The 57671-nt window shown below is 68.9% G+C and carries 44 protein-coding genes and 1 tRNA gene (2 of these 45 cut by a window edge); 16 read left to right on the forward strand and 29 right to left on the reverse strand.

What is annotated here, in order from left to right; all coding sequences use genetic code 11:
* Together EIM47_RS06435 and EIM47_RS06440 are read left to right on the forward strand one after the other, a co-directional pair.
* Positions 1 to 358, forward strand: the 3' end of a protein-coding gene (locus EIM47_RS06435) for a LysR family transcriptional regulator (protein WP_125076441.1). Its footprint begins 548 nt before the window's first position; 358 of the gene's 906 nt are visible here — the last part of the coding sequence; its start codon lies beyond the left edge, outside the window; its stop codon occupies positions 356 to 358.
* 73 nt (positions 359 to 431) lie between these two features.
* Positions 432 to 2543 (forward strand): M13-type metalloendopeptidase, encoded by a 2112-nt coding sequence (locus EIM47_RS06440; protein WP_026010470.1) that lies wholly within the window; start codon positions 432 to 434, stop codon positions 2541 to 2543.
* 88 nt (positions 2544 to 2631) lie between these two features.
* Here EIM47_RS06440 and EIM47_RS06445 read toward each other — a convergent pair whose 3' ends face one another.
* Positions 2632 to 4467 carry a 3'-5' exonuclease gene (locus EIM47_RS06445; RefSeq protein ID WP_125076442.1) on the reverse strand — a complete coding sequence of 612 codons (1836 nt, stop codon included), beginning with the start codon at positions 4465 to 4467 and terminating at the stop codon, positions 2632 to 2634.
* A 517-nt stretch (positions 4468 to 4984) separates the two neighbouring features.
* Here EIM47_RS06445 and EIM47_RS06450 point away from each other — a divergent pair.
* Positions 4985 to 5203, forward strand: a complete 219-nt coding sequence (locus tag EIM47_RS06450; RefSeq protein WP_232211023.1) for a polyprenyl synthetase — start codon at positions 4985 to 4987, stop codon at positions 5201 to 5203.
* Between the two features lie 201 nt (positions 5204 to 5404).
* Here EIM47_RS06450 and dcp read toward each other — a convergent pair whose 3' ends face one another.
* The 6 genes from dcp to EIM47_RS06480 form a co-directional block, all read right to left on the reverse strand.
* Positions 5405 to 7558, reverse strand: a complete 2154-nt coding sequence (dcp, locus tag EIM47_RS06455; protein WP_125076443.1) for a peptidyl-dipeptidase Dcp — start codon at positions 7556 to 7558, stop codon at positions 5405 to 5407.
* Between the two features lie 293 nt (positions 7559 to 7851).
* A complete protein-coding gene (gene htpG, locus EIM47_RS06460; RefSeq protein WP_125076444.1) occupies positions 7852 to 9753 on the reverse strand; it encodes a molecular chaperone HtpG in 1902 nt (633 codons plus the stop codon).
* Between the two features lie 114 nt (positions 9754 to 9867).
* Positions 9868 to 10962 carry an ABC transporter permease gene (locus EIM47_RS06465; protein WP_028915716.1) on the reverse strand — a complete coding sequence of 365 codons (1095 nt, stop codon included), beginning with the start codon at positions 10960 to 10962 and terminating at the stop codon, positions 9868 to 9870.
* Complete coding sequence (locus EIM47_RS06470) at positions 10959 to 11921, reverse strand: ABC transporter ATP-binding protein (protein ID WP_240626176.1); 963 nt, start codon at positions 11919 to 11921, stop codon at positions 10959 to 10961. The genes EIM47_RS06465 and EIM47_RS06470 overlap by 4 nt, the downstream gene beginning before the upstream one ends.
* Positions 11911 to 12891, reverse strand: a complete 981-nt coding sequence (locus EIM47_RS06475; RefSeq protein ID WP_125076445.1) for an HlyD family efflux transporter periplasmic adaptor subunit — start codon at positions 12889 to 12891, stop codon at positions 11911 to 11913. The genes EIM47_RS06470 and EIM47_RS06475 overlap by 11 nt, the downstream gene beginning before the upstream one ends.
* Positions 12888 to 13601 (reverse strand): TetR/AcrR family transcriptional regulator, encoded by a 714-nt coding sequence (locus EIM47_RS06480; RefSeq protein ID WP_240626177.1) that lies wholly within the window; start codon positions 13599 to 13601, stop codon positions 12888 to 12890. The genes EIM47_RS06475 and EIM47_RS06480 overlap by 4 nt, the downstream gene beginning before the upstream one ends.
* A 543-nt stretch (positions 13602 to 14144) precedes the next feature.
* Between EIM47_RS06480 and EIM47_RS06485 the strand changes: the two genes are divergently transcribed.
* Together EIM47_RS06485 and EIM47_RS06490 are read left to right on the forward strand one after the other, a co-directional pair.
* Positions 14145 to 14708, forward strand: coding sequence for a YdeI/OmpD-associated family protein (locus EIM47_RS06485; RefSeq protein WP_125076447.1), 564 nt, complete (start codon positions 14145 to 14147; stop codon positions 14706 to 14708).
* 132 nt (positions 14709 to 14840) lie between these two features.
* On the forward strand, positions 14841 to 15068 hold the full coding sequence (locus tag EIM47_RS06490) for a hypothetical protein (RefSeq protein WP_019399301.1): 228 nt from the start codon (positions 14841 to 14843) through the stop codon (positions 15066 to 15068).
* Between the two features lie 85 nt (positions 15069 to 15153).
* On the opposite strand, the gene EIM47_RS06495 is transcribed toward EIM47_RS06490, so the two are convergent.
* Positions 15154 to 17040: a DUF885 domain-containing protein gene (locus tag EIM47_RS06495; RefSeq protein WP_125076448.1), complete on the reverse strand. Its 1887-nt coding sequence runs from the start codon at positions 17038 to 17040 to the stop codon at positions 15154 to 15156.
* Positions 17041 to 17219: 179 nt separating this feature from the next.
* Here EIM47_RS06495 and EIM47_RS06500 point away from each other — a divergent pair, with 179 nt between their 5' ends.
* Positions 17220 to 18365 (forward strand): alpha/beta hydrolase, encoded by a 1146-nt coding sequence (locus tag EIM47_RS06500; protein ID WP_125076449.1) that lies wholly within the window; start codon positions 17220 to 17222, stop codon positions 18363 to 18365.
* A gap of 3 nt (positions 18366 to 18368) precedes the next feature.
* Here the strand turns inward: EIM47_RS06500 and EIM47_RS06505 are convergent, their stop codons facing one another.
* On the reverse strand, positions 18369 to 20279 hold the full coding sequence (locus tag EIM47_RS06505) for an EAL domain-containing protein (protein ID WP_240626178.1): 1911 nt from the start codon (positions 20277 to 20279) through the stop codon (positions 18369 to 18371).
* Between the two features lie 198 nt (positions 20280 to 20477).
* Here EIM47_RS06505 and folE point away from each other — a divergent pair, with 198 nt between their 5' ends.
* From folE to EIM47_RS06535, 6 genes are all read left to right on the forward strand, one after another.
* Positions 20478 to 21071, forward strand: a complete 594-nt coding sequence (gene folE / locus EIM47_RS06510) for a GTP cyclohydrolase I FolE (protein ID WP_019399297.1) — start codon at positions 20478 to 20480, stop codon at positions 21069 to 21071.
* 4 nt (positions 21072 to 21075) lie between these two features.
* Complete coding sequence (locus EIM47_RS06515) at positions 21076 to 21471, forward strand: YchJ family protein (RefSeq protein WP_028915722.1); 396 nt, start codon at positions 21076 to 21078, stop codon at positions 21469 to 21471.
* Between the two features lie 78 nt (positions 21472 to 21549).
* A complete protein-coding gene (gene egtB, locus EIM47_RS06520; protein ID WP_125076450.1) occupies positions 21550 to 22848 on the forward strand; it encodes an ergothioneine biosynthesis protein EgtB in 1299 nt (432 codons plus the stop codon).
* An 11-nt stretch (positions 22849 to 22859) separates the two neighbouring features.
* The gene (egtD, locus tag EIM47_RS06525; RefSeq protein WP_125076451.1) at positions 22860 to 23828 is read left to right on the forward strand and encodes an L-histidine N(alpha)-methyltransferase; all 969 of its coding nucleotides are present in this window, start codon (positions 22860 to 22862) and stop codon (positions 23826 to 23828) included.
* Between the two features lie 187 nt (positions 23829 to 24015).
* Complete coding sequence (locus EIM47_RS06530; RefSeq protein WP_240626179.1) at positions 24016 to 24957, forward strand: D-hexose-6-phosphate mutarotase; 942 nt, start codon at positions 24016 to 24018, stop codon at positions 24955 to 24957.
* 109 nt (positions 24958 to 25066) lie between these two features.
* On the forward strand, positions 25067 to 26296 hold the full coding sequence (locus EIM47_RS06535) for a TCR/Tet family MFS transporter (protein WP_125076452.1): 1230 nt from the start codon (positions 25067 to 25069) through the stop codon (positions 26294 to 26296).
* Positions 26297 to 26332: 36 nt separating this feature from the next.
* Here the strand turns inward: EIM47_RS06535 and EIM47_RS06540 are convergent, their stop codons facing one another.
* Positions 26333 to 26818 (reverse strand): PepSY domain-containing protein, encoded by a 486-nt coding sequence (locus tag EIM47_RS06540; protein WP_037035195.1) that lies wholly within the window; start codon positions 26816 to 26818, stop codon positions 26333 to 26335.
* Between the two features lie 139 nt (positions 26819 to 26957).
* On the opposite strand from EIM47_RS06540, the gene EIM47_RS06545 reads away from it, so the two are divergent.
* Positions 26958 to 27599 carry a biliverdin-producing heme oxygenase gene (locus EIM47_RS06545; RefSeq protein ID WP_125076453.1) on the forward strand — a complete coding sequence of 214 codons (642 nt, stop codon included), beginning with the start codon at positions 26958 to 26960 and terminating at the stop codon, positions 27597 to 27599.
* The gene (gene bphP / locus EIM47_RS06550; protein ID WP_125076454.1) at positions 27596 to 29488 is read left to right on the forward strand and encodes a bacteriophytochrome BphP; all 1893 of its coding nucleotides are present in this window, start codon (positions 27596 to 27598) and stop codon (positions 29486 to 29488) included. Before EIM47_RS06545 ends, bphP begins: the two co-directional genes overlap by 4 nt.
* Before the next feature lie 198 nt (positions 29489 to 29686).
* On the opposite strand, the gene EIM47_RS06555 is transcribed toward bphP, so the two are convergent.
* From EIM47_RS06555 to EIM47_RS06590, 8 genes are all read right to left on the reverse strand, one after another.
* Positions 29687 to 30454 (reverse strand): NRDE family protein, encoded by a 768-nt coding sequence (locus tag EIM47_RS06555; protein WP_125076455.1) that lies wholly within the window; start codon positions 30452 to 30454, stop codon positions 29687 to 29689.
* Positions 30454 to 31335 (reverse strand): methylglyoxal synthase, encoded by an 882-nt coding sequence (locus EIM47_RS06560; RefSeq protein WP_125076456.1) that lies wholly within the window; start codon positions 31333 to 31335, stop codon positions 30454 to 30456. The genes EIM47_RS06555 and EIM47_RS06560 overlap by 1 nt, the downstream gene beginning before the upstream one ends.
* 141 nt (positions 31336 to 31476) lie before the next feature.
* On the reverse strand, positions 31477 to 32724 hold the full coding sequence (locus EIM47_RS06565) for a dipeptidase (RefSeq protein ID WP_125076457.1): 1248 nt from the start codon (positions 32722 to 32724) through the stop codon (positions 31477 to 31479).
* A gap of 17 nt (positions 32725 to 32741) precedes the next feature.
* Complete coding sequence (locus EIM47_RS06570; RefSeq protein WP_125076458.1) at positions 32742 to 35045, reverse strand: TonB-dependent receptor; 2304 nt, start codon at positions 35043 to 35045, stop codon at positions 32742 to 32744.
* 506 nt (positions 35046 to 35551) lie between these two features.
* Entirely contained in the window at positions 35552 to 36730 is a 1179-nt protein-coding gene (locus EIM47_RS06575) for a benzoate/H(+) symporter BenE family transporter (protein ID WP_125076459.1), read from the reverse strand.
* Positions 36731 to 37214: 484 nt separating this feature from the next.
* Positions 37215 to 38714 (reverse strand): FAD-dependent oxidoreductase, encoded by a 1500-nt coding sequence (locus tag EIM47_RS06580; RefSeq protein WP_125076460.1) that lies wholly within the window; start codon positions 38712 to 38714, stop codon positions 37215 to 37217.
* Entirely contained in the window at positions 38714 to 43189 is a 4476-nt protein-coding gene (gene gltB / locus EIM47_RS06585; RefSeq protein WP_125076461.1) for a glutamate synthase large subunit, read from the reverse strand. The genes EIM47_RS06580 and gltB overlap by 1 nt, the downstream gene beginning before the upstream one ends.
* A 211-nt stretch (positions 43190 to 43400) precedes the next feature.
* The gene (locus EIM47_RS06590; RefSeq protein WP_125076462.1) at positions 43401 to 43781 is read right to left on the reverse strand and encodes an I78 family peptidase inhibitor; all 381 of its coding nucleotides are present in this window, start codon (positions 43779 to 43781) and stop codon (positions 43401 to 43403) included.
* 134 nt (positions 43782 to 43915) lie between these two features.
* On the opposite strand from EIM47_RS06590, the gene EIM47_RS06595 reads away from it, so the two are divergent.
* Positions 43916 to 44971: a DNA topoisomerase IB gene (locus tag EIM47_RS06595; protein ID WP_240626183.1), complete on the forward strand. Its 1056-nt coding sequence runs from the start codon at positions 43916 to 43918 to the stop codon at positions 44969 to 44971.
* 231 nt (positions 44972 to 45202) lie between these two features.
* Here EIM47_RS06595 and EIM47_RS06600 read toward each other — a convergent pair whose 3' ends face one another.
* Complete coding sequence (locus EIM47_RS06600; protein WP_125076464.1) at positions 45203 to 45538, reverse strand: hypothetical protein; 336 nt, start codon at positions 45536 to 45538, stop codon at positions 45203 to 45205.
* A 107-nt stretch (positions 45539 to 45645) separates the two neighbouring features.
* Positions 45646 to 45722: transfer RNA gene (locus EIM47_RS06605), tRNA-Arg, on the reverse strand.
* Positions 45723 to 46002: 280 nt separating this feature from the next.
* On the opposite strand from EIM47_RS06605, the gene EIM47_RS06610 reads away from it, so the two are divergent.
* Positions 46003 to 46665, forward strand: coding sequence for a phosphatase PAP2 family protein (locus tag EIM47_RS06610; protein ID WP_164514554.1), 663 nt, complete (start codon positions 46003 to 46005; stop codon positions 46663 to 46665).
* A gap of 521 nt (positions 46666 to 47186) precedes the next feature.
* On the opposite strand, the gene EIM47_RS06615 is transcribed toward EIM47_RS06610, so the two are convergent.
* The 9 genes from EIM47_RS06615 to EIM47_RS06655 all read right to left on the reverse strand — a co-directional run.
* Entirely contained in the window at positions 47187 to 48173 is a 987-nt protein-coding gene (locus tag EIM47_RS06615) for an acyltransferase family protein (protein WP_125076466.1), read from the reverse strand.
* Between the two features lie 130 nt (positions 48174 to 48303).
* Positions 48304 to 49701: a mannose-1-phosphate guanylyltransferase/mannose-6-phosphate isomerase gene (locus EIM47_RS06620; RefSeq protein WP_125076467.1), complete on the reverse strand. Its 1398-nt coding sequence runs from the start codon at positions 49699 to 49701 to the stop codon at positions 48304 to 48306.
* A 49-nt stretch (positions 49702 to 49750) separates the two neighbouring features.
* Complete coding sequence (locus EIM47_RS06625) at positions 49751 to 50833, reverse strand: NAD(P)-dependent oxidoreductase (protein WP_125076468.1); 1083 nt, start codon at positions 50831 to 50833, stop codon at positions 49751 to 49753.
* A gap of 32 nt (positions 50834 to 50865) precedes the next feature.
* Positions 50866 to 52098 (reverse strand): Gfo/Idh/MocA family oxidoreductase, encoded by a 1233-nt coding sequence (locus EIM47_RS06630; protein WP_125076469.1) that lies wholly within the window; start codon positions 52096 to 52098, stop codon positions 50866 to 50868.
* Positions 52095 to 53174: a Gfo/Idh/MocA family oxidoreductase gene (locus EIM47_RS06635; RefSeq protein WP_125076470.1), complete on the reverse strand. Its 1080-nt coding sequence runs from the start codon at positions 53172 to 53174 to the stop codon at positions 52095 to 52097. Before EIM47_RS06635 ends, EIM47_RS06630 begins: the two co-directional genes overlap by 4 nt.
* A gap of 48 nt (positions 53175 to 53222) precedes the next feature.
* On the reverse strand, positions 53223 to 54263 hold the full coding sequence (locus EIM47_RS06640) for an acyltransferase (protein WP_164514555.1): 1041 nt from the start codon (positions 54261 to 54263) through the stop codon (positions 53223 to 53225).
* On the reverse strand, positions 54253 to 55422 hold the full coding sequence (locus tag EIM47_RS06645; protein ID WP_125076472.1) for a glycosyltransferase family 4 protein: 1170 nt from the start codon (positions 55420 to 55422) through the stop codon (positions 54253 to 54255). The genes EIM47_RS06640 and EIM47_RS06645 overlap by 11 nt, the downstream gene beginning before the upstream one ends.
* A 56-nt stretch (positions 55423 to 55478) precedes the next feature.
* Positions 55479 to 56624: an O-antigen ligase family protein gene (locus EIM47_RS06650; RefSeq protein WP_164514556.1), complete on the reverse strand. Its 1146-nt coding sequence runs from the start codon at positions 56622 to 56624 to the stop codon at positions 55479 to 55481.
* A gap of 51 nt (positions 56625 to 56675) precedes the next feature.
* A protein-coding gene (locus EIM47_RS06655) for a heparinase II/III-family protein (protein WP_125076474.1) crosses the window boundary here: on the reverse strand, positions 56676 to 57671 show its 3' portion. The gene runs 714 nt beyond the window's last position; only the last 996 of its 1710 coding nucleotides appear in the window; the start codon falls outside the window, past its right edge; the stop codon is at positions 56676 to 56678.

Below are 57671 nucleotides of genomic sequence, written 5' to 3' on the forward strand. Positions count from 1 at the left end.
CGAGCTGGTGCGGCACCGCTGCATCGGCTGGCGCGCGCGCCCGGAGCTGGCGCCGTACCGCTGGGAGTTCGTCGAGGACGGGCGCCCGTTCGACGTGCAGGTCGAGCCGCAGCTGACCACCAACGACCTGTCGCTGATGATCCGCGCCGCGCTGGCTGGCGCCGGCATCACCTTCGCCCCGGAGGCCTGCTTCCGCCCCTGGCTGGATCGCGGCGAACTGGTGCCGCTGCTGCGGGACTACCTGCCGCCGTTCCCCGGTTTCTACCTGTACTTTCCCGCCCGCCGCCACACCCCGCCGCGGCTGCGCGCGCTGGTGGACCACGTGAAGGCCGCCGCGACGCGGCGCGACCCAACCTAAGGCACCCGCGTACGCCCGCCCCGGCCACTATGCTGGGCGATCGCATCCGTGCGACCCCCGAATGGAGACTGCCTTGAAGAAGACCCTGCTTAGCGCCGCGACCCTGGTCGCCCTCGGCCTGGCCGCCACGGCCGGCGCCCATGACGCCCATGCCTGCCTGGACGACGCCTGCACCCTGCAGCTGTTGCAGCCGGCCGGCGACGCCGCCGGCGGTGGCGCGATCGAGACCCCGCGCTTCGGCAGCTGGGGCTTCGACGTGGCCGGCATGGACACCAGCGTGGCCCCGGGCAAGGACTTCTTCGCCTATGCCAGCGGCACCTGGGCCAAGAACACCCGGATCCCCGCCGACCAGTCCAGCTACGGCGCCTTCCGCGCCCTGCGCGACCTGTCCGAGGCGCGCGTGCACCAGCTGGTGGAGAGCTACAAGCTGGGCGACCCGGCCACAGGCGGCGACGCCGCCAAGATCGCCGCGGTCTACCACGGCTTCATGGACGAAGCGACGATCGAGAAGCTCGACGCCGCCCCGCTCAAGCCGCTGCTGGAGCGCGTGCGCAAGGCCGGCTCGCACCTGGAGATCGCGCGCCTGATGGCCGCGCGCGACACCTTCAACGCCACCCTGTTCGGGCTGTCGGTCAGCGACGACCAGCGCGACCCCGAGCACTACACCCTGTACATGAACCAGTCCGGCCTGGGCCTGGGCGACCGCGAGATGTACCTGCGCGACAACTTCGCCCCGCAGCGCGAGCGCTACCTGGCCTACATCGCCCAGCTGCTGGAGCTGGCCGGCTGGAAGGACCCGCAGGCCGCCGCGCAGTCGGTGCTGGCGTTCGAGACCAAGATCGCCGAGGCGCACTGGACCCGCGCCGAAAGCCGCGACCGCGACCGCACCTACAACCCGGTGCCGTTCGAGCGCTTCGACGCCTACGCCCCGGGCTTCCCCTGGGCCGAGTACTTCAAGGCCGCCGGCGTGGACCACGGCAGCGTGGCCGTGGTGCGCCAGGGCACCGCCATCCCGAAGATGGCCAAGGTCTTCGCCGACACCGACGTGGCCACCCTGCAGGCCTGGCAGGCGTTCCACGCCGTCGACGGCGCCGCGCCGCTGCTGTCCAGCCGCTTCGCCAACGCCCACTTCGAGTTCCGCGACAAGTTCCTCAACGGCCAGCTCGAGCAGCGCGAGCGCTGGAAGCGCGCCGTGTCCCTGGTCGAGGCCAGCCTCGGCGAGGCCGTGGGCCGCGACTACGTGGAGCTGTACTTCACCCCGGACGCCAAGGCCAAGATGGACGCCCTGGTGGCCAACGTGAAGGCGGCCATGGCCGCGCGCCTGGACCAGCTGGAGTGGATGAGCCCGGCCACCAAGGCCGAGGCCCACGCCAAGCTCAAGGGCTTCGGCCTGAAGATCGGCCACCCGCCGAAGTGGCGCGACTACAGCGGCCTGCGCATCGCCAATGGCGACGTGGTCGGCAACGCGCTGCGCGCGCGCCAGTTCGAGTGGGACTACCGCCGCGCCCGCCTCGGCAAGACCGTGGACAAGGACGAGTGGGGCATGACCCCGCAGACCGTCAACGCCTACTACAACTCGGTCAAGAACGAGATCGTGTTCCCGGCCGCGATCCTGCAGCCGCCGTTCTTCGACCCGGACGCCGACCCGGCGGTGAACTACGGCGGCATCGGCGGCGTGATCGGCCACGAGATCATCCACGGCTTCGACGACCAGGGCCGCAAGTCCGACGGTGCCGGCGTGCTGCGCGACTGGTGGACCGCCGAGGACGCGGCCAAGTTCGAGGCCCAGGCCGCCAAGCTGGCCGCCCAGTACGAGGCCTACGAGTTCCCGCAGCTGCCGGGCCTGCACATCAACGGCCGCACCTCGATGGGCGAGAACATCGGCGACCTCGGCGGCCTGACCATCGCCCTGGAGGCCTACCGCCGCTCCCTCGGCGGCAAGCCGGCCCCGGTGATCGACGGCTTCACCGGCGAACAGCGCTTCTTCCTCGGCTGGGCCCAGGTCTGGCGCACCCTGTGGCGTGATGACGCCCTGCGCCAGCAGCTGGTCAACGGCACCCACTCCCCGGGCCACATCCGCGCCTTCGCCCCGCTGCGCAACATCGACGCCTGGTACGACGCCTTCGGCGTCAAGCAAGGCGACCCGCTGTACATCAAGCCGGAAGACCGCGTGCGGATCTGGTAAGCCAGGCCAGGCGCTGTAACCCCAAGGGCGGGGCCGCTTCGGCGGCCCCGTCCTCGTTCCGGCCCTGGGCGGACCCGCGGCGCGTGGGTCAGGCGGCCAGCTGGCGGCCCACGTTCTCGATCACAACGCGCACCTGCTCCACCATCGGTCCATTGCCATGGTGGGAGAGCTCCAGCTTGCGCAGCGCCCGGGTCATGGCCACGTACAGCAGGCGGACCTGCTGCTGCCGGCGTTCGCCGTCACTCTCTGGCGAAGCAAGCTCGCAGATCCCGGGAATGAACACCGTGTCGAACTCCAGGCCCTTGCTGGAGTGCATGGTCATGACCTTGATCGCCGGGTCGCCGCTGAACAGGTTGCGCCGGCGCTCGCCACTGGCAACCAGCACCGGCAGGCCGCGCTTGCGCAGTTGCCCGGCGACCAGTTCCGCCAGCCGGTTCGAATGGCACAGCACGGCGAAGTCGTCCGGGCTCGCGCCCTGCTCCAGGGCGTCGCCGATGCGCGCGGCGATCAAGTCCGCCTCGTTCCAGATGTTCCGCCCCCGCCAGAGCTCCGGCATCGGGCCGCGCCTGCCGGCGCTCTCGGGCGGGATCACCGGCACATGGTCGTCGTCGGTTTCCTGGGGGGCGAGCACTTCCTCGGCGAAGGCCTTGGCAACCGACAGCACCTCCAGGGTGTTGCGGTAGTTCAGGCGCAGGATCGTGGTCCGCCCGCGCGCCTGGATGCCCACGCTGGCGAAGCTGAACTTGCGCCGCCCGCCGTTGCCGTAAAGCGTCTGTGCGTCGTCGTAGAGCAGCAGCAGTGAGTTGGTCTCCGGGTCGACCATCTGCACCACCAGCTGCAGCCACTCCGGCGCGAAGTCGTGGCCCTCGTCAATCAGCACCGCGCCGTACTGCGCGCGTGGGATGGCCTTGGCCTGCACCGCCGCGATGACGGCTTCCACCAGCAAGGCGGCATAGCGGTCGGCGTTGTCCTGGTACGGAGGCGGGCGCACGCCATAGGTCTGCAGCTGCTCCTTGCACCAGCCGTGGAAATGCCGCACCGCCACGCGGTCGTGCACGGCGTGCGCGACCATCAGCTGCTCCAGGCGGCTGGCCAGGGTCTTGTTGAAGCACAGCACCAGCACCGGCTTGTGCAGCCGCCGCGCCAGCTCGACGCAGCGGTAGCCGAGGATCATGGTCTTGCCGGAGCCGGCCACGCCATGGATCACGCGGTGCCCGTCCCCGAGCGAGCGCGCCAGCTGTTCTTGCTGCAGGTCCATGATCCGGATGATGTCGGGGATCTCCACCGGCACCTCCTGCGGCTCGGCTGCCAGTGGCGGCAGCAGTTCGCCCTGCTGCTGGATGCGCAGCTGCGGGAACAGGTGCCAGCGCACGCGGTCGATCTGCGGCAGGGTCAGCTGGCAGGGGAACGGCATCATGAACATGTCCCACAGCCGCTTCTGGAACTCTTCCGGATCGACGCCCTCGGTCATCTCGTCCCGGCAGATCACGCTGGCCGCGCCGATGAAGGCATCCAGTTCCATCTGTTCGAACTGGTGGCGGGTGATGCCGGTCAGCACCACGCCGAATCCCCACGGCATGACCAGCTTGCCTTCGCGGCGATGGCCGGCCGGATGCAGCAATGCCGGGTCTGATTGCAGCAGGCGCTGGATCTCCATGGCGTAGTCGCGCGCCTGGCGCAGCGGATTGGGCTCGACCACGCGGCCGCGCTCGGTGTTGAGAACCACCCGGTCGCGGTCGATCTCGGCCAGGGACTCCTGCTTCCAGTCCTTGACCTCCAGCACCAGGATGCCGCGGTGCGGGTGGAGCACGACGAAGTCCGGATGCCTGTACCTGGGCCCGATCGGAACGTCGTACCAGCACAGGTAGTCTTCCTCGAGCTTGTCTTCCAGGCGCAGCGAGAAGCGCCGCTCGCCGGGCGTCATGCGCCCCGCGCAGGTCCCCCTGTTCGGAATCAGCGTAGCCAAGGCATCGGCCTCCCCTGGGACAGTTCCATGGCTGCGGATGAATATAGCGCTTGGCGGAAGCCTTCCCGGGGCAGGGACCCGGGACCGCCGCGGGACGGGATTTCTTTACGATTCCGTTTACGATCCGGAGCGGGGTTGTCCGGAAAAAGTCCAGCAGTATCAAATGCTTGGCAAAACGCGGGCTGGGGGTTTCTTTACGATTCGCCGCGGGCAGGGTGAAAGTCAACCGCTGCGGGACGCCCGTGGTCCCGCCGGGAGCCCCTGAGCCGACGGTTCGCGCCGGTCCCGCCTCAGCCCTGCTTGCCGTCCGCCGGGGCGGGGAACTCGAGGCTGACCGGGCACCGCCAGCAGGTACTTGCTGCGGTACTGGCCGTTGAAGTTGTCCTCTTCCTTTGCCTTGCCCGGCTACGGAATTGCCATGGGGAGGGGCGGCATCAGGCAGAATGGCCGCCTCCCCCGCATGATCCGGATGGCCATGGACGTTGAAGCTGTAATGCGCGCCGCGCTGGTCGAAGCCGGCTACGGCCCCGATGCGGTGGGCTCGGCGCTGCCGCGGATCATGCGCATCCTGCAGGCCGAGGACGTGCGCCTGGAGGTCGGCCGCCCGCTGTCGCGCAAGGAGCGCGAGTACGTGCGCCTGCAGCTGGAGATCGGGCTGAGCGTTCCGGAGATCGTTGCCGCCCTCAAGCGCTGAGGGCGCGGGCGTTCCCGCGGTGATGCCACGACATGCGTGGCCCGGACAAGGCCGAAGGCCGCATCCGGGTTGGGTGCCGGGAACGCGCCATCGGCAATGCGCCGGCCTCCTGGCCCCCTCCCGAGCGCCCGTTGGGAGGAACCGGAGCAGCAAAGAAGAAGGCCCGCTTGCGCGGGCCTTCCTGTCGCTGCAGCGCGCGGCTTACTTGAGGCCGCGGAACTCCAGCAGCGGCTCGACGCTGGGATCCTTGCCGCGGAACTCGCGGTAGGCACTGGCCAGGTCGCGCGAGTGGCCGATGGAGAGGATCTTCTCGCGGAAGACCTTGCCGTTCTCGCGGGTCAGGCCGCCGTTCTCCTCGAACCACTTGAAGGCATCGTGGTCCAGCACCTCGGCGCCGAAGTAGGCGTAGTAGCCGGCCGCATAGCCGCCGCCCCAGACATGGGCGAAGTAGTTGCTGCGGTAGCGCGGCGGCACCGCGGCCAGGTCCACCTTGTACCTGGCCAGGGCCTGCTTCTCGAACGCGTCCACGTCCTCCACCCTGGCGTCGGCCGGCAGCAGGTGCCAGGCCAGGTCCAGCAGCGAGGCGGCCAGGTACTCGGTGGTGGCGTAGCCCTGGTTGAAGGTGCGCGCGCGCACGATCTTCTCCACCAGCTCCTTCGGCATCGGCTCGCCGGTCTGGTAGTGGCGGGCGTAGTTGGCGAACACCTGCGGGTAGAGCGCCCAGTGCTCGTTGAACTGCGAGGGGAACTCGACGAAGTCGCGCGGCACGTTGGTGCCGGACAGGCTCGGGTAGGTGGTCCTGGAGAACAGGCCGTGCAGGGCGTGGCCGAACTCGTGGAACAGGGTGGTGACGTCGTCGAAGCTCAGCAGCGCCGGCTGGCCGGGCGCGGGCTTGGTGAAGTTCTCGACGTTGTAGATCACCGGGATCGTGCCGGCCAGGCCGTCCTGCTCGACGAAGTTGCCCATCCAGGCGCCGCCGCGCTTGCTCGGGCGCTTGAACGGATCGAGGTAGAACACCGCCAGCTGGGTGCCGTCGGCGTCGAACACGTCGAACACGCGCACGTCCGGGTGGTAGACCGGCAGGTCGGTGCGCTCCTTCAGGGTGATGCCGTACAGCTCTTGGGCGGCGTAGAACACGCCGTCCCTGAGCACGCGGTCCAGCTCGAAGTAGGGGCGCACCTGGGCCTCGTCCAGGTCGTACTCGGCCTGGCGCACCTGCTCGGCGTAGAAGTCCCAGTCCGCGGCGCCGGCGCTGAAGCCGCCACCCTGGCGGTCGACCACCGACTGGATCTTGGCCAGCTCGGCGCGCGCGCGCGCGGTGGCGGCCGGCACGGTGTCGTTGAGCAGCTTCAACGCCGCTTCCGGGGTGCCGGCCATCTGGTCGGCGATGGCGTAGGCGGCGTAGTTGTCGAAGCCCAGCAGCTGCGCCTTGCGTGCGCGCAGCTTGGCCAGGCGCAGGATGGTGGCGCGGGTGTCGTTGTCGTCGCCCCGGGCGGCGCGGTTCATCGACGCGGCCAGGATCTCCTCGCGCAGGGCGCGGTCCTTCAGCTTGCCCAGCACCGGCTGCTGGGTGGTGTTCTGCAGCTCCAGCAGCCAGCCCTCCTTGCCGGCGGCCTTGGCCGCCTCGGCGGCGGCGGCGAGGGTGCCCTCGTCCAGGCCTTCCAGGCGCGCCTTGTCGGTCACCAGCACGGCGCCGGCATTGGTGGCGGCCAGCAGCTTGGCGCCAAACGCGGTGGTCAGCGAGGACTCCTCGGCGTTGAGCTTGCGCAGCTCGGCCTTGTCCGCGTCCGAGAGCAGGGCGCCGGCGCGCACGAAGGCGTCGTAACGGTGCTCGACCAGGGTCTTCTGCTCGGCGTCCAGGCCCAGCGAGTCGCGCTGGTCGTAGACGGCCTTGACCCGGGCGAACAGCGCCGGGTCGAGGTGGATGGCATCGCTGTGCTCGGCCAGCTTCGGCGCCAGGACTTCCTCGGCCGCCTGCAGGGTCGGGTTGGTGTGCGCCGAGGTCATGGCCTCGAACACCAGCATCGCGCGCGAGAGCAGGGCGCCGGCGCGCTCCATCGCCTCGATGGTGTTGGCGAAGCTCGGCGGCTCCGGGTTGTCGGCGATGGCGCGGATCTCGGCCAGGTGCTGGCGCATGCCCTCCTCGATCGCCGGCTGGTAGTCGGTGTCGCGGATGCGGTCGAACGGCGGCGCCTGGAAGGGCAGCGGACTGGGCGCCAGCAGGGCGTTGTCGCCCTGGGCGGCGCCGGCGGGGGTGGCACTGGAATCGGGCATGGCGTTTTCGTTGGCGGTACGTTCGCCGCAGGCGGACAGGGCCAGGGCGATCGCCGAGGAAAGTAGCAGCTTGCGCAGCATGTAGGGCTCCGGAGGGGCCGGTCAGGATCGCCGGCCATTGGTCCCAGCATGCGCCCGGGGCCCGGGGCAGGGCAGTGCCGGAGGTCCCGGGGGCGGGGCAGTCCCGGCAAAGCAGGGCCGCCCGGCGCAGCTGCCGGTGTGGCTGGGCGGCGCCAATGCGCGCTACCCGGGGAAGGCCCTGGGCAGCGCGGATGGAGGCGGCGACCGATCCGCAGGCGCTGGCGCGGCGCCAGCGGCAGAGGCGGCCGCCGCACGGCGCCTGCGGGGGGCAGGCGGCGGCGGGCGCAAGGCGCTCAGCCCGCCAGCAGGCGGTTGATCCGCTGCACGAAGGCGGCCGGATCGGCCAGCGGCGCGCCGGCGGTCAGCTGCGCCTGCTCCAGCAGCAGGGTCGCCAGGTCGGCGGCCTGGGCGTCGTCCCCGGTGGCCGCGATCCGTTGCAGCAGGGCGTGGCGCGGATTGACCTCCAGGGTCGGCAGGCTTTCCGGCACGGCCTGGCCGGCCTCGCGCAGCAGTCGTGCCAGGTGCGGTGCCATCTCGTACTCGGCCAGGGCCAGGCAGGCCGGCGAATCGGTCAGGCGCGCGGACACGCGCACCTCCTGCACCTTGCCCTCCAGCAGCTTCTTCAGCCGCTCCAGCAGCGGCGCGGCGGCCTGGGCAGCCTCCTCCTGCTGCTTCTTCTCGGCCTCGTCCAGCGGCAGCTCGCCCTTGGCCACGTGGCGCAGCGGCTTGCCGGCGTACTCGTGCAGGTGGCCGACCATCCACTCGTCGATCCGGTCGGACATCAGCAGCACTTCGATGCCCTTGCCGCGGAACGCCTCCAGCTGCGGGCTGCCGGCGGCGGCGGCGTGGCTCTCGGCGGTGACGTACCAGATCGCGTCCTGGCCCGGCTGCATGCGCTCGATGTAGTCGTCCAGCGACACCGTCTGCGCCGCGCCCTCGCCACGGGTGGAGGCGAAGCGCAGCAGCCTGGCGATCCGCTCGCGGTTGGACGGATCCTCGACGATGCCCTCCTTGAGCGTGTTGCCGAAGGCCTTGAGGAAGGCGGCGAACTTCTCCGGCTCCTCGCGCGAGAGCCTGTCGATGAGGTCCAGCACGCGCTTCACGCACGCCCCGCGGATCCGCTCCAGCTGGCGGTTCTGCTGCAGGATCTCGCGGCTGACGTTGAGCGGCAGGTCGTCGGCATCGACCACGCCGCGCACGAAACGCAGGTAGTTGGGCAGCAGCTCCTCGGCCGCGTCCATCACGAACACGCGCCTGATGTACAGCTTCAGGCCCTTGCGCTCGTCGCGCCCGCCCATCAGCAGGTCGAACGGCGGCTGCGAGGGCAGGTAGAGCAGGGTGGTGAAGCTCTGGCTGCCTTCCACGCGGTTGTGGGTCCAGGCCGCCGGATCGTTGAAGTCATGGCCCAGCGACTTGTAGAAGCCGCGGTAGTCCTCGTCGCTGATCTCGTTCTTCGGCCGGGTCCACAGCGCCGAGGCGTCGTTGACCGTCTCCCACTCCGGCGCGTCCTTCTTTTCGTCCTTGCCGGTCTCCTTCGGCATCCGGATCGGGAAGGCGATGTGGTCGGAGTACTTGCGCACCAGCGCGCGCAGCTTCCAGCCATCGAGGAACTCGTCCTCGCCCTCCTTCAGGTGCAGCACGATGGTGGTGCCGGTGTGCTCCAGCATGGCCGGCTCCAGGGTGTACTCGCCGCGGCCGTCGCTTTCCCACTTCACGCCGGCCTCGGCCGGGGTGCCGGCGCGGCGGGTGAGCACGGTGACCCGGTCGGCGACCACGAAGGCCGAGTAGAAGCCCACGCCGAACTGGCCGATCAGGCGCGCGTCGGCCTTCTGGTTCTCGCCCAGCGCCTCGAGGAAGCGGCGGGTGCCGGAGCTGGCGATCGAGCCGATGTTGGCGATCACCTCGCCGCGGTCCATGCCGATGCCGGTGTCGCGGATGGTCACGGTGCGGGCATCGCGGTCGTGGCTGATCTCGATCCGCAGCTCGCCCTCGCCGGCCAGCAGCTCCGGCTTGCCGATGGCCTCGAAGCGCAGCTTGTCGCAGGCGTCGGAGGCGTTGGACACCAGCTCGCGCAGGAAGATCTCCTTGTGCGAGTACAGCGAGTGGGTCACCAGGTGCAGCACCTGGGACACCTCGGCCTCGAACCGGCGGGTCTCGGAAGCGGGGGCGGACGTTTCGGTGGTCTCGGTGGTCATCGGAAGGTCCCCTGGGACACGGATTGCAGGGGTCCGATGTGTTGGCGCGGCGGCCGTTTTCAAGGTGGCCGGCGCAGGGGCGGGCGGGCGCTGCAAGCGCCGTCCCGGCGGTGGCTAGTCCAGCCGCTTGCGGAACCGCAGGATCGCGGCGGTCATCATCACCGCGGTGAAGGCCGCCAGCGCCGCCACCGAGGGCCACAGCTCCCACAGGCTGGCGCCACGCAGCATCACCCCGCGCACCAGGCGCAGGAAGTGGGTCATCGGCAGCACCTCGGCCACCCACTGCGCCAGCTTGGGCATGCCCGCGAACGGGAACATGAAGCCGGACATCAGGATCGAGGGCAGGAACACGAAGATCGTCATCTGCATGGCCTGGAACTGCGACTGCGCCCGGGTCGAGATCAGCAGGCCCAGCGCCAGGTTGGCCACGATCAGCAGCAGCGCGGCGATGTACACGTCCAGCAGGCTGCCCAGCAGCGGCACGTCGAACATCCAGATGCCCAGGGCCAGGATCAGCGTGGTCTGGACCAGGCCGATCACCGCGTAGGGCAGGACCTTGGCCACCATCAGCTCGCTGCGGTCCAGCGGGGTGGCGATCAGTAGTTCCATGTTGCCGTGCTCGCGCTCGCGCACGATGGCCATGGCGGTGAACATCACCATGGTCATGGTCAGGATGATGCCGATCAGGCCCGGCACGATGCTCACCGCGCTGCGCCGCTGCGGGTTGTAGAAGCTCACCACCTCGATCTGCGGCGTGGCCCGCGCCGGGCGCCCGCCGGAGGCGCGTTCCAGCGGCGTCTGCGCGATCTGGTTGGCCGCCGCCTGCACCACCGTGTCGGTGCCGTCGACCATCACCTGCAGCGCCGGGCGGCCGTCGGCCAGGCGCCGGTCGAAATCCGGGGGCACTGCGATGCCCACGCTGACCTCGCCCCGGCGCAGCATGTCCACCAGTTCCTGCGGGGTATCGGCCACGGCCGTGGTGCGGATGACGCCGGTGGCGTTGATGTCCATCACCGCCGCGCGCGAGGTCGCGGTCATGGCCTGGTCGGCCACCGCCGCCGACAGGTTGCGCGGGTTGAAGTTGATCGCGTAGCCGAACAGCAGCAGGTCGATCACCGGGATCACCACGATCAGCGCCATGCTGATGCGGTCGCGGCGGATCTGGCGCAGCTCCTTGAGCACCACGGCCCATACCCGGCGCAGGTTCATGCCGCGTCCTCCATGCCGGCGCGGCCGCGGGTGGCGGCGACGAACACGTCCTCCAGGTTCGGATCGGAGGCGCCCACCTCGCCGGCCACGCCCGCGCGTCGCAGCGCATCGCGCACCGCATCCTCGACCTGGCCCGCATCGGCGGTGGCCAGCACACGCAGGCTGTTGCCGATCTGCGCCACGCTGATCACCTGCGGCAGGCCGACCAGCACCTCGTGCGCGCGCCGCGGCTGCGGCGCCAGCACTTCCACCGTGCGTCCGGACAGCTGGCCGGCCAGTTCGCCGGGGCTGCCGTCGGCCACCAGCCGGCCGCGGTCGAGGATGGCGATGCGATGGCAGCGCTCGGCCTCGTCCATGTAATGGGTGGACACCAGCAGGGTGGTGCCCGCATCGGCCAGCGCGAACAGCGCTTCCCAGAAATCACGCCGTGATTCGGGATCCACCGCGCTGGTGGGTTCGTCCAGGAACAGCAGCTCCGGCCCGTGGATCACCGCCCCGGCCAGGGCCAGGCGCTGCTTCTGGCCGCCGCTGAGGGTGCCGGCCAGCTGCTTCTGGCGGTCGCCGAAGCGGTAGCGCTCGACCAGTTCGTCCACCCGCTGGCGGCTGTGCTGGCGCGGCAGGCCGTACACCGCGGCCAGGAACTCCAGGTTCTCGCGCACCGACAGGTCTTCGAACAGCGAGAACCTCTGGGTCATGTAGCCGATGCGCAGGCGCAGCGCGTCGGCTTCTTTCGGGATGCGCAGGCCCAGCACCTCGATCTGGCCCTCGCTGGGCGTCAGCAGCCCGCACAGCATGCGGATGGTGGTGGACTTGCCCGAGCCGTTGGGCCCCAGGAAGCCGTACACATGCGCGCGCGGCACGGTCAGGTCCACGCCGTCGACCGCGCGCAGCGGGCCGAAGCACTTGCTCAGGCCGCGTGCGCGGATGGCGATCCCCTCCTCGGGCGCTTCAGCGTGCATTGCCGAATTCCACCCGCAGCGGCAGTCCGGCCGGCAGCTCGCCTACGCCTTCGCCTTCCAGTTCCACCTCGGCCAGGTAGCTCAGGCGCGCGGCGTCCTTGCCGGTCAGCGCGTAGTACGGAGTGAACACCGGTTCGCTGCGGACCATGCGCACCCGGCCCGGGTAGCTGCGTTGGCCATCGGCGCCCACCTGCACGCGCACCGCCTGGCCGACCTGCACCCGCGGCCGCAACGGCTCGGGCACGTAGATGCGCGCGTAGGGACGCTCGCCGACCAGCAGCACCGCCAGTGGCGCGCCGACCGGGGCCTCGTCGCCGGCGCGGTAGGGCAGGCTGTCGACCCGTCCGGCGCGCGGGGCAACCACGTCCAGGCGACCGGTGGTTTCGGCCTGGCCGCGCAGCTGCGCCTCAGCGGCGGCCAGCGCGGCCTCGGCCTGGGCGACCTGCTCCGGGCGCACGCCGTTCTCAAGCTCCTGCAGCGCCGCGCGCGCGGCGGCGACCTGGGCCTCGGCATTGCCGGCGGCGGCGCGGGCGCGGTCGACCTCGGCGGCCGAGACCAGCTGGCGCGCGCCCAGCGGCTGCACGCGTTCGAAGTAGGCGCGCGCGTCGCGCGCCTGGGCCTGGGCGGCCGCCAGGTTGGCGCGGGCTTGGGCGATGTCCTCGCGGCGCGCGCCATTGCGCAGTTCCTCCAACGCCTGGCGCTGGCGCGCGACCTCGGCCTCGGCCGCGGCCAGCTGCGCGTCGCCGCGGGTGCGTTCCAGCACCAGCAGGCGCTGGCCGGCCCCGACCCGCTCGCCCTCGCGCACCTCGATGCTGGCGATGCGCTCGGCGGCCGGGGCGGGCAGGGTGATGCGGTCGTACTCCAGCGTGCCCAGCGCCTGGTCGGTGGCGGGCCTGCAGGCGCCCAGCACGAGGACGGAAACGGCCAGCACCGCGGTGCGCGCCAGGGCCGGCCACGGGAAGCGGATCATGCGGGCAGCTCCAGGCCGCGCTCGAGCAGGGCCAGCGCGTGGTTGCGGATGGCGTCGATGCCCAGGTCCTCGGCGGCGAACAGCTGCCGCCAGATCGGCGCGCCGGAGGCGGGGAACAGGGTCAGGCCGACCAGCGAGACCATCAGCAGGCGCGGGTCCAGCGCGGGATTGAGCCGGCCGGCGGCCTGCTCGGCGGCAAAGCGCGCGGCCATCACCGCTGCCAGCTGCGGCGCCAGGCGTGACACCAGCAGGTCGCGCAGCTCGCCGCCCTCGCTGACCACCTCGCGGATCCACAGCGGCGGCAGCCATTCGTGGCGCCGCACCTGCGCGCAGATCACGTCGACGAAGGCGGCCACCACCTCGCGCAACGGGGCCTCGGGCATGCCCAGCAGGGTGTCGCGCACCTGCTGGAACACCGGCATCAGGCGCTCGCCGATCACCGCCTCGCGCAGGCCGGCGGCGTCGCTGAAGTAGTAGTGCACCAGCGCCGGCGTGACCGCGGCCTCGGCGGCGATGTCGCGCAGCCGGGTGGCGGCGATGCCGTGGCGCACGTAGCAGGCCAGGGCGGCATCGAGCAGGCGCTGGCGCTGGTCCAGGCCGGCCCCCTGGGGCGGGCGGCCGCGGCTGCGGCGGGGGGCTTCGGCGGAGGCCGCGGCGCGGCCGGCGGGGCGCCCGGGACGGGGCCGCGCGCGCTTCGTGATAGCGGTCACGGGTGGATCCTGGGTTTCGGGAGGGGTGTCCGGGCTCATGGCCCCGGATTTAATTGACTCATTAATTAAATTGCAACTGCTTGTCGCGGGGAGGTTTTGTGGGGATTCAGTGCGGTGAAACCCGGGTCAAGGCGCGGCCCGGGCCGCGGCCGCGTTGCGCCGCACCATACGCACCTCTACTAGTAGCGTTCCCAGAACCGGAAAATCACGTTATGTTCAGCCCCGGGAGTGGCGCGCGACTCGGGGGAGCGCAGCGCCTCAGCCAGACCGCGGGCCCCATTGGCCGCGGAACCTGGCCTCCCCCTGGCCTGCATACGCAGGTCGGGACAGGGGTCCAAAAGGGGTTCGGATGTACCGAACAATTGGCAGGCTGGTTCCGTTCCAAACCAGCAGCCATGCGGTCGAATGTGGCGCCGTGACGGGGGTCGCGGCTGCAACGACCTCCACCTGGTGACCTGCTGGCCGTGGCCGCGTCCCGGGGGGAGGGACGCGGCCACGGTGATTTACAGTCCCGGCCGTGACCGGCCGGTGTAGGGTTGGGCCATGGCCCGCAAGACTTCCGCCCCGTCTCCCGGCCCGGTCCGCTTCCGGGCCCGCCTGGCCCGGCCCCTGCGCCCGGCCGATGCCGACTGGACCTTCCTCGTCCTGCCCGCCGCCGCCAGTGCCCGCCTGCCCAGCCGTGGCCAGGTAAGCGTGGCCGGCACCCTCGCCGGACAACCCTTCCAGGCCACCCTGCAGCCGGACGGGAAGGGCGGCCACTGGCTGAAGGTGGAGCCGGCCCTGGCCGCGGCGGCCGGGGTCGCGGCCGGGCAGGAGGTCGCGCTGGAGATCGCCCCGCTGGAGCAGGAGCCGGAACCCGAAGTGCCGGAGGACCTGGAGCGCGCGCTGGCCGCGCAGTCGCGGGCGCTGGCCACCTGGCGCGACATCACCGCGGCGGCGCGCCGCGACTGGATCCACTGGATCAGCTCGGGCAAGAAGGCCGAGACCCGCGCCGGCCGCATCGCCAGCGCCTGCGACATGCTGGCCAAGGGCAAGCGGCGGGCCTGCTGCTTCGACCGATCCGGGATCTACAGCAAGGCCTTCGCCGCGCCCGAACCGGCGCCCTGAGCGGAGGCGGGCGCGCGCCGGTCGCCGCTGGCGGGGTTCCGTCGGCGCATTCCCGGTTCCGTCGCAGCGCGCTTGCGGCTCCGTCCGCGGCCGCCGAGGCTTGCCTGGCATGACCGAGGAGGACTGCCGCCGATGAACACCCTGTTCGCGCTTGCCGCCTGGTGCCTGCTGCTGGTCCTGTGCTGGCCGCTGGCGATCCTGGCCCTGTTGCTGTGGCCGCTGGTGTGGCTGCTGTCGCTGCCGCTGCGGCTGGTGGGCATCACCTGCTCGGCCCTGTTCGAGCTGCTGCGCGCGCTGCTGATGCTGCCGGCCCGGCTGCTGGGCGGCGGGCGGCGCGGGGCCGTGGTTCGGGATTGCTGATTGGTGCCTGCAAGGCCCTGTCCCGCCGCCATGTGGTGCAAAAAGGCCCGGCTTTCGCCGGGCCTTCCTGCTTCCCGGGCCGGGGTCAGGCCTGCTTGCGCGAGGCGATCCAGGCGTCGACGCGACGCTCCAGCAGGTCCAGCGGCATCGCGCCGCCGCCCAGCACCGCGTCGTGGAAGCCGCGGATGTCGAAGCGCTCGCCCAGTGCCTCCTCGGCCTTCCGCCGCAGCTGCTGGATGCGGATCATGCCGACCTTGTACGCGGTGGCCTGGCCGGGCATCACCAGGTAGCGCTGGATCTCCGAGCGGATCGCCGCGTCCGGCACCGAGCTGTTGGCGCGGAAGTATTCCACCGCCTGTTCCTCGGTCCAGCCCTTGGCGTGCATGCCGGTATCCACCACCAGGCGGATCGCGCGCCACATCTCCGACATCAGCCGGCCGTACTCCGAATACGGATCCTCGTAGGTGCCCGGCATCTCCTTGGCCAGCCATTCCGCGTACAGGCCCCAGCCCTCGGCGTAGGCGGTGTCGAACATCTGGGTGCGGAACTGCGGCACCCCGGTCAGCTCCTGGGCGATGGAGATCTGCATGTGGTGGCCGGGCAGGCCCTCGTGGTACGCGATCACCTCCAGCTCGGTCCTGGGCATGGAGTTCATGTCCGACAGGTGCGCGTAGTAGATGCCCGGGCGCGAGCCGTCCGGGGTGCCGGGGTAGTAGTGCTGGGCGGCGCCGTCCTGCTCGCGGAACGCCTCCACGCGCTTGACCACCAGGTCGGCCTTGGGCAGCAGGCCGAAGTACTCCGGCAGGTGCTGCTTGATGTTCCCGATCTTGGCGGTGGCGTCGTCGATGTAGGCCTGGCGGCCGGCGTCGGTGTTCGGGTACAGCCGCTTGGGATCGGACTGCACCTGCCGGAAGAACGCCTGCAGGTCGCCCTCGATGCCCAGCTGCTTCTGCACCTGCTCCAGCTCGCCGCGCAGGCGCGCGACCTCGGCCAGGCCCAGCTCGTGGATCTGCTCGGCGGTCATGTCGGTGGAGGTGTGGCGCTTGAGCTGGGCGGCGTAATAGGCCGCGCCGTCCGGATGGGTCTGGCCGACGCCGGTGGGGTTGACCAGGGCGTTGGGCAGCTCGGCCTCGGCAAAGGCGATCACCCGCTCGTAGGCCGGCTTCACCGACTCCAGCAGGGCGGCGCGCGCCTGCTGCTTGAGCTCGCCGGCGCGGGCGGCGTCGATCTTCCCGGCCTGGACCAGGGCATCGGCCTTGGCCTGGGCGTCGGCCCACAGCGCGCTGTCGGCGCCGGCGCCGAACGGCGCGCCGGTGATCACCTTGCGCGACTGGTCGATCACGCCCTCCAGCGCGAACCGCGGCGGGCGGATGCCGGCGGCGGCCGAGGCGCGGGCGCGCTCCAGCAGCTGGTCGAAGGCCACGCCCACCTTCTGCAGGCGCGAGACGTAGGCCAGGTAGTCCTGCTCCTCGTCGACCTTGTGGAAGCCGATCAGGAAGGTCGGCAGTTCGCTCTGGCGGCCGCCCATCTGCTCGAACGGATAGTCGTGCGCCAGGTACTGCAGCTCGACCCGGGCGCGCTCGGCCTGCTTCTTCCACAGGTCCCAGGACAGCTGCGCCTCCGGGTCCAGGCGCGCGTAGTCGAACTGCGATTCCATCTCGCGCACCGAGGCCTCCAGCCACTCCACGCGCTGGCGCAGGCCGGCCTCGGACATGTCGTCGAGCTGGTCGTACAGCTCCTTGCGGCCGAGGAAGGTCAGCTGCATCGGGCTGAAGCGCAGCGCCTCCTCGTACTTGGCGTCGAACCAGGCATTGAGGCGCTGGGTCTCGGCCTGGACGGCCGCCGCGTCCGCCGCGGCGGCCTGGGAGGTGCCGGCGTTGCCGGTGTCTCCCTGGCTGCAGGCGGTCAGGGCCAGCGGCAGGGCGAGGCCGAGGGCGATGGCGAGGGTGCTGCGGGCAAGGGCAGGACGCACGGGACAACTCTCCGGAAGTGGGGACAACCGCCGCATTCTGCTGCATGCGGGGGCGCGCCGCACCGCGGCCCTGGTCATGGCGGAGCGACGGCGATCACGCGCCCCGGGACCTGTGGCATATGCCGCGCCGGCGGCGGCTGCCCACAATCGCGCCGGCCCGTGCCGAACCGGAACCGCCCATGCATCGTGCCGCCCTCCTCCTGCTTGGTTGCCTTGCCGCCTGGATCCCCGCCGCCGCGGCGGAGGACTGCGCCGACCATGCGGCCTACGCCCCGGGGCGCGAACTGCTCGCCGAGCTGGAGCGCATCGTCGCTCCGGAAGGCGTGCAGGAGGCGTACGAAGTGCCGGTCAACGGCGTGCGCCACTGGGTCCACGTGCGCGGCCAGGACCACGCCAACCCGCTGCTGCTGTTCGTGCACGGCGGGCCTGCCTCGCCGGTGATCCCGACCCTGTGGCAGTTCCAGCGCCCGCTGGAGGAGTACTTCACCGTCGTCCACTACGACCAGCGCGGCGCCGGCCGCACCTTCCGGCTCAACCCGCCGGAGGCGATCGACGGCACCCTGCGCATCCAGCAGTACGTGGACGACGCCATCGCCCTGGCCGAGCACCTGCGCCAGCGCTACGGCAAGCGCAAGCTGGTGCTGGCCGGGCACAGCTGGGGCACGGTGGTCGGCATGCACGCCGCGCTGCAGCGGCCGGACCTGTTCCATGCCTACGTCGGCATCGGCCAGGTGATCCATGCCCGGACCAACGAACGCCTGAGCTTCGAGTACGGCCTGGCCCGCGCCCGCGCCGAGGGCAATGCCGCGGCGGTGGCGGAGATGGAGGCGATCGCCCCCTATCCCGGCGACGCGCCGCTGACCCGCGAGCGCATCGTCACCGCGCGCAAGTGGGCGCAGTACTACGGCGGGCTCAGCGCGTTCCGCGACAACTCGCGCTGGTTCTTCCACGGCGCCCTGCTGTCGCCGGACTACGACGACGCCGACCGCTGCGCGATCGACGCCGGCAGCCTGTTCACCCTGGGCCGGGTGCTGGACGAGTTCCTGCAGGTCGATTTCCGCGGCGTGCGCCAGTTCCCGCTCCCGGTGGTGATGTTCATGGGCCGCCACGACTACACCACGCCCTCACAGCCCACGGAGGAATGGCTGCGGCAGGTGCGCGCGCCCTACCGCCACGGCGAGTGGTTCGAGCGCTCCGCGCACCTGGTCCCGTGGGAGGAACCCGGCCATGCCCTGGTGGCGCTGCTGCAGCACGTGCGCCCGCTGGCGGTCGCCGGCGAGGAGGGCGGTGCCAATGACGGCGCCGGCGTCGGCTCCGTGCGCTGAGGCTCAGGCGCCGGCGGGTGCCGGCGCGCGCTGCGCGCTCTCCAGCCAGGCGCGCACCGCTTCGGCCGGCATCGGCCGCGCGAACAGGTAGCCCTGCATCAGGTTGCCGCCCAGCTCGCGCAACACCGCCAGCTCCTCGCGCGTCTCCACCCCCTCGATCACGCAGCCCAGCTCCATGTCGCGGCTCAGCGCCAGCAGCGAGCGCACGATCTTCATGCTGGTGGGCTTGTCCGGGATGCCGGTGACGAAGCGGCGGTCGATCTTGATCTTGGTCAGCGGCAGCGCCAGCAGCTGGCTGAGGCTGGAGAAGCCGGTGCCGAAGTCGTCCAGCGACACGCCGCAGCCCAGCCCGCGCAGCTGCCCGGTCGCGCGCTGCAGCTGGGCGGTGTCGTGCAGCACCGCCGTCTCGGTGATCTCCATGTCGATCCGGGCCGGGTGCACGCCGCTGAGCTCGATCAGCTCCAGCAGCCCGGCCAGGTCCTCGCCCGAGCCGAGGTCGTGCATCGACAGGTTGAACGACAGGCCCACCGCCTCCGGCCAGCGCCGGGCCTCGGCCAGGGCCTTGCGCAGCAGGGCGCGGGTGATGCGGTTGACCAGGCCGGCGCGCTCGGCCACCGGGATGAAGTCCGCCGGCGAGACCGGGCCCAGTTGCGGGTGGGTCCAGCGCGCCAGCGCCTCGAACGCCAGCGCCTTGCCGGTGGCCATGCACATGATCGGCTGGAACGCGACCGACAGCTGCGCCTCCAGGTCGGCGTTGCGCAGCGCCTGCTCGATCGCTGCCTCGTGCTGGATGCGCTGGTGGTGGTCGGCCGAGAACAGGCTTACTCCGCCGCGGTGCTGGCGCTTGCCGTGGTACAGGGCGTAGTCGGCGCGCTCGTACAGGTCCTCGGCATGGCCGGCCAGGTCCGGGTACAGCACCAGGCCCATGGTCGCGGTGACCTGCAGCGCCATGTCCTGCAGCTGGAACGGCTCGCGCAGCTGCGCGCAGACGTCGCGGGCGAAGGCCACGTAGGCGGCGTCGTCGCCCAGGTCCTCGGCGATCAGCGCGAACTCGTCGCCGCCCAGACGCGCCAGGTGCACGCGGCCGTCGGCCAGCCTGGCCAGGCGCCGGCCGACCTGGCGCAGCAGGCGGTCGCCGGCCAGGTGGCCGTGCAGGTCGTTGATCGGCTTGAACCCGTCCAGGTCGATGATGCCCACCGCCAGGCGCGTGCCATTGGCGTCGGCGCGCGCGCAGGCCTCGGTGAGCGTGGCGAAGAAGGCGCGCCGGTTGGGCAGCCGGGTGAGGCTGTCGATGTTGGCCAGGCGCAGGTTCTCCGCGCCCAGCCGCTCGGCGTGCAGGCGCGCGCCGACCAGGGCGGTGAAGCGCCGGTACTGGCGCAGCAGGGTGGAGACCACGCCGAAGGTCATCAGCCCCACGCCCAGGGCCATGGCCACGAAGGTCGGCTCCCCGGTGGCGGCGAAGAACAGGACGAAGCCACCGTTGAAGATGATCGCCGCCCCCAGCATCGCCGCGCGCAGGTGCATCATGTGCAGCTGGATCACGGTGGCGCAGGTGGCCATGAAGAAGGCCACGTGCGAACGGGTATGGGCGTCGCCGTACGGGAACAGCGCCAGCGCCCAGAGGGTGAACGCCAGCGCCATCGGCCAGGCCAGGCGGGTGCTCCAGGCCAGGGCACGGCGGGCCTCGGCCGCGTCCGGCACCTGGCCGCGGCCGCGCCACCACTGCGCGAAGCGGACCAGGCAGCTGAGGGTCAGCAGCGCCGGCGCGCCCACGGTCAGCCAGGGCGGGGCGTGGGCCATGTGGGTCCAGGCCAGCAGCCAGGTATTGGCGACCAGCAGCGCGTACATGAGCGGGAGTTGGCCGGCGAACGCGCGGTACTGCGCCTTCAGCAACGCCGGGTCACCCGACGTCACTGGGATCAGCTCCCGCAGCCTGGCGATGGGTCCTGCTGGCGGCATGTGGCTCCCGGCCTCGGGCCCCCGCGCGCCGCGACCGCTCGGCGAGGGCGTGTGGTCCCCGGATAGAACGGCGGCAGCCGGAAAAAGTTGAGCGGGGCGGGGCGGCGGCCGGTCGGGTACGATTTCCACCTCCCCCGGACCGTATCGCCGCCCATGACTTCCAGTTCCCCCACCCCCGCCGTCACCCGGGAGCAGGCCGAGGAGGCCGTGCGCACCCTGCTGCGCTGGGCGGGCGAGGACCCCGGCCGCGAGGGCCTGCTGGATACCCCGCGGCGGGTGGCCGAGGCCTATGGCGACTGGTTCAGCGGCTACCGCGAGGACCCGCGCGAGTACCTGGCCCGCACCTTCGAGGAGGTGGCCGGCTACGACGAGATGATCGTGCTGCGCGACATCGAGTACGAAAGCCACTGCGAGCACCACATGGCCCCGATCATCGGCCGGGTCCACGTGGGCTACCTGCCGGCGGGCAAGGTCGTGGGCATCAGCAAGCTGGCCCGGGTGGTGGACGCCTACGCGCGCCGCTTCCAGGTGCAGGAGAAGATGACCGCGCAGATCGCCCACACCATCCAGGACGTGCTGCAGCCGCAGGGCGTGGGCGTGGTCGTGGTCGGCGCGCACGAGTGCATGACCACCCGCGGCGTGCACAAGCGCGGGGTGAGCATGGTGACCTCGTGCATGCTCGGCAGCTTCCGCGAGGACGCGCGCACCCGCTCGGAGTTCCTGCGCTTCATCGAGGGCCGGCGCTGAGGCCATGGCCGCGCTGGAGACCCGCGACTGCCCCTGCGGCACCGGCCGGCCCTACGAGGCCTGCTGCGGCCGCTGGCACGGCGGCGAACCGGCCCCGGACGCGCTGGCGCTGATGCGCTCGCGCTACAGCGCCTACGTGCTGGGCCTGCCGGACTACCTGCGCGCCACCTGGCACCCCTCCACCCGCCCGACCGCGCTGGACCTGGACGATCCGGACGGCCTGCGCGTGGTCTGGCTGGGCCTGGCCATCAAGTCCCACCGCGCCGCCGGCGACCGCGCCGAGGTCGAGTTCGTCGCCCGCTACCGTGCCGGCGGCCGCCCCGCCGTGCGCATGACCGAGCGCAGCCGCTTCGTGCGCGAGGGCGGCCGCTGGTACTACGTCGATGGCGACGTCTCGTGAACGCGGGTCCCTCCCTCTCCGCATCCGCCTAACGCTTCCCTGACGCAGCGCTCATGGGCGCCCGGCTAGCGTGCCGCGATGGACCTGGCCACCCAAGTCGCCATCCCCGCCCGCCACTGCCAGGCCACGGCCGCCCGCTACGCCGCCGTACGTGCCGCCAGCGTGGCCCTGGCTGCGCCGCTGTCGCCCGAGGACGCCATGCTGCAGAGCATGGCCGACGCCAGCCCGGCCAAATGGCACCTGGCCCACACCACCTGGTTCTTCGAGCACTTCGTGCTGGCCCCGGCGGGCCTGGAGCCGCTGCAGCCGCACTGGCACTACCTGTTCAACAGCTACTACGACAGCGCCGGCCCGCGCCAGCCGCGGCCGCAGCGCGGGCTGCTGTCGCGGCCGTCGCTGGCTGCGGTGCTGGCCTGGCGCGAGGCGGTGGACGCGCGCGTGCTGCGCCTGCTCAAGGCCGGCACCCTGGCGCCGGCGCAGCTGCGCCGGCTGGAGCTGGGCCTGCACCACGAGCAGCAGCACCAGGAGCTGCTGCTGACCGACCTCAAGCACGCGCTGTGGAGCCAGCCGCTGCGCCCGGCCTACCGCCCGGACCTGCCGGATCCGGCCGCGCGCCCCGCCTCCGCGTTGCCGCTGCACTGGATCGGCAGCGGCGAGCAGGTGGTGGAGATCGGCGCCCCGGCCTGGCCGCAGGCGCCGGACTTCGCCTACGACAACGAGTCCCCCATGCACCGCGTGCTGCTGGCGCCGCATGCCCTGGCCAGCCGCCCGGTCAGCAATGCCGAGTACCGCCAGTTCGTCGAGGAGGGCGGTTACCGCGAGCCGCGGCTGTGGCTCAGCGACGGCTGGGCCCGGGTCCAGGCCGAGGGCTGGGAACGGCCGCTGTACTGGGAGCCGGACCTGGAGCAGGCCTTCACCCTGGGCGGCCTGCGCGCGCTGGCCCCGCACGCGCCGGTCTGCCACCTCAGCTATTACGAGGCCGACGCCTTCGCCCGCTGGGCCGGCGCGCGCCTGGCGACCGAGGCCGAATGGGAACACGCCGCGCGCCAGCTGCCGCCGGACGGGCACTTCGCCGACGACGGCGTGCTGGAGCCGTGCCCGCCATCGGCCGGGGCCGGCCAGGGGCCGCTGCAGCTGTACGGCGATGCCTGGGAATGGACCGCCAGCGCCTACCTGGCCTACCCCGGCTTCCGCCCGTGGCAGGACGACACCGGCGAGTACAACGCCAAGTTCATGAGCGGCCAGTTCGTGCTGCGCGGCGGCAGCTGCGCCACCCCGCGCGGCCACGTCCGCGCCAGCTACCGCAACTTCTTCCCGCCGCACGCGCGCTGGCAGTTCTCCGGGCTGCGCCTGGCCCGCGACCTGCCGCGCAGCTGAGCGGAGCCCTGATGCCGCCCGCCGCGCTCGCCGCCAATCCCGTGCCCGCCGGGCCGACCCTGCGCGAGGACGTGCTGGCCGGGCTTTCGGCACGGCCGCGGCGGCTGCCGTCCAAGTACTTCTACGACGCCCGCGGCTCGGCCCTGTTCGAGGCCATCACCCGGCAGCCGGAGTACTACCTGACCCGGGTGGAGCTGGCCCTGCTGCACGCGCGCATGCCGGCCATCGCCGCGGCGGTGGGCGCGGACGCGCACGTGGTCGAGTACGGCAGTGGCAGCGGCCTGAAGACCGAGCGCCTGCTGGCCGGGCTGCGCGCGCCGCTGGCCTACACCCCGGTGGAGATCTCGCCGGCGGCGCTGGAAGCCTGCGTGTCGCGCCTGCGGCCGCGTTTCCCGCAGGTGGCGATGCTGCCGCTGCAGGCCGACTTCACCCGCCCGCTGCAGCTGCCGCGGCCGCCGCGCGCGCCGGCGCGCACCCTGGTGTTCTTCCCCGGTTCGACCCTGGGCAACTTCGTCGAGGCCGAGGCGGTGCGGCTGCTGGCTGCGATGCGCGAGACCATCGGCCGCGACGGGCGCGCGCTGGTGGGCATCGACCTGGTCAAGGACCCGGCGCTGCTGGAGGCCGCGTACAACGACGCCGCCGGGGTCACCGCCGAGTTCACCCTCAACCTGCTGGTGCGGCTCAACCGCGAGCTGGCCGCGGACTTCGACCTGTCCGGCTTCGCCCATGACGCCCGCTACGTCCCGCAGCGCGAGCGCATCGAGACCCGCTTGGTGAGCCTGCGGCCGCAGCGGGTGCACGTGGCCGGCCTGGCGTTCGACTTCGCCGAGGGCGAGGCGATCGAGGTCGAGTACAGCCACAAGTACACCGACCGGGGCTTCTCCGCGCTGGCCGCGCGCGCTGGGCTGGAGGTGGTCGACGGCTGGGGTGGCGAGCCGGAGGGTTTCGGCCTGCGCCTGCTGCGCCAGGCCGCGCGTTGACCGAGGGCAGGCCACGTGCGCCGGGTATCATGCAGCGGATTCCACGTCCGCATACCGCATGAGCCGAGCGACGTCCCGCATCCGCCTGGTCCTGTGCTGCCTGCTGGCAACCGCCTGCAGCGGGCCGGAGGCGCGTGCGCCGCTGCCGGACGCGGCGCCCGCCCCTCCCACAGCGACCGCTACCACCGTGACCAGTCCCACCGTCTTCGGCATGCCTCCCGACTTCGCCGCCTGGCAGCAGTCGCCCGCCACTACCGCCAGCGACACGGCCATCGATGTACCTGGCGTACGCCTGGGCCGGTTCGAGGGCCTGGACGCGGTGCTGGTGGAAACCCCGCACGCCAGCGCGGCGATCGCGCTGTTCGGCGGCCAGGTGCTGTCGTACGTGCCGCGCGGCGGCCAGGACGTGTTCTGGCTGTCGCCGCTGCGCGCGGAGCTGCCCACGCCGATCCGCGGTGGCACCCCGGTGTGCTGGCCGTTCTTCGGCCGCCAGGGCCAGGGCAACGACGTGCCCTCGCATGGCTTCGTGCGCACCCTGCCGTGGCGCCTGGTGGCGGCACGCGCGGCGGACGATGGCATCACCGTGGTGCTGGAGCCGCCGGCGCTGCAGGGCCTTGACCTGCGCCTGCGCACCGAGGTCCACGTCGGCCGCCACCTGCGCCAGGCGCTGCTGACCACCAACGCCGGCAGCGCTCCGGTGGTCTTCACCGAGGCGCTGCACAACTACTTCCGCGTCGCCGACGTGGAGCAGGTACGGGTCGAGGGCCTGGACGGGCGCACCTACCTGGACAAGAACGACGGCTACCGCGCCCACACCCAGCACGGCGACTGGATCCTGGCCGATCCGCGCGACCCCGGCCGCAGCGACCGCACCTATCCCGCCGCCGGCGGCCGCTACCGCCTGGTCGATCCGGGCCTGGGCCGCGCGATCGAACTGCAGGTGGAGGGCGGTCGCAGCGCGGTGGTGTGGAATCCCGGCGCGCAGGCGGCGGCGAAGATGGCCGACGTCGGCCCGCACTGGCGCCAGTTCCTGTGCGTGGAGGCGGCCAATGCCGGACCGGACCTGGTCGCTCTGGCGCCCGGGCAGGCGCACGCGCTGGTGCAGGCCATCGCCGTGCAGCCGCTTTGACCGGGGCCGGCCGCGTGCGTGCCTGCGTGGTTGTCGGCACCCATCGCCGCGCGCCCGCGCGGCGTCTGCCCGATAATGCGCGCCGCCTGTCTCCAGCCGGCCACCCCGCGTGAGTCCAATCGCTTCCCACCGGCGCACGGCCGCGCTGGTCTTCATCTTCGTCACCGTGCTGATCGACGTGCTGTCGTTCGGCGTGATCATCCCGGTGCTGCCGCATCTGGTGCAGGAGTTCACCGGTGGCGACCTTGCGGCCGCGGCGCACTGGGTCGGCATCTTCGGCATGGTGTTTGCCGCGGTGCAGTTCCTGTCCACCCCGGTGCAGGGCGCGTTGTCGGACCGCTACGGCCGGCGTCCGGTGATCCTGGTCTCGTGCCTGGGCCTGGGCCTGGACTTCGTGGTCATGGCCCTGTCCACCTCGCTGGGCATGCTGCTGGTGGCGCGCATCATCTCCGGCGTGGCCTCGGCCAGCTTCACCACCGCCAACGCCTACATTGCCGACGTGACCCCGCCCGAGCGCAGGGCCAGGAGCTACGGCATGATCGGCGCCGCCTTCGGCCTGGGCTTCGTGGTCGGGCCGATGATCGGCGGCTGGCTGGGCGGGATCGACCTGCGCCTGCCGTTCTGGTTCGCCGCCGGGCTGGCGCTGCTGAACTTCCTCTACGGCGTGTTCGTGCTGCCCGAATCGCTGCCGCCGGAACGGCGCACGGCGCGCTTCGACCTGGCCCATGCCAACCCGTTCGGGGCGATGGTGCTGCTGCGCAGCTACCCGCAGGTGTTCGGCCTGGCCGCGGTGGTGCTGCTGGCCAACCTGGCGCACTACGTCTATCCCAGCGTGTTCGTGCTGTTCGCCGAGTACCGTTTCGCCTGGGGCCCGCGCGAAGTGGGCTGGGTGCTGGCCGGCGTGGGCGTGATGAGCATCATCGTCAACGCCCTGCTGGTCGGGCGCGTGGTGCGCGGCCTGGGCGAGCGCCGCACGCTGCTGCTGGGCCTGGGCTGTGGCGTGACCGGTTTCGCGATCTACGGCTTTGCCGGCACGCCCTGGCTGTTCCTGCTGGCGCTGCCGGTCAGCGCACTGTGGGCGCTGGCCTCGCCGGCCACGCAGGCGCTGATCACCCGCCAGGTCGGGCCGGAAGCCCAAGGCCGCATCCAGGGCGCGCTGATGAGCCTGGTGAGCCTGGCCGGCATCGTCGGCCCGGTGCTGTTCACCAGCGTGTTCGCGCTGTTCATCGGCGAGCGCGCACCGGCGCACCTGCCGGGCGCGCCGTGGCTGCTGGCGGCGCTGCTGCTGGGCGCGGCGTTCGCGGTCGGCTGGCGTTACGCGCGCCCGCCTGCGGAATAAGCGGCGCGGCCACCCGAAGGTGGCCACCCCGGTGGATCAGTCGTTCTCGACGTTGAGGATGCGGCCATCCTTCGGGTCGACGCGTAGCTCGACCTTCTGCCCGTCCTTGCGCTCACCCTCCGCCTTCCAGATGCCGTCGTCGAAGTCCACGTCGTGGATCTTCGAGTAGCCGGCGGCGGCCAGGCGCGCCTTCACGTCCTCGGCGCTGAGGCTGGACACCTGGTCATCGGCATGGATGCGGCCCTCGGCGTCCACCCGCACGTCGACCCGCTTGCCGTCGGCGCTGGTGGCGTCGGCTTCCCACATGCCGTCGTCGAACTCCACGTCGTTGATCCGGGTGTAGCCGGCGCTGGCCAGCAGCGCGCGTACCTGGACCTCGGTCAGGGCCTGGCTGGCGGCCTGCTGGCGCTCGGCGCCCGGTGCATTGGCCGGCTTGGCCTGGTCGGTCTGCTGCGCGGTGGCCGGCAGCGCCAGCGCCAGGGCGACCATCGCGGGGAAGTAAAGGCGGGCGGTACGCTTCATCGCAGTCTCCTGCTTCGGGTGTGGCTGCACCCTGCCGCGCCGCGGCTCAGTGGCGGGTGAACGGCAAGGTTCTGACGCCGCCGGCGTTCAGCGCGGTGAACGCGTCGTGGCCCGCGCTGCTTTTGCTAGGCTGCACCCCATGGATGGAACCACCCCGCTTCCCGACGGCCCCGGCGCCGCGCCCGGCCGGCCGCGCGAGGACGCCGCGTGGCGCACCCTGCAGGCTGCCACCGCAGGCCTGCACGCGCAGGTCGAGTCGGTGCCGCTGATGGCGGCGTTGATGTCGCCGGCGGTCGACGAGGACATCGTGGCCGAGGTGCTGCAGGCGCTGCTGCGCATCCACGCCGGCTGGGAACAGGCCAATGCCGCGCGCCTGCAGGCGCTGGCCTGGCCCTGGCGTCCGCGTGCCGAGGGCCTGCGCTACGACCTGATGGCACTGGGCATGCGTCCCGATACCGGGCAGGTGCCGGGACCGGTCGCGGCCTGCGAGGCCGAGGCCTGGGGCATGCTCTACGTGGTGGAGGGCTCGGCCCTGGGCGGGCAACTGATCGCCCGCCACCTGCGCGCGCGCCTGCCCGGGGTGGGCGCCGCGGTGCGCCACTTCGAATCCGCCGAAGGCCCCGGCTGGCCGGCGTTCCGCGCCGCCTTGGAACAGGCGCTGCCGGATGCCGGCCGCCGCGCCCGTGCGGTCGCCGGCGCGCAGGCGATGTTCACCCACTTCCATGGCCAGCTGGCCCGCAACAGCGTCGTCCGCGACGACGCAGGAACCGTTCCCGCATGAGCCTTGCCCCCGAAGCGCCGGACCTCGACGCCTGCGCGCGCGAGCCGATCCACATCCCCGGTTCGATCCAGCCGCACGGCATCCTGCTGGTGGTCGACCCGGCCGACGGCCGCGTGCTGCAGGCCAGCGCCAATGCCGCCGCCGAGCTGCTCGGCGGCCAGGGCCAGGTGCAGGGCCAGCGCTGGGACGAACTGCTGCAGCTGGCGCCGGCGCAGGCCGCGGCGCTGCGCCCGGTGGAGCAGGCGGTGCACCTGGCGCATGCGCCGTGCACCGTGGTGCGCACCGGCCTGTCGCGTTGGACCGCCGCCTGGCACCTGTACCCGCAGCGCTGGCTGCTGGAACTGGAACCGGCCCAGGGCGCGCAGTCCCTGGCGCTGGGCGATGCCCTGCGCGCGCAGCGCGAGATCGACCGCGCCCCGGACATCGCCGAGGCCGCGTGCCACGCCGCCGCCGAAATCCGCGCGCTGGCCGGCTACGACCGGGTGATGGTCTACCGCTTCGACGAGGAATGGCACGGCGACGTGATCGCCGAGGTGCGCCGTCCCGGCCTGGAGAGCTACCTGGGCCTGCACTACCCGGCCAGCGACATCCCCGCGCAGGCGCGCGCGCTGTACCTGCGTACCCGCATCCGCCAGATCGTGGACGTGGGCTACACCCCGGTGCCGGTGGAGCCGGCGCTGGACCCGCGCGACGGCCAGCCGCTGGACCTTAGCGACGCCGCCCTGCGCAGCGTCTCGCCGGTGCACTGCGAATACCTTTCGAACATGGGCGTGGCCGCGACCCTGGTCACCTCGCTGGTGGTCAACGACCGCCTGTGGGGCCTGGTCGCCTGCCACCACTACCAGCCGCGCTTCGTCGACCAGACCGTGCGTGAGGCCTGCGAGGCGGTGAGCCAGGCCCTGGCCGCGCGCGTGGGCAGCCTGGAGGCGATCGCGCGCGCGGAGGTGGAGCTGTCGCTGCTGACCGTGCGCGAGAAGCTGATCACCGCCTTCTCCGAGGCCGAGGGCTTCACCCCGGAACTGCTCACCGACCTGGCCGGCGACCTGCTGGACGTGGTCGACGCCGACGGCGTGGCGGTGTTCCATGGCGAGCAGCTCAGCCGCCTGGGCCACACCCCGGACGAGGCCGGCCTGCGCCGCATCCGCGCCGCGCTGGAGACCAGCCCCGGGGTGCGCCGCGAGACCGACCACTCCGGCATCCTGCACGTGTCCGAGATCGGCGCCCTGTTCCCCGAACTGGGCGACCTGGCGCCCGATGCCGCCGGCTTCATCTACGTGCCGCTTCAACCACAGGCGCGCAGCGCCCTGCTGTGGACCCGGCGCGAGCAGGTGCGCACGGTGAACTGGGCCGGCAACCCGCAGCTGGCCAAGCTGGAGGACATCCCCGGCCGGCTGTCGCCGCGCAAGAGCTTCGAGCTGTGGCAGGACACCGTGCGTGGCCGCTCGCGCGCCTGGTCGCCGCTGCACCTGGACTCGGCGCGCAGCCTGCGCGTGCTGATCGAACTGATGGAGCGCAAGCGCGACCGCCAGGACCTGGTGCTGCTGGAGGCGACCCTGGCGCGCATGCGCCACGGCGTGGCCATCATCGACCGCACCGGCGAACCGCCGCGCAGCCGCCTGGTGTTCGTCAACCCGGCCTTCGCCCGCGCCAGCGGCACCGTGGCCTCGGCCGCGCTTGGCCTGGACCTGCGCGAACTCGACCCGGCGCTGGCCGCCGCGATCGCCGAAAGCGACCTGGAAGGCCGCCTGGCCAGGGGCGAACCGCTGCGCGAACTGCTGCCCCTGTGCGGCGAGGACGGCCGCCGCACGCCATGGATCTTCGAGTTCGAACCCCTGCCCGAAACCGGCGCGCACTGGCTGCTGCAGCTGCGCCCCGCCGGTGACCTGTAAGCAGGGAAGGGGAGAGGGCCAGGCTGCCGACGTCTTCCCGGGTGCGGGCGTCCACCACACCACGGATGCGCCTCCGGCCTTGTCCGGGTTACGCAAGCCAGAGCGTCGCGCCGCAACGGCGCAGGCCATGGCGACGGCCCGGACGTTCGTCGCATTTCAACCGCGCAGGGGCGCGATGCGCCTCCGGCCTTGGCTGGGCTACGAAGCCAGCTCCATCCGCGTCTCGCCCAGCGCTGCGCCCATCGGCCCCCAGCGCCGTTCGACGATCAGGCCGCCGCCATCGCGCGCCAGCAACACCACGGTGCTGGCGCGGGTGCCGTATTCGGCGCCGCGGATGAAGGCGGCCGACAGCCAGCGCTCGCGCTCCAGGCCGATGCCGGTGTCCGGCAGCGCTTCGTCCGGATGGATACGGTCGTCGGCCAGCGCGTCGAACAGGGGCGCGAGGTTGCCGCCATCGCCGCCGGCATCCAGCCATGCCTGCAGGCGCGAACCGAGTGCCATGGCCTTCGGCCAGGTCGAATCCAGTGCCGCATTGGAAAGCGTGTGCACGCCGGGCCCGACCACGGCGCGCCGCGGCGCCGGCCGGTTGCTGGTCCACGTGCAGTGTCGGCGATCGGCCAGCAGCAGGTTGAAGGGGCGATAGGTACCAGCGCGCTCAAGCAGGTCGCGCGAGGCGTCATCGGCATCCTGGCTGCCGCGCAGCCAGTCGCTGGCCAGCAGGCCGCGCGAAAGCCCGTCCTGCGGCGCGCGCAGGTCGCGCACGTTGGTCACCAGCGCGCAGCGTCCGGCATCGTCCACGCCCAGCCAGGTACCTCCAGCCTCGAGGTCGCGCCCGGCAACGATGCCCGGCGCATCCTCCCAGCGCGCCAGCGCCGCGGTCGGGCGTGCATGGAACTCGTCGCGGTTGCCGGCCAGCACCAGCCGCCAGCGCGGATGCGCGTCCCAGGCGAAGGCGACGACGCACATCAGGCCGGCCTCAGCGCCTGCCGCTTGCGTACCGCGGCGATCCAGCGCGCCGCCACCGCCGGCGAGGTGATGCACACCGCCTCGTCGGTGACCGTGGTCACCGCGCGCTCCAGCAGCTGGATGTCGGCCTCGTGCTGGCGCGCCACGTGCGGGTCCTCGAAGAACACCGCGCGCTGGCAGCGGCGCTCCAGCACCAGGTCGGCGATCTGGGCGTCGCCACCCATCGGGCCGCTGAGGAAGCGGTGCACCCAGGGCGTGTCCTGCGGCCAGCCGCGGCTCCAGGCCATCTCGTTGAGGCGCTGGCCGGTGGTGCCGGTGGCCACGCGGCGGCGGAAACGCGACAGCACGTCGTAGTTCTCGGCGGCGAAGGCCAGCATCTGCGGCTTCATCGCGTCGTGCGCGATCAGCGCCAGGGTCTGCGACTCGAAGGCGTGGAAGCGGTCGGCGCCCGGATCCGGCGCCAGCCCGGCATGGATGCGCTCGACCTCGATCCAGTCGCGCGCGCTGGCCACGGTGGAGATGAAGGGCTTGCCGTGGATCACGCACTGGCGCTTGAGCGCGATCGCCTCGGGGAACACCGAGGACGGATCGACCGGGTCGATCAGGTAGATCGCCCCGTCCAGGGTGCGCGCATCGCCCTCCATGCCCACGACCTCGGCCACCAGCTTCATCAGCCCGCCGTCGCGGCCGTAGGGATAGCGCTTGAGGCCTGCGTAGCCGGCCAGCATGCCGGCGGCGACGATGGCGTCATGGGTGCGGCCGACGGCGTGCAGTTCCAGCCCCAGCTCGCGGATGCCCTGGCCGCTGGCGCGCAGCCAGCGGAACAGCGCGGCGTCCTCGGTGGCGTGGTGCAGGCGGTTGGCGGCAAGACCCATGCGCATAGGCGGCACTCCCCGGTGGTGGATGCCGCAAGTCTAGCCGGGGTCGGAGCGGAATCAGTTGGCGCGCGTGTCCGCCTCGCTGCCGGTCCCCGACCCCTCCCCCCGGAGGCGGAGGGGCCTGTCCCCTGGGAGGGGGCCGGGTCACTTCGATGAGGCGGCCACCTTCGCCGCGTACGCCTGCGCCTGCTCCAGCACGCGCAGGATGTTGCCGCCCCAGATGTTGGCGACCTGCTGCTCGGTATAGCCGGCCTGCAGCAGGCGCTCGGTGATGCGCGGGATCTGGGAGATGTCGGACAGGCCCGCCACCCCGCCGCCGCCATCCCAGTCGGCGCCGATGCCCACATGGTCCGGGCCGGCGACCTTGAGGATGTGCAGCAGGTGGCGCATGTAATCCTCGAAGGTGGCCTCGGCCACCGGGTAGCGGCGGTCGATCTCCTCGCGCTTGCGCGCCAGCTCGCGCAGCACCTCGGGGCTGCGGCCGCCCTTGGCCTCGGCTTCCTCGTACAGCGCGCGCAGTGCGGCCTGGCGCTCCGGGATCACCGGGGTATCGACCAGGTAGGCGCCCAGCGCGTTGACCTGGATCACCCCGCCGTGCGCGGCCAGCCTGCGCAGGCGCTCGTCGTCGATGTTGCGCGGGTTGTCGTGCACCGCGTCGGCCGAGCTGTGCGAGAGCACGAACGGCACCTTGGACAGCGCGATCAGGTCGTCGAACACCGCGTCGGAGGAGTGTGACTGGTCGAGCACGATGCCCAGGCGGTTGGCCTCGGCCACCAGCGCCTTGCCCGCCGGGCTCAGCCCGCCCCACTCGGCGCCTTCGCCCTCGCGCGGGTTGGAGGAGTCGCCGAACTCGTTGTTGCCGATATGGGTGATGCCCAGCATGCGCAGGCCCTGGGCATGGAAGAACGACAGCAGGTTGGGATCGGCGGCCAGCGGCGAGGCGTTCTCCATCGAGATGAACACCACCTTCCTGCCGGCGGCCTTGATCCGGCGCGCATCGTCGGCGGTCAGCGCCAGCTCGAACTTGTCCGGGTGCCGGGCCACCATCTCGCGGATCTGCAGCAGCCGGCCCAGCGCCTCGTCGCGGGTGCGGCGGTTGCTCTCCGGGCTGCGGTCGCCCTGGCCGGTGTAGATCACCCAGAAGCCGCCGTCGAGGCCGCCCTCGACCATGCGCGGGTAATCCACCTGCGAGAACGGGCCTTCGTCGCGATGGTCGTCGACGATGCTCCAGCCCGGCCGCCCGAGGTTGAGCGGGGTGTCCAGGTGGGTATCGAGCACCAGCATGCGGTCGTGCAGTGCCCGTGCGGGCGAGGCGGCCGGCTTGGCGGCGTGGGCGGGAAGTGCGGCGGCAAGCGCCAGGGCGAGCAGGGCGGGGACAGCGGTCTTGCGCAAGTTCGTTCCTCTCGGCTTTACAGGTCCACGCTCAAGGTGACCTGCCAGGTACGGTCGGGCCCCGGCCGGTAGGTGGCCGGGCCACTGACCACCGGGTTGATCGTGCCAAGGTAATCGCGGTCGAACAGGTTGTCGACGTTGATCCGCAGCCGCGCGTTGCGCAGCAGGCCCTGGCCGAACGCCTCCCCGCCCAGGTCCAGGTAGGCGTTCCACACCGCGTAGCCGCCGACCTTCTCGGTGTTGGTGTAGTTGCTGTAGCGCTCGCCCACGTAGCGCCCGGAAAGGTTGAGCACGCCCCAGCGCCCGGCCTCCCAGGTGATGCCGGCCTGCGACAGCCACTGTGGGCTGTCCGGCACGCGGTTGCCGGCGATGGCGAAGGTGGAGAAGTCGTCCTTGAACTCGGCCCGGTTCCAGCTGAGGTTGCCATTGAACGCCACCCGGTCGCCCAGTACGCGCGGCTTCCACACGCCGCTGGCTTCCACGCCGTAGGCCTCGACCTCGCCCACGTTCTGGAAGAAGGTCTCGGTGGTGCCGCTGCCGGGCACCGGCGAGGCGTAGGCCTGCAGGCGGTTGTCGAAGCGCGAGGAATACAGCGCGACCACGCCGTTGAAGGTGGCGCGGTTGCTGCGCAGGCCCAGTTCCAGGTTCTCGGCGGTCTCCGCCTCCGGGCCCGGCGCGGCCGGACTGGCCTGGGAATAGATGTCGTCCGCGCCCTGCGGCAGGGCGAGGGTCTGCGACCAGGAGGCGAACAGCTGCTCGCGCCCGAACGACCAGACCACGCCGGCCTGCGGCAGGAAGCCGTCCTTCCAGTTGTCGCGGATCACCGGGCGGCGGCCGGCGATGTAATCGCCGGGGTTGCGCGCGCCGGCGATCTGGTAGTCCAGGTCCAGGGCCTTGGCGCCCAGCTCGATCGCCAGGCGCTCGTCCAGCAGGTGCCAGGTGTCCTTCAGGTGCAGCTGGGTGCTGCGGCGGGTGGACCAGAAGTCGCGCTGCAGGTGCACCGGCTGGTCCAGCAGCGGCCGCCCGGCGGGGTTGCCGCCGGCCTGGTTGTAGCGTGCCTGGGTGCGGTGGTACTCGTCGCGCTCGCGCCAGGCGCCCACGTCCAGGGTATGCGCGCCCACCACCCAGGTCGCCGCGGCCACCAGCCCCTCGCGCGTGCCGCCCACGGTGGACAGGCCGTACTGCAGCCCCAGCGGCGCATGCAGGCCGGGGACCAGCAGGCGCTGCGCGTTGTGGCTGGACAGCGAGGTGGCATAGGCCTCGGGCGAGACGCCGTAGCCTTCCTTGTCCTCGTAGTAGGCGGTGGCACGCAGTTCCACGTCCGGCCCGGCCACGAACGCGCCACTGAGCCCGTACAGGGTGTCGGTGCGCTGGTTGATCGCCTGCTGGTAGTACTGGTTGTAGGCGCCGTTGCTGTAGGCGATGCCGGGGGCGGTGACCGGCAGGTCGGGAACGTAGCCCAGGTAACCGTAGTGGCGCCCGCTGCGGCCGAAGATGTCGCCGGCGGTGCCGTGGTACTGCGCCTTGCTGACCGACGGGGTGTCGTAGTCGAAGAACTCGTTGTGCACGACCTTCAGGTCCAGCGTGCTGCCGTTGGCCCACTGGTAGCGGCCCCTGGCCTCGATGTGCTCGCGGTCGATGGTGCCGGGACCGCGCCACAGCTCGCTGTCGATCTTGGAGCGGCTGATGTAGCCGGAGAAACCGGCGTGCTCGCCGCTGTCGAGCTTGATGAAGCTGCGGTTGAGGTCGTCGGCACCGAAGGTCTGCGACAGCTGCACGCCAAACTCCGCCGCCGGCGCCAGGCTCTGGTACTGCACGATCGGGCCGAGCGAAGCGTAACTGGGCAAGGCCACGTCGCCGGCGCCCTGCGAGGCGGTCACCCGCCAGGTGTTCTCGTTGTCGACGTAGCGGAACACCGGGCTGCCGCCGAACTGGTCGCTGCGCCCGAGCGGGATACCGTCGAGCACGAAGCCGATCTGGCGGAAGCCGAACGCGCGCACGAACACCGAGTTGCCGAACTCGTAAAGGCCCAGCGCATCGTTGGCCTGCACGTTGAAGCCCGGCAGCGACTCCAGCATCTTCAGTCCAGAGACGCCGGCCGGCGCCGATAGCAGGGCCTCGTGGTCGATGGCGATGGTGTTGCGCACCTGGTCGGTGCCAATGGCGATATCGGCCTCGGCCACGCGGGCACCGCTGACGACCACCTTGTCCAGGGTGGTGGCCTGCGGCTCGGCCAGCGCGGGCAGGGCGAGGGCATGGCTGATGGCCAGGGCGAGGGCAAGACGGCGGCGCGCGGCGGCCGTGGTGACGGGCTGCTTCATGGTTCTGGTCTCGTGTGGAGGCGCCGGCCCGGTGGCGGGCGTGCGGCTTATGACGGGAACGACTCTAGAAGCCGGTCACAAACCCGGTCCATGCCCGCAAGCGCGATTCCTGATGGCGATTTGCCAAGAGGAAATGACACGGAGTGCTGTCGGCCCACTGCCACCGAGGGAAGCAACACCCCTCTCCCTGTGGGGGTGAGGCGCGCGCCTGCAGGCTACTGGCGCCCGCGCCGTCGACGCCGCTCCACTTGGGCGCGGGTCAGCGCACGGAGCGCGGGCAGCGGTGGCGGCCAGGTGCTGGCATGGACCCAGGCCGCCTCGCCTGCCCATGTAGCCCGGGTAAGCGAAGCGCACCCGGGTTCCCCTCTCCCTGCGGGAGAGGGGGCAGGGGAGAGGGTCGGAGACCGACACGGGAACAGATCGCGTCGCATCCAGAACATTGCGGGCGGCCGCCTCCCCAGCCCCCGCTCCGCGCTCTCCTTCGCCCCGGGTGGGAGGCGCGTACGTCAGGGCCGCAGCACCACCCGCACGATTACGCCCGCCACCAGCCCCCAGAACGCCGCGCCCACGCCCAGCAGCGACAGCCCCGAGGCGGTGACCAGGAAGGTCACCAGCGCCGCCTCGCGCTCGTCCGCCTCCTGCAGCGCGGTGGCCAGGCTGTTGCCCAGGGTGCCGATCAACGCGATGCCGGCGATCGCCAGCACCAGCGCCTGCGGGAACGCGGCGAACAGCCCCGCCACGGTGGCCCCGAACAGCCCCACCAGCAGGTAGAAGATCCCGGCCCACACCGCCGCCATGTACCGCCGCGCCGGATCGGCGTGCGCTTCCGGACCCATGCAGATGGCCGCGGTGATCGCCGCCAGGTTCAGCGCGAACGCCCCGAATGGCGCCAGCAGCAGCGTCGCCACGCCGGTCCATCCGACCGCCGGCGACACCGGCACCGGATACCCGGAGGCGCGGATCACCGCCACGCCCGGCACGTTCTGCGAGGCCATGGTCACCACGAACAGCGGCAGCGCCACGCCCAGCACCGCGCCCAGGCCCAGGCGCGGCGTGGTCCATTCCGGACGTGCCAGTTCCAGCCGCAGCTGGCCCACGTCCAGCTGCGCGGTCAATGCCGCCACCGCGGTGCCCGCGGCCAGGGTGAGGATGATGGCGTAGCGCGGCCACAGCCGCCGCGAGGCCAGCCACGCCACCAGCATGGTGAGCACCAGCAGCGGTTGCGCCTGGATCGCGCCGAACGCATCCACGCAGAAGCGCAGCAGCACGCCGGCGAGCATGCCCGAGGCCAGCGACAGCGGGATCCGTCCCAGCAGCCGCTCGAACACGCCGGAAAAACCTACGGCCGTGATCAGCAGGGCCGACAGCAGGAAGCCGCCGATCGCCTCGGCCATCGGCACGCCGGCCGCGCTGGTGACCAGCACCGCGGCGCCAGGCGTGGACCAGGCGGTGACCACCGGCATCTTCCAGCGCAGTGACAGGCCGATGCAGGTCGCGCCCATGCCCAGCCCCAGCGCCCACATCCACGAGGCGGTCTGCCCCGGCGTGGCGCCCATCGCCTGCGCCGCCTGGAACACGATCGCCGCCGAACTGGCGAAGCCCACCAGCACCGTGACAAAGCCGGCGGCAATGGCGGATACGGAGTTGTCGCGCCACAGGCGCCTGGGCAGAGACTCGGCTGGCATGCGGGGATTGTGGTGCAACGGCGGCGGGTCGGTGACGGGAATGATGCAACGCGCCTGCCGGCTCGCGCCGGGAAAACGCCGGGGCGTGGGGGCGTGCGGGGCGGGGCACCCGACTCCCCCCAGCCCCTCCACCCGGTTGGGGAGGGGAGTGCAGTTGCTTAGCCCGGGTAAGCGAAGCGCACCGCGCCGCTACAGTGCCAGGGCGCCAGCGAGGCCTGGCGCGTCGCCACGCGCCGCGACATCACCGCCGGGCCGCGCTTTTGCGTAGCCCGGCTAAGCGAAGCGCAGCCGGGACGCACACGTGGATCTGCGTGACGCAGAGGAATCCACATGGCGGGCGCGCCACCCCGGATGCGGCCCTCGGCCTTATCCGGGCTGCGGACGATACGGGCCACGGCGGCGCGGCTTGGCCGGGGATCCGACGCCCTTACCCACCCCCCCCCCCGGTGGAGGGAGGGAGTTCGACCCCGGGCGGGGCGTTGGCTCAGGCCACCGCTTCGGCGTACTGCGGCGTGCGCACCGGCGGCTGGGCACCCAGCAGTTCGGCGATGCTCGCCGCCGCGTCGCGGCCTTCGGCCACGGCGGTCACGACCAGGTCGGCACCGCGCACGGCGTCGCCGCCGGCAAACACGCGCGGATGCGAGGTCTGGTACGGCAGGCGCTCGCCGCCGCCGGCGAGGATGCGGCCATTGGAGGTGCCCTCGATGCCGAGCTTCGTCATCCACTCGGGCACGGTCGGCGAGAAGCCGAAGGCGATGATCACCACATCGGCCTCGATCACCGACTCGCTGCCCTCGATCGGCACCGCCACGCGGCGGCCGCGCGCATCCGGCTCGCCCAGCTTCGTCTCGACCACGCGCACGCCGGTGACCCGGTTGAGCTCGTCGGTCTCGATCGCCAGCGGCTGGCGGTTGAACAGGAAGCGCACGCCTTCCTCGCGGGCGTTGGCCACCTCGCGCGCCGAGCCGGGCATGGAGGCCTCGTCGCGGCGGTAGGCACAGGTGACGCGCGCCGCGCCCAGGCGGATCGCGCTGCGCACGCAGTCCATGCCGGTGTCGCCGCCGCCCAGCACCAGCACGCGGCGACCGGCCAGGTCGGGCAGCTTGATGTGGTCTTCCCAGCCGGCGATCGGCCGGCTCTGCGTCGTGGCCGGATCGGCGCCGGTGACGATGCGCCCGTTCTGCACCAGGAACGGCAGCGCCGGCAGCACGCCCTCGGCGTCCTGGCCCGGCAGGCCGCCATCGGTGTAGCGGTAGGCGCCGGTGCCGAGGAACACGGCGTCGTACTCCTCCAGAAGCTGCTCCAGGGTGACGTCGCGGCCGACCTCCACGCCCAGCCGGAACTGGATGCCCATGCCCTCCAGCACCTCGCGCCGGCGCGCAATCACCGCCTTGTCCAGCTTGAAGGTGGGGATGCCGAACTGCAGCAGGCCGCCGATCTGCTCGTAGCGGTCGTAGACCACGGCCTGGATGCCGACCCGCGCCAGGCGGTCGGCGCAGGCGATGCCGGCCGGGCCGGCGCCGACCACCGCCACGCGATGGCCGGTCGGCTCCACCGCCGACAGGTCCGGGCGCCAGCCCTGCTCGAAGGCGGTGTCGACGATGTACTTCTCCACCGCACCGATGGTCACCGCGCCGAAGCCGTCGTTGAGCGTGCAGCTACCCTCGCAAAGACGGTCCTGCGGGCACACCCGGCCGCACACCTCCGGCAGCGGGTTGGTGCTGTGGCACAGGTCGGCGGCCTCGCGGATGCGGTTCTCCTGCACCAGCTGCAGCCACTGCGGGATGGCGTTGTGCACCGGGCACTTCCAGCTGCAGTACGGGTTGCCGCAGTCCAGGCAGCGGCCGGACTGGTGGCTGGCCTCCTGCGCGCCGAAGCGGCCGTACAGCTCGCCCCAGTCGCCGGCGGTACGCAGTTCCACCGGGATGCGCCGCGGCATCTCGCGCGGCATTTCCAGGAACTGGAAGACTTGCTTGCGACTCATTACGCGGCCCTCCGCAGGCTGTCGGCCAGCGATTCGATGCTCGCGGCCTTGGGCTTGACCAGCCAGAACTTGCCCACGTAGTCGCGGAACTCGTCCAGGATCTGCTGGGCCCAGATGCTGCCGGTCAGCTCGCGGTGGCGGGTGATCAGCCGGTGCAGGTGCTGGCGGTAGCTCTCGAAGCCCTCCGGGCTGATGCGATGGATGTCGATCAGCTCGTGGTTGTAGCGGTCCACGAAGTCGCGGTCCTGGTCCAGCACGTAGGCCAGGCCACCGGTGAAGCCGGCGCCGAAGTTCAGGCCCACCCGGCCCAGCACCAGCACGCAGCCGCCAGTCATGTACTCGCAGCAATGGTCGCCGGCGCCTTCCACCACCGCCAGCGCGCCGGAGTTGCGCACGGCGAAGCGCTCGCCGGCGCGGCCGGCCGCGAACAGCTCGCCGCCGGTGGCGCCGTACAGGCAGGTGTTGCCGATGATCGGGGTGCTGCGCGCCTCGAACCGCGCACCGCGCGGCGGGCGGATCACCAGGCGGCCGCCGGCCATGCCCTTGCCGACGTAGTCGTTGGCCTCGCCCTCCAGCTCCAGGTTCAGGCCGCCGGCGTTGAACGCACCGAAGCTCTGGCCCGAGGTGCCGCGGAAGTGCAGGGTGAGCGGCGCGTCCTCCATGCCGTGGTTGCCGTGCAGGCGGGCGATCGTGCCGGACAGGCGCGCGCCGATGCTGCGGTCGGTGTTGTGGATCAGGAAGCGGTGGTCGCCGCCCTTCCTGTCGCGGATCACGTCGGCCAGCTGCACGTCCAGCTGGGTGGCGAGGCTGTCCGGCGACTCGTACAGGCGCGCGGCGGCGCAGCGATCCTCGTCGCGCGGGCTGGGCACCAGCAGCCTGGACAGGTCCAGCCTGACGCCCTCGCGCGGCGCGGCCTCGATCTGCCGCAGCAGGTCGGTGCGGCCCACGATCTCGTCCAGCGAGCGCGCGCCCAGGTAGGACAGCCAGCCACGCACTTCCTCCGCCAACAGGCGGAAGAAGTTCTCCACCCGCTCCGGCAGGCCGGTGAAGTGGTCCATGCGCAGGCGCTCGTCCTGGGTGGCCACGCCGGTGGCGCAGTTGTTGAGGTGGCAGATGCGCAGGTACTTGCAGCCCAGCACGATCATCGGCGCGGTGCCGAAGCCGAAGCTGTCGGCGCCCAGCAGCGCGGCCTTGACCACGTCCAGGCCGGTCTTGAGGCCGCCGTCGGTCTGCAGGATGGCGCGGTCGCGCAGGTCGTTGGCCACCAGCGCCTGGTGCGATTCGGCCACGCCCAGCTCCCACGGCCCGCCCGCGTAGCGGATCGAGCTGACCGGGCTGGCACCGGTGCCGCCGTCGTGGCCGGAGACAGTGATCAGGTCGGCGCCGGCCTTGACCACGCCGGCGGCGATCGTGCCCACGCCGGCATGGCTGACCAGCTTCACCGAGACCAGCGCCTGCGGATTGACCTGCTTGAGGTCGTAGATCAGCTGGGCCAGGTCCTCGATGGAGTAGATGTCATGGTGCGGCGGCGGGCTGATCAGGCCGATGCCCGGGCGTGCGTAGCGCAGCCGCGCGATCAGCTCGTTGACCTTGTGCCCCGGCAGCTGGCCGCCCTCGCCGGGCTTGGCGCCCTGGGCGATCTTGATCTGCAGCACCTCGGCGTTGACCAGGTACTCCGGGGTGACGCCGAAGCGGCCGGAGGCCACCTGCTTGATCTTGGAGCGCTTCTCGGTGCCGTAGCGGGCCGGGTCCTCGCCACCCTCGCCGGAGTTGGAACGGCCGCCGAGGCGGTTCATGGCGATGGCCAGCGCCTCGTGCGCCTCCGGCGACAGCGCGCCCAGCGAGATGGCGGCGGTGTCGAAGCGGCGCAGCAGGTCCGAGGCCGGGGCCACTTCCTCCAGCGGCACCGGGGCGTCGGCCGGCTTGAGCTCCAGCAGGTCGCGCAGCGCCGACGGCGGGCGCGAGTGCACCGCCTCGGTATAGGCCTTCCAGTCCTCGGCGCGCCCGGTGCGGGTGGCCTTCTGCAGGCTCATGACCACGTCCGGGTTGTACATGTGGTACTCGCCGCCGTGGACGTACTTGATCAGGCCGCCGACCTCCGGCTTCTTCAGCTCGTTCCAGGCCGCCGCCTGCAGGGCGCGGGCGTCCGCGTCCAGCCGCGCGAACCCGGCGCCGCCCACCCGCGAGGGCGTGCCGCCGAAGCACAGGTCGACCACTTCCTTCTCCAGGCCGACGATCTCGAACAGCTGCGCGCCGCGGTAGCTGGCGATGGTGCTGATGCCCATCTTCGAGATGATCTTGCTCAGGCCCTTGTACAGGCCCTTGCGGTAGCTGCGGCCGATCTGCGCGACCTCGCCCTTCTTCAGTTGCAGGATGCCGCGCCGGCCCATGTCGAACAGGGTCTGGTACGACAGGTACGGATACACCGCAGTGGCGCCGTAGCCCAGCAGGCAGGCCATGTGGTGCGCGTCGCGCGCGGTGCCGGTCTCGATGATGAGGTTGACGTCGCAGCGCAGGCCGACGTTGCACAGGTGGTGGTGGACCGCGCCGGTGGCCAGCAGGGCGTGGACCATCGGCCGCTCCGGCACCGGGTAGCGGTCGGACAGCAGCAGCAGGACGACGCCCTCGCGCGCGGCCTGCTCGGCCTCGCGGCAGATGCGCTCGATGCCGGCCTTCAGCCCCTCCTCCGGCGCGTAGGACAGGTCGATCAGCCGGTTCCTGTCCGCGTACTGCGGCATCTTCAGCAGCTCGCGCAGCTTGCGCTGGCTCAGTACCGGCGAGTTGAGGATGACGTGGTTCACCGTCTCCGGGCCGGCATGGAAGATGTTGGTCTCCTTGCCCAGCTGGGTGTACAGCGACATCACGCAGTCTTCCCGCAGCGGGTCGATCGGCGGGTTGGTCACCTGCGCGAACGCCTGGCGGAAGTAGTCGTACAGCGGCCGGCTGCGTTGGCTGAGCACCGCCATGGGCGTGTCGTCGCCCATCGAGCCGGTGGCCTCCTGCTCGGTCTCGGCCATCGGCCGCAGCACCAGCTCCACCTCCTCGGTCGTGAGCTGGAACAGCTTGTGGTAGCTGCGCAGGGTCTTCTCGTCGAACGGCTCCTCGGCCAGCGACGGATCGATCAGCTCGGTCTGCAGCCAGGTCACGCCCTGGTGCAGCCACTGCTTGTACGGGGCGCGGGTGCGGTTGATGCGGTCCACCGCCTCGCTGTCGAGCAGGTCGCCACGACGCAGGTCGATGGCGATCATCTCGCCAGGGCCAAGCTTGCCCTTGCGCACGATGCGCTCGGTCGGCACTTCCCACACGCCGGCCTCGGAGGCGACGATGAAGTGGCGGTCGGAGGTCAGCATCCAGCGCGATGGGCGCAGGCCGTTGCGGTCCAGGGTGCAGCAGGCGTAACGCGCGTCCATGGACACGATGCCGGCCGGGCCGTCCCACGGCTCGGTGTTGAGCGCATAGAACTCGTAGAACGCGGCCAGGTCCGGATCCTTGAACTCCAGCGACTGGGTCGCCGGCGGCACCAGGATGCGCAGCGCCTGGATCAGCTCCATGCCGCCGTTGACCAGCAGCTCGAGCATGTTGTCCAGGCTCTGCGAGTCCGAGCCGTGCATGGACACGATCGGCTCCAGCTCGGCGATGTCGAAGCGTGGGGTCTTCCACACCTTGCCGCGGGCCTGCGCCCAGCGGCGGTTGCCCTCGATGGTGTTGATCTCGCCGTTGTGGGCGAGCATGCGGAACGGGTGGGCGAGCGGCCAGCGCGGCAGGGTGTTGGTGGAGAAGCGCTGGTGGAAGACGATGGCGCTGGAGGCCAGTTCGGGGCGCTGCAGGTCCAGGTAGAAGCCGGAGAGCTTGTCCGGCAGGACCATGCCCTTGTAGCCGATGGCGTGGGCCGCGAGGGTCACCACGTAGTAGTCGGCGGTGTCGGCGAGCTGCTGCTCGCTGCGGCGGCGCGCAAGGAACAGCGCCAGGTTGAAGCTTTCCTCGTCCTGCCCTTCGCCGGCCTGGACGTAGATCTGTTCGATGAGAGGCAACGTCTGCCTTGCCAGTTCCCCACAGACACGCGTGTCTGTGGGCACAGTCCGCCAGCCGAGGATGCTGAGGCCGGCGCGTCGGAGCTCGTGTTCCAGGGTCTCGCGGCAGCGCTGCGCCAGCGCCTGCTCGTCCGGCAGGAACACCAGTCCGGAGGCGAAGCGCGCGGCGTCGTCCAGGGCGATGCCGGCTTCCCGCGCCAAGGTGCGCAGGAAGGTGTCCGGGCGCCGGATCAGCAGGCCGCAACCATCGCCGGTCAGGCCGTCGGCGGCCACGCCGCCGCGATGGGTCATGCGCGAGAGCGCGGCGATCGCGGTGTCGACGAGCGCGCGCGAGGGCTGGTCGTCGAGCTGGGCGATCATGCCGAAGCCGCATGCGTCGCGCTCGGAGGAAGGATCGTAGAGCCCGTGCGGTTGCTGGTGCCCGTGGCGGTTGCGAAGGGCCATCTGTGCCTCGAGTAAAGCGGGCATCCGGGTGCGTTTTCCCGAACGCTGGCGAGGGCGGCACCGCACAACGTTTCAGTAGAAACGTGCGCTACCCGTTTGCCGCCGGAATACCCGAATTAAGCACAGTTGTTGCGGTGCCGCAAGGTGCCGCGGCGCACGGAAAATACATGCAATTGCAACCTTCGTCCGCGCGCCGCGCGCAGCGGCGTATTCAGCCGCAGCGCAGGGACACGATCTGGTTGGCCTCGTCCACTTCCACGTTCAGGCGCGCGCCGTTGAACTCCAGCGTCACCGCCTGGCCCGGCTTGAGCACGCGCACCGAATCGGCACCGGCATCAGTCCGCGCCTGCTCGACCAGTTCATCGCTGGCGGTCTCGCCGACCAGGCCCTGCACCGGCGCGGCATCGCAGCTGGGCGGCGGCGGCGGCTCGGTGGCGGTCGGCCCGGTGTCGGCGGCCGACTCCAGCGCCTTGCGCGCGGCAAGCAGCGCCTGCTGCTGCTCCTCATCGTCGCTCAGGGTGCCGTTGTTGCCGGCGCAGGCGGCCAGGCCCAGCAGGACCAGCGGAAGCACGAGGCGGGGACGGAAGCGCATGGGCAGTCTCCGGGTTGGAATTCGACGGCACAGGTTAAGGGGCGCGCATTCGCGAAGCGTTAACCGTTGCATGTTGACGCGCCGGATGCGGCCGCCCGCCGAGACTGGCGCTCCCCCAACCCGCGGAAGCTCCCCTGGCCACCCCCGTCGCCGCCGCCGATCCGGAAGCCGCCCGGCGCGATGCCGACCGCGCCGGCCTGGTCTACGTGGCCGACACCGACCCGGGCATCCGCCGCCGCAGGCAGGGCCGCGGCTTCTGCTACCGCGACGCCGGCGGCAAGGTGGTGCGGGACCGCGCGACCCTGGAGCGGATCCGCGCCCTGGCCATCCCGCCAGCCTGGGCCGACGTATGGATCTGCGCCGACCCGCGTGGCCACCTGCAGGCCACCGGCCGCGACGCCCGCGGCCGCAAGCAGTACCGCTACCACCCGGAGTGGGCGCTGCATCGCGGCCAGGGCAAGTTCGAGCGCATCCTCGCCTTCGGCAAGGCCCTGCCGGCGCTGCGCCGGCGCATCCGCCGCGACCTGGCCCTGCCCGGCTACCCGCGGGAGAAGGTACTGGCGATGGTGGTCGCGCTGATGGACCACACCCTGTTGCGGGTGGGCAACGAGACCTACCGCCAGCAGAACCGCTCCTACGGCCTGACCACCCTGCGCAACCACCACATCCGCTTCCTGGCCGGCGGCCGCGCCCACATCTCGTTCCGCGGCAAAGCGGGCCAGCCGCAGGAAGCGGTGGTCGACGACCGCCGCCTGGCCCGGCTGGTGCGCCGCTGCCGCGAACTGCCGGGCCAGTGTCTGTTCCAGTACCGCGACGACGACGGCAACGTGCAGCCGGTGCAGTCCAACCAGGTCAACGACTACCTCCGCGAGACCATGGGCGAAGCCTTCACCGCCAAGGACTTCCGCACCTGGGGCGGCACCGTGGCCGCGATGCGCGCGCTGGCCGCGCTCGAGGCCGCTGCCAGCGAGCGCGAGTGCAATGCCCTGCAGGTGCAGGTGATACGCGAAGTGGCCAGCTTGCTTGGCAACACCCCCGCCGTCTGCCGCAAGGCCTACATCGACCCGCGCGTGTTCGACGGCTGGCGCGACGGCAGCCTGCAACGCCACTGCAGCCGTTGCCGCGGCGACCGCCAATGGGAACAGGCCGCCCTGGTCCTCCTCCGCCGCACCCGCCGCGCCACCGCGTAGCCCGGAAGGGCCGCTGGCCGGATCGTCCCCGTCATCCCGCAGCCCGGATAAGGGCTGCGTGCCGCATCGGGGCAACAAACCGCCAAGCCATCCCGTTCCGGCGAAAGCCCTGGCCCGGATACAACCGCAGGCCGTATCGGGGGCGCGCAAGCCCGCCACGCCAAGCTCCCGCCCCCGTCATCCCGCGAAAGCCGGGGCCCGGCGGCTTCCAAACAGGCCCGCAGCTACCGCTCAACCACACCGCAACGCCGTAATGGCGTTGTTGTCCCCGGTCTCCACCACCAGCCGCGGCCCACCCGCGCCCCCGGTGCCGGGCTCCGGCAGGGTCGCGCTGCCCGCGCGATCGCCTTGGCCCCGCACCAGCACCACCTCGGTGCTGTCGCTGTCGATGCGCGCGCGCTCCACCGTGGTCGCCGAAGCCGCCAGGCCCACCGCGCCGCGGACCATGTCCACGTAGCACTGCCCCGATACCACCCCGTCGATCGGCTCGACATGCTGGGCCAGGGGCGAAGACGCACAGCCGGCCAGGACAAGGCAGGCGGGCAGGGCAAGGAAGGCAAGGCGCATGGTCCGGATCTCCAGGAAAACCGGAACCAGCCTGTCGCCCCGGGCGTCGCCGCCCGATGAAGGCCCCAAAAGCAAAAGCCCCCGCCGCAAGGGCGAGGGCTCGGGTCTGGCGCGCCTGGAGGGATTCGAACCCCCGACCAATGGCTTCGGAAGCCACTACTCTATCCGGCTGAGCTACAGGCGCGTTGTGCAGAACGGCGGCGGATCATGCCGCCTCGGTCACCGAAGGGCGAAGCCCCCGGAACCGGCACCCGGCCATGGGCCAAGGGTGCGGTCGCGCATTGTAGCGGAAATCCCGCCAGGCGCTCAGGGGGCCGCGGGATGCCCGCGTATCGAGGCGCGGCCCGATGAACGTAAGCCCCTCCGAGCTTCCGGACCACCCCGGCCCATGCGATGCTGCAGGTGCACATGGAAAGGCACATGCATATCCCGAGCAGTCATCTCATCCGCCGAGGCACCCACTGATGAACTGGCAGTGGTTCGTCGCCCCCGGCAGCGCCCTCTATCTGATCCCCCTGGCCGCATTGGCCGGCATCGCCGTGATGCTGCGATCCCCAATCGGCAGGCGCCCGGTCCTGATCTGGTGGAGTGCGATCGCCATCGCCTGCCTGCTCACCGCCGCCAGCAAGATCGCCTTCTACGGCTGGGGCACCGGCATCCGCGCCTGGGACCTGACCTGCTTCAGCGGCCACACCGTGATTTCCTTCGCGGTCTGGCCAGTGGTGGGCATGCTGCTGGCCCCGCCCTCCTATCGGATGTGGCGCCTGGTGGGACTGCTCGCGGGCGTCGCACTCGCAGGTTTGATCGCGTATTCGCGTATCCCGTTGGGGGCTCATCCCCCGTCGGAGGTTCTTGCTGGACTCATACTCGGGGGCGCCGCCGCCGCAGTGAGCATCCGGACCTTCCGGGATGAGCGCTTCCCAAGTCTCTTCGTGCCCATCACGGCACTGGTCTTGGCCTTGACCATCACCGTCCCGGCGACGCACCTGCTGCCAGTCCTGCCAAGCGAGCGATGGTTCGCTCATATCGGGATCACCCTGTCCGGCCGGCCAGCCCCGGTGAACCGGAAAAAGTGGAAAGATGTGATCGTTACCACTTATTCACACCGCCTTTACCTGCGAGGATAGACCCGCGAAGGGGGCTTCGCGTCGCTAGGGGGGACCTACCATGCTGATGTTCGTTGCAGGCGTGTTGTGTGGTGCGTGTTTCGGAGCGGTTGCACTAGGGATCTGCTACTCGTCCATCTCGTCGACCCCGGTGCGAGGGTCCATACGCTAAGTCCGGCGAGTCGTCGATTATCGTCCGGTGTAATTTCCGGACGCTTGCTTGTCTCCGGCGGGGGCTCGTGGACACCCGAGCCCCCGCCTTCATTTCTCCTTAGGAAGCACGGCTCTGCCTATGCTGTAACCCGGCGGCTGGGTTCGAGTCCCAACCTTGATTCCAACATTTGGAAGTTTAATGTGGCCACGCCGCGATGATACCGAGCGGCCAAGAGGCCTTCCCTGCATTCGCAGTGTGTCTCGCGATCAGCCTCGCTATCAGCGCACATGTTGCCAGGGAGGCCCCTCCGGGCTGCCTGGCCACTGAAACGTACGTTCTTCAGGTTCCCCGACTGGGTAGGGCTGCATGCCGGTGCGGCGCCGGGCTGTCAGAGGACGAATGAAAGCTTCTTGCTCAGCTTGATAAGCAGCACGGATGCCGCTGCCGAAAACAGAACTGCACCTAAGAATGCCGCATGGCTCTCGTGCGCAGATAGCACCATCAGGAACAGCGGATGCACGAAGAATATTCCGGAAGAAAGCTTGGCCAGGATGCGGCTGTCCCAATTGCCACCAAGCTTGAGCGTGGCTATGAACGCGGCAGGACAAAACAGCATCAAAGAGGCGAGATTGTCGAAGCCCAACAATCCAACGCCTTGTTCGAAGTTGCGCAGGGATTCGGCGATCAGTAAGACCAATCCGGCTGCCACGGCGACGATTACCTGTCTCCCGCCGATGTTCCGATCAACGTCGCAGGCCCGGATGGCCATGCCAAGGAACATGAAGGGATAGGCGAATAACAGCGCGTTGCGATGTGACCAGTTTGCGTCGAGGATTCGATCAATCGTCCCGGCGTAGACATCGAGCGCGCCAGCGTACTGCACCCCTACACCAACCAGGAACAAAGCCAGGGAAATCAACGCCTGCGCATACAGGGGAGCGCCGCGCGTCGCATAGAGCACGATCCCGCCGCCCGCCATCCCCACGATGTACCAGAGATGGTGGTAGCCGAATATCATCTTCTGTGCCGTTTGGGCGATTCCAAATGGCGAAACGTCCAGCGGCAACGCCCAGAAGGGGGCATAAACAAGCATCCAGAACGCATAGAGGGAGAGCACGCGCGTAAGCCACTTGCGCAGGTTTCCGCCCCGGAGCGCCGCATAAAGGTAATACCCGTTGATGAGCAGGAACAGGGGAACCGCCACGCGAAAAATGCCGTTGACCAGCACATAGCCCAACTTGGGGCTGAAATCCTCCAGCAGCCGGGCATGAAGTCCGACTACCATGACTGCCAGCGCAACTTTCAGCACATCAAGGGCAGCATTTCGTTGCGTGGAAGCAGGAGGGCTTTGCGGCCGAGAGGTGTCTTCCTTCACCGTGTAGTTCCGTTGCAGAGAGGATTACGGCCAGGGCGTGGGCAAGAGAATTGAAGGCTCGCGCCACAGCCCAGACGGGAGCCCCCACGAAAGGGTGGTGCTCCCTACCCTGGTTAGGTTCTGATGGGTCTTACCTGCGTCCGTAAACGTCCTCGAACCGGACGATGTCATCTTCACCCAGGTAACTGCCGGACTGGACCTCGATCAGCTCAAGTGGGAGCTTTCCCGGGTTCCGGAGGCGATGCGTGACGCCAAGCGGTATATAAGTGCTCTGGTTCTCAGTCAGGAGCAGCACCTTCTCACCACAGGTAACTTCGGCCGTACCGCTGACGACGATCCAATGCTCTGCGCGGTGGTGATGCATCTGCAGGCTAAGTGCGGCGCCGGGCTTTACGGTGATGCGCTTGACCTGATGGCGGTCGCCCATGTCGATGGAGTCGTATGCGCCCCACGGACGGTAGACCTTCCGGTGCAGGCAGGCCTCGGTACGTCCTTGGTTTTTGAGACGGGCAACAATTTCCTTCACTTCCTGGACGCGATCCCTGTGGGCAACAAGGACGGTATCGTCGGTGTCCACGACAACGATGTCCTCCAAGCCCAGCATCGCAACAAGACGACCATCTCCCCACGCAAGCGTGTTGCGGCAGTCCAGCGCAATTACATCACCATGGTGGGCGTTGCCGTCTCCATCTTGCTCGGCGACCGACCACAGCGCAGCCCAGCTGCCAACGTCATTCCAGCCAACATCCAGCGGCAGTACCGCTGCGGCGCTGGTTTTCTCCATGACTGCATAATCGATCGAGTCAGATGGACATTCGCCGAAGGCAGTCTTCTCAAGTCGTATGAAGTCCTCGTCGTGACTGGCACCTTCCAAAGCGCCCCGGCAGGCCCTCAACATCGCGGGATTCAGTCGCTCCAGCTCAGCCAGGTAACGGGACGCCTTGAACAGGAACATGCCGCTGTTCCAATAGTAGGTACCCTTGGCCACGTAAGTGCGGGCCGTTTCCAGGTCAGGCTTTTCCACGAACTGCTCGACCGGACGTACGCCATCACCGGGGGCGGCTTTGATGTAGCCATAGCCGGTTTCCGCGCCCGTCGGAACGATGCCGAAAGTGACCAGTCGACCCGCTTCGGCAGCGTCTGCAGCGACACGAACCGCGTCACGGAAGGCCGCTTCGTCCTGGATCACATGGTCGGATGGGAGCACCAGCAGAAGTGGATCCTCACCACTGGTCGTCGCATGGAGGGCAGCCACTGCGATGGCGGGAGCGGTATTGCGCGCCACGGGCTCAAGCAGAATCGCCCCCGGCTTGCACCCGGCTTGGCGCAACTGCTCTGCGACCATGAAGCGGTGCTCCCCATTGGCAACGACCAAGGCAGGGCCGCTGGCGAGGGGCGCGATCCGCTGCCAGGTGGCCTGAAGCAGGCTGGCCTCGCCGACAAGCGGCAGGAATTGCTTGGGATAAGCCTCGCGGGAAAGTGGCCACAGGCGGGTCCCGGAGCCGCCGGAAAGAATAACGGGGATCATCAATGCACCTTATGTGAAGCCAATGGTTGGAAAGCAGGAGATCGATGCACTAGCTCCATTCCTGCGGACAATCATTCCGCCAGTCGCGCATGGCGCCCTGGAGATCGTAGAGATACTTGTAGCCGGACTCCGCGAGGAAGCCAGGCAAGATATTGTTGGAGCGCACAAGCTTCCGGATTCGAACCGGACTGAAGGGGTGGTTGATCCCCAACGGACGGGCGAATGCTTCGATCAGGTACGAAGCACCCAGCAGGAGGGGGTACGGGACGTTCGGAACGAAGCGCCTGATCCCCGCGACCTCGCAAACAGCTGCGACATACTCGGAGATCGACGGGCCTGGATTCATCGAGCCATTGAAAAGCAGGACCCCCTTCCCCTGCCCGACCTGCAGCTGGTGCACCCACCACATCGCATTGCAGAGCTCCTTGACATAGATGCCAGCCTTGCGGGTCGTGCGGTTGGCCATGTAGAAGAAATAACCCTTGCGAACGGCCTTCACGAGACGGGTTACGTTTCCGCCCTCACCCGGCCCGAAGACAACCCCTGGCCTGGCGATGACCAGCCTGCGTATCGAGGGATCTCTTGCCTGCCAGACAAGGTGGATCTTCTCCGCTGCAAGTTTCGACGCGCCGTAGGCAGTCACAGGTACAGGCAAGGTCTTCTCGTTCTTGACGTCCTCACTGACGCCGTACGGCGAAATCGAGGAGGTAAAGATGATGTTTTCGCAGGCCACCTCCTCAGCCCAAGCGGTCACATTCTCTGCGCCGTAGAGGTTGGTCTCGAAGTACTCCGCGTCCTTGTGGCCGGGCTCTCGGTGGACGGCCGCGAAGTTGGCGATCAGCCCAACTTCTTCCGAAGGACGCCAGGTAACCGGCTTGCGCACATCCCCTTGGATGTAAACAACCCGCCCGCCGTGCTTTCCGAGGAGCTCTTTGCGATATGGGAAGGGCTTATCGATGTAGGACTCCAGGTCGTAAAGGTAGACCGTGGAAAACTTACCGCTCCGCAAGAGGAAGTCGGCAAAGAAGCAGCCAATAAATCCTGTGCCGCCGAAGATCACTGCGCACGACATAAATTGCACCAATAACTCTGTGGGGGGTGATAGTTGAGGCCCGGAAAATCTGATTTTCACCAGACCTGCTTAGGTGGTCAGATCGACGTTACTCAGCGCCGGATACTTCCGGGAATCGGTCCAAGTGGAGCAAAAGTCGTGCTCGGCTTCGCGGCAATGCCATCCGGTCCGGCGCCTTGGATCATCAACGTTAGCTCGTTGATGTGCATCATGAAGTCTGGAGAGAGGTACGGCCGCTGCCCCTCGGCCAAGGCGCGCGCCATCTCCGCGATCCCGATCAGTTTGTCCTGCGCGTAGACCTCCCGGCGCCTGAGCCACTCGACGGCGCGCTGCTTCAGGGATGTGCGCATCTGGTGGTCACCTTCGACTGCGGCTGACTTCCAATGCTTGACCAAAGGCAGCTTACGCCCGCCGATGCCAAACAGTCGGCCGAGGTTTGGGTGCGCCCTCAGTGTGTGGAACTTCCGTGCGCTGAGTGTGCCCTTGGTGAACTTCTCCAAGTACACGGGCGACTGGTAGTGCCTGTAGCTGTCGGCTGAAACTTCTCCCCTGTCGCCTATGACCCTCATGCGATGGTCGCGGGGGGCGACGACGCTGCACGTGATGCGTGCCGTCGCGCCGTTCGCGAACGCGAGGCACGCAACGGAGTAGTCAGGAGTTCCGACCTTTGGAGGCAAGCCGACCATCTTGTTCTCGATGAGCTCGCTGGAGAAGGCAGTGACCGACACAGCTGGGCCGAGCAGTGCGCAGATCCAGACCAGGTGGTAGCCCACGTGCTCGTAGGTACAACCCTCGTAGATCTCCTCCTCCAAGGGCCACGGTGCGTCGGTGGGGCTCTTGACCGATTCGAAGTCCATCAGGTGGATGGGGTTGTCATCTAGCTCGGCATATACGAGGAGAGGCTTGCCGATCTGGCCGTCCTCCACTGCCTTGAAGATAGTGCGGACAGTGTCACTGTAGACATTGCATGGGGCTGCGTAGAACATCAATCCCCGGGACTCTGCCAAATCAAACAGTTCCTTTGTCTCGTGCACCGTCTTGGTGATCGGCTTTTCGGAGTAGACGTGCTTCCCCGCCTCGAGCGCAAGCTTGCTGACCTGGTAATGGGAGCCGATATTGGTCAGATTCACTACCATCTGAACCTGATCATCCCCAAGAAGCTCTTCATAGCTCGCGTAAGCGCGGAATCCATAGTGCGCGGAGACCTTGCGTGAGCGCTCGGGCCGGATGTCGAACACACCACGCACATGTAGTTCGGGATGTGCCCGGATCGTCCGCATGTAGATATCGAAAACGAAGCCGCAACCAACAATAGCAATGTTCATGGGGACGTCCCTGATCCGGAAATAATCTTTCGCACCTGCTCTACGGAAGTCGCAACCGAAATACTGTCGTCGAGCGGCATGGTGGCGCTCTCGACCTGTCCGGCCCGGACACATCGGACCACTTCCTCGATCTCATGTATGAACCCGTTGCCACGATACCGGTGGCGAAAAACCTTGCCTGAGCGACGAGTGCCTATCCCTAGTGCCTGGGCGACACGGTGAACCGTGCTGCTCTCCTTGATCCGGGCTTTCAGGCCAAATCCGGCGCCGGGCGTTCCGATTGGTTTGCATTGCCATGCGCAGAGTCCAACAGGCCGAATGATTGGTCCATGGAAGCCAAGCATGCCGTGCGTGCCCATCACCTGGAAGTCATTCGGTGCCCACGCTCGTATGCTGGTGTAGAACGAACCAATGACCCCTCCGGGGTAGCGCAGCTGAATCGCGATATCCTCGTCGACACCCGTAGATCCGAGCTGGCCTGTGGCCATAAGTGATTCCGGCGATCCGAACAGCCACTGCGCAAGCGAGAGCGGGTAGACGCCAAGGTGGGCCAGCGCGCCTCCCGACCTGCGCGGATCGAAACTTCCGCTCGCTGGATCAACCGCCTTTGAAGTTCCGAAACTTCCCGACACCAGATGCGGCACGCCGATTCGGCCGGATGCAATCGCATCCTTCAATGCGAGAGAAGCAGGAAGAAACCGTGTCCACATTCCCTCCATTGCGAAGACAGACGCGTCCCGTGCCGCGCCGGCCATCTCCATGGCTTCCACCCGGCTGGTAGCAAACGGCTTCTCTACGAGCACCGGGATGCCCGCTGCGATGCATAGAAGCGCGTGCTTGTGGTGCTCGGAGGGGGGGGTCGCGATATAGATCGCATCTACTCCCCCCTGGCGGGCGGCCTCTGCATATCCCTCGATTGCCTTGGGAATGCCAACCCTGCCCGCAAAGTCATTGGCGGTTTGCGCGCTTCGGGAAGCCACGAACTCAACCTTCATGCCCGGCGCCGCGGCCACGGCGGCCGCGAACTTTATCGAAATGGCGCCTGTGCCGAAGATGCCCCAACGGAATTCGCTCATTTGATGTGTCCTGCTAGGTGATATCTGGAATCCATTCGCAAACAGGCATCACGCTGTCTGGCTGGCAATGCGCGCCTTGCTGGGGAACCACCTTCGCGCGAGCTTGATCAGGGGGATCTCGAGATACAGGTAGACGAGGTGGCTTACACCGAAGACCGCGACCGCGGTAGCCAGCCAAAAAAGGGCTTCCAGCCAGGTTCCATGTCTCGAAAGACCTGCATAGGCGAACACTATCCCGGCGGCCTTCAGTACGAAAGGATGGAAGAGGTACATCGAATAGGACGAATCGCCAAGTTTCTCGAGCCACCTGAGCGGGAGCCTCCGCAAGCGCTCTTCGTACGAGACGGCGCCGTAAACGAGTAGCGCCGCCGGCAGGCCAGCCGTCAAGAAGCGTGCATCGGGGAGTGTCTGCACCAGCGCCTCCTGGAAGATCAATCCAGCGGCACCAAGCGCCATCAGGACTGGGGACCATAAGAGAGGGCCGAACTGCCAATACAGGAGATAAGCGGCGATGCCATATGAGAACTCGACGACTATTGGGCTGGGCCAGAAGAACCCCAAGCTTTGGGCGAAGCCGAGGACCGCGACGAGCAGCAGTGCCGCCGCGAATCCCAGCGCCTTCGTGGTGGCCAGGAATGAAAGCGAGAAGACGGCGTAGAAAAGCATCTCATAACTAAGCGTCCAGCCATTTGCTATTAGGAAACGCTCGCCCTCGCCTGGAATCAGGAAGAAGGACTTCCACACAGCGGTATCTCCGCCGCTTGAGTTAACGGAACCGGGGGAGGCAAGGAAGATTCCAAGCGCGACGAGGCTTAGTACCCAGTAGAGCGGCATGATCCGAACAAAGCGGCGCCGCCAGAAATCAGCGAGACTAGCGGCGCCCTGCAGGCTCTTTGCGAAGATAAACGACATTATAAAGCCGGAGATGACGAAGAATACGTCAACACCGGTATAGCCGTGGTGGTAGAACCCGAGTATATGGTTCCCAACCTGCTCGGACTTGTCGCCTGTGTGCTCGAAAAGGACCATGGCAGCGGCCAGTGCCCGCAGGTACTGCAGGGAAACTATGCTTTCGGATTTACCGGACATCTTCTGATCCTCGGGGCTTGGCGGTCCCTGCTTGAATCGGGATCCCATCCAGGATCCTGTCGACATGCTCGTCCCAGGACAGATTCCGCAACGCGAAATCTCTCGCACTTGCCCCAAGTCTCTGGCGAAGCTGCGGGTCGGTCAGCAGCTCTCTTAAAGCCGCTTTCAATGCCACTGAGTCCAAGCCATCGACAACCAAGCCGCGAACCCCGTCCTTGACGAACTCTTTGGGGCCGCCGGCTTCTCCGGCCAGCACCGCACAGCCAAACGACATGGCATCAGCAATCACCAGCCCGAAACCCTCAAAGTCATTGCCCTGACCCACGTGAGTTTGCGGGTGGAGGAAAACATCGCACCACTTGTACAGCTCAGGGACATCCGCATCCTCGACGTAACCTAGGAACCTGACCTGCTCCTCGAGGCCGGCATCTGCCACGGCCTGGCGTAGATCTTCGAGCATCGGGCCCCGGCCACCTATCCAGTACTCAAAATTTGACAGCCCCTCCGCGCGAAGTTCGGCCAAAGCGGTAATGCACCCTTGCACATTCTTGCGGGGGACCAGACGTGAGAGTGAAAGCAGCCGCACAGTCGTGCGGCCGTTATCTAATCGCCTCTCATGCGCGCGGGCCTCGGTCGGATGGGTAATTCCATTAAACGCAACAACCCATTTCCCGTTGGGATTTGCGCCGTGGAGCGCCGCGCGCGCAATTCCCATTGTGGCGGAGGACACGGTTACGACCACATTCGCCCTTCGCAGGACTTCGATCATGGGGCGCTTTAGAAAGAATGGATAGTTAAGAACCTCACGTCCATGCACAGTTAATATGAGGGAAGTGCGTCGGCTAAACATCAGTGCAGCTAATGCCGGACGCCAAGTAGTGGCGTGGATAAATTCAAACGACCGCCTGCATAGCAGGTTGGCGCACTGCCAAAGCATTCTGGCGAACGCAACAGGCTGACTTACGCGGCCTGTATTGTACAGGCGTATTCTTCCTTCCGAATAAGTAACCTCACGCCACCCTCGTTCGCCAAATGTCTTCGTAATCACGATAGGAATAAGACCCTTCCTCAAATAGGCGCGCGCCACCTCTTCAGAATAAGTTTCCACGCCGCCAGCAACGGGGGGGTATCCCATCGCAATTATCAAAATATTAGACATATACGATAACTATGTTATGAAGTTCTTTTTCGGGGTGCCGATAATGTTACTTTCTATCATGCCCTAGGGTTTTGTGGTGGGCTGGATCGAGCGCTTAGCCTGAGATCTCTGGCGGCCATCGTGGTCGACATCGCAATGAATACAACGATCCAGGCTGGAATAGCTACTCTGAGCGCGTTCTGAAACATAATTACTTCGGTTGCATTATGGACAATGAAAACAGCCAACAACGACGACGCAAGAGCGTTCGCCGCACTCTGATCGCCCATCCCCACAACCACCCTCCACGCTCTAGACACGCACCATATCGCAATCGCCAAACCAATAATCCCTGTCTGTAGGGCCACCTGAAGGTAATAGTTATGCGAGCTCAGGTCCGTGGTCATAATGTCGGACGGGAGTGTGCCCGCCCCCAACCCAAAAAGTGGGTTCTCAAGAATAGAAGCGATGATCGATGGCCACAAAATCTGACGTCCCGACAGGGCGGATCGATTGGTGGTTTCAATCAGGAACTCATTAATGCTGGAAAGGTGCGGCGAGTTCTCGATATTTGTGTAAAAAAAGATGAAGCCAACTATGCTCAGGCCTATGGCGGCGAGTACTATCCTAGGATGGCGGGAAACGGAGCGCGCTCTGGAGAATAATATATAAAGAGCGAAAGTCAGAATTCCGAATACAATAAGCATCCTAAAATTAATTAGGTATCCATAGATGGATGATGCGATGCCAAATGTCAGAACAAAGAGGGTGGCGGACTTTGATGTGGATGCTTTGTTTCCCAGTATCAGAAACAGGAGCATGGCTATACCGTAGAAAGCCATGCCTCCATCAAAGTTCTTTTGGTTAATCTTAAGAAGTGATGGGGCTAAGTACAGGAATGAAGCCAGGAATGCCCCTAATAAGAAAACAGGATTCTTGCGGATTGCCCAGCCATTCTTCACATAATACCAAAATAGAAATAACACCGACATAACCGCAACGAGGTGGCGGAACCCGGCGAAGGAAGGTTTATATGCGAGTGAGACAACGTAGCAGAGAGCCAAGAGAAGGAATGGTGCTCCTAGAGCCACGATATCCCCAGTGGATCGGCGGTTCATAAAGAACGCAATACCGCAGATTGCGGCTGCGATAGAGATCAACGCACCACCTACTGTGCCGGCGTCGGAGAATAGTGCCGAAGCTGGTGCCACGTAGAGCGGCAATAATGCGATTATTGACTCAGTGGTATGTGACCGGCGCAGATTCATAGTAATTCAACCCAAGCGAATGGAGCTTTCCGTATATCCGTCATTAGGATGAACTACGATGCATGTGGCGTGCTCCGGTTTCATCGGTCCGCGCGGATACCAGAGCTGAGGACAAATGGTCCCAAGCACGGCATTCTCGACTAGTAGATTCACTACTTCGCCATTGCGCATTAGCTGTGCAGAGTTCTCGGAAATGTTCTCTAAACTCCATGCGACAGGAATCAGAAGCGTGACGCGGCGCCTATATGCGCTTGGCGTAGGCCAAGTGTCCTTTATCTCAACCGCGCCAGAGGAGTTCAAGCGCACCTCACGCATTACGAGTTGATCTCCAGTAAGGTGTTTATATCCGTCACACCAGCCACTGACAGAGACTCCCCCGTTGCTGTGAACGATTTTGGGTGGCTCAAAGCCAGCCCTGCCTCTGCGGCCTACTCTCCAAGCGCCAAAGAACTCTGCCGGCTCTAAGCCGACAAAGGTCGGTCCGTTGTGGTATTCCGCCGATCTTGTGCGATGCCTCAGTTCACCGCCAACAATCGAAGCGACGCCAGGGTCGACGAGTAGCCGGGTACCTCTCCAGCAAACCTCGACAGACAGAAAGTCTCCATGTCCGTGACCGATGACGTCGTCCGGCCCCATCACGCCAGCGTCGAAGATCACCGTAGTGTCGGCTGCGCGCAGCTGCGCATATCCTGCTTGAGGTAGTATTGCGCTAAAACGATTGTCGGAGGGTTCTCGCCATCCCACACTGGCTGGCGGTACAGAATCTTCAATCGCGGCGTCATTGAAGATGGCTATCTCGCCGTCCGCATGCACTACTACCGGAAGGGCAGCTTCCATCTTCGCGATAGTCGCCCTAAGGCTCTCTCCAATGTCCTCGCTCGTCGCGTCCATGGCATTAATGCACTGCGCCAGCAAGAGCATATGAATGTGATACGTGGGGCTACGTTCCGACCAGAAACCATCATCAAGCACGTGGCGCATGATGGCTGACGCTGCCTCGTT

Origin of the sequence: Pseudoxanthomonas sp. SGT-18 (assembly GCF_003931645.1) — a bacterium.
GTDB lineage: Bacteria > Pseudomonadota > Gammaproteobacteria > Xanthomonadales > Xanthomonadaceae > Pseudoxanthomonas.

Coding starts and splice junctions, on each gene's coding strand:
- EIM47_RS06445 (WP_125076442.1), bottom strand. CDS start 4,467: ATGACGCCCGGCGAGCGGCGCTTCTCGCTGCGCCTGGAAGACAAGCTC.
- EIM47_RS06450 (WP_232211023.1), top strand. CDS start 4,985: ATGGACGTTGAAGCTGTAATGCGCGCCGCGCTGGTCGAAGCCGGCTAC.
- dcp (WP_125076443.1), bottom strand. CDS start 7,558: ATGCTGCGCAAGCTGCTACTTTCCTCGGCGATCGCCCTGGCCCTGTCC.
- htpG (WP_125076444.1), bottom strand. CDS start 9,753: ATGACCACCGAGACCACCGAAACGTCCGCCCCCGCTTCCGAGACCCGC.
- EIM47_RS06465 (WP_028915716.1), bottom strand. CDS start 10,962: ATGAACCTGCGCCGGGTATGGGCCGTGGTGCTCAAGGAGCTGCGCCAG.
- EIM47_RS06470 (WP_240626176.1), bottom strand. CDS start 11,921: ATGCACGCTGAAGCGCCCGAGGAGGGGATCGCCATCCGCGCACGCGGC.
- EIM47_RS06475 (WP_125076445.1), bottom strand. CDS start 12,891: ATGATCCGCTTCCCGTGGCCGGCCCTGGCGCGCACCGCGGTGCTGGCC.
- EIM47_RS06485 (WP_125076447.1), top strand. CDS start 14,145: ATGGCCCGCAAGACTTCCGCCCCGTCTCCCGGCCCGGTCCGCTTCCGG.
- EIM47_RS06490 (WP_019399301.1), top strand. CDS start 14,841: ATGAACACCCTGTTCGCGCTTGCCGCCTGGTGCCTGCTGCTGGTCCTG.
- EIM47_RS06500 (WP_125076449.1), top strand. CDS start 17,220: ATGCATCGTGCCGCCCTCCTCCTGCTTGGTTGCCTTGCCGCCTGGATC.
- folE (WP_019399297.1), top strand. CDS start 20,478: ATGACTTCCAGTTCCCCCACCCCCGCCGTCACCCGGGAGCAGGCCGAG.
- EIM47_RS06515 (WP_028915722.1), top strand. CDS start 21,076: ATGGCCGCGCTGGAGACCCGCGACTGCCCCTGCGGCACCGGCCGGCCC.
- egtB (WP_125076450.1), top strand. CDS start 21,550: ATGGACCTGGCCACCCAAGTCGCCATCCCCGCCCGCCACTGCCAGGCC.
- egtD (WP_125076451.1), top strand. CDS start 22,860: ATGCCGCCCGCCGCGCTCGCCGCCAATCCCGTGCCCGCCGGGCCGACC.
- EIM47_RS06540 (WP_037035195.1), bottom strand. CDS start 26,818: ATGAAGCGTACCGCCCGCCTTTACTTCCCCGCGATGGTCGCCCTGGCG.
- EIM47_RS06545 (WP_125076453.1), top strand. CDS start 26,958: ATGGATGGAACCACCCCGCTTCCCGACGGCCCCGGCGCCGCGCCCGGC.
- bphP (WP_125076454.1), top strand. CDS start 27,596: ATGAGCCTTGCCCCCGAAGCGCCGGACCTCGACGCCTGCGCGCGCGAG.
- EIM47_RS06555 (WP_125076455.1), bottom strand. CDS start 30,454: ATGTGCGTCGTCGCCTTCGCCTGGGACGCGCATCCGCGCTGGCGGCTG.
- EIM47_RS06560 (WP_125076456.1), bottom strand. CDS start 31,335: ATGCGCATGGGTCTTGCCGCCAACCGCCTGCACCACGCCACCGAGGAC.
- EIM47_RS06570 (WP_125076458.1), bottom strand. CDS start 35,045: ATGAAGCAGCCCGTCACCACGGCCGCCGCGCGCCGCCGTCTTGCCCTC.
- EIM47_RS06575 (WP_125076459.1), bottom strand. CDS start 36,730: ATGCCAGCCGAGTCTCTGCCCAGGCGCCTGTGGCGCGACAACTCCGTA.
- EIM47_RS06580 (WP_125076460.1), bottom strand. CDS start 38,714: ATGAGTCGCAAGCAAGTCTTCCAGTTCCTGGAAATGCCGCGCGAGATG.
- gltB (WP_125076461.1), bottom strand. CDS start 43,189: ATGGCCCTTCGCAACCGCCACGGGCACCAGCAACCGCACGGGCTCTAC.
- EIM47_RS06590 (WP_125076462.1), bottom strand. CDS start 43,781: ATGCGCTTCCGTCCCCGCCTCGTGCTTCCGCTGGTCCTGCTGGGCCTG.
- EIM47_RS06600 (WP_125076464.1), bottom strand. CDS start 45,538: ATGCGCCTTGCCTTCCTTGCCCTGCCCGCCTGCCTTGTCCTGGCCGGC.
- EIM47_RS06610 (WP_164514554.1), top strand. CDS start 46,003: ATGAACTGGCAGTGGTTCGTCGCCCCCGGCAGCGCCCTCTATCTGATC.
- EIM47_RS06620 (WP_125076467.1), bottom strand. CDS start 49,701: ATGATCCCCGTTATTCTTTCCGGCGGCTCCGGGACCCGCCTGTGGCCA.
- EIM47_RS06630 (WP_125076469.1), bottom strand. CDS start 52,098: ATGAACATTGCTATTGTTGGTTGCGGCTTCGTTTTCGATATCTACATG.
- EIM47_RS06635 (WP_125076470.1), bottom strand. CDS start 53,174: ATGAGCGAATTCCGTTGGGGCATCTTCGGCACAGGCGCCATTTCGATA.
- EIM47_RS06640 (WP_164514555.1), bottom strand. CDS start 54,263: ATGTCCGGTAAATCCGAAAGCATAGTTTCCCTGCAGTACCTGCGGGCA.
- EIM47_RS06645 (WP_125076472.1), bottom strand. CDS start 55,422: ATGTCTAATATTTTGATAATTGCGATGGGATACCCCCCCGTTGCTGGC.